Source organism: Chryseosolibacter indicum, assembly GCF_018598585.1.
In the GTDB taxonomy this organism is placed as follows: domain Bacteria; phylum Bacteroidota; class Bacteroidia; order Cytophagales; family Cyclobacteriaceae; genus Chryseosolibacter; species Chryseosolibacter indicus.
On the sequence record NZ_JAHESD010000041.1, the window covers coordinates 1 to 53,142 of the forward strand.

At 38.8% G+C, this 53,142-nt stretch carries 44 protein-coding genes, 3 tRNA genes and 1 pseudogene; 37 read left to right on the forward strand and 11 right to left on the reverse strand.

Annotated elements, in window-relative coordinates; genetic code table 11:
* From KK060_RS16210 to KK060_RS16235, 6 genes and pseudogenes are all read right to left on the reverse strand, one after another.
* Positions 1-382: pseudogene (locus KK060_RS16210) on the reverse strand (hypothetical protein); the annotation flags it as partial.
* Positions 383-386: 4 nt separating this feature from the next.
* Positions 387-1,037 (reverse strand): tetratricopeptide repeat protein, encoded by a 651-nt coding sequence (locus KK060_RS16215; protein WP_254154819.1) that lies wholly within the window; start codon positions 1,035-1,037, stop codon positions 387-389.
* Entirely contained in the window at positions 1,034-2,005 is a 972-nt protein-coding gene (locus tag KK060_RS16220) for a vWA domain-containing protein (protein ID WP_254154820.1), read from the reverse strand. The genes KK060_RS16215 and KK060_RS16220 overlap by 4 nt, the downstream gene beginning before the upstream one ends.
* A gap of 209 nt (positions 2,006-2,214) precedes the next feature.
* A tRNA-Pro gene (locus tag KK060_RS16225) sits at positions 2,215-2,289 on the reverse strand.
* 81 nt (positions 2,290-2,370) lie between these two features.
* Positions 2,371-2,444: transfer RNA gene (locus tag KK060_RS16230), tRNA-Arg, on the reverse strand.
* A 6-nt stretch (positions 2,445-2,450) separates the two neighbouring features.
* A tRNA-Ser gene (locus KK060_RS16235) sits at positions 2,451-2,539 on the reverse strand.
* 158 nt (positions 2,540-2,697) lie between these two features.
* Between KK060_RS16235 and KK060_RS16240 the strand changes: the two genes are divergently transcribed.
* The 3 genes from KK060_RS16240 (at position 2,698) to KK060_RS16250 (ending at position 4,653) form a co-directional block, all read left to right on the forward strand.
* Complete coding sequence (locus KK060_RS16240; protein ID WP_254154821.1) at positions 2,698-3,192, forward strand: GNAT family N-acetyltransferase; 495 nt, start codon at positions 2,698-2,700, stop codon at positions 3,190-3,192.
* Between the two features lie 133 nt (positions 3,193-3,325).
* Positions 3,326-3,721, forward strand: a complete 396-nt coding sequence (locus KK060_RS16245; RefSeq protein WP_254154822.1) for a response regulator — start codon at positions 3,326-3,328, stop codon at positions 3,719-3,721.
* Between the two features lie 146 nt (positions 3,722-3,867).
* Positions 3,868-4,653 (forward strand): energy transducer TonB, encoded by a 786-nt coding sequence (locus tag KK060_RS16250; protein WP_254154823.1) that lies wholly within the window; start codon positions 3,868-3,870, stop codon positions 4,651-4,653.
* 851 nt (positions 4,654-5,504) lie between these two features.
* Here KK060_RS16250 and KK060_RS16255 read toward each other — a convergent pair.
* Together KK060_RS16255 and KK060_RS16260 are read right to left on the reverse strand one after the other, a co-directional pair.
* Positions 5,505-5,858, reverse strand: a complete 354-nt coding sequence (locus KK060_RS16255; protein WP_254154824.1) for a hypothetical protein — start codon at positions 5,856-5,858, stop codon at positions 5,505-5,507.
* Positions 5,855-8,293 (reverse strand): penicillin acylase family protein, encoded by a 2,439-nt coding sequence (locus tag KK060_RS16260; RefSeq protein WP_254154825.1) that lies wholly within the window; start codon positions 8,291-8,293, stop codon positions 5,855-5,857. The genes KK060_RS16255 and KK060_RS16260 overlap by 4 nt, the downstream gene beginning before the upstream one ends.
* Positions 8,294-8,375: 82 nt before the next feature.
* On the opposite strand from KK060_RS16260, the gene KK060_RS16265 reads away from it, so the two are divergent.
* The 10 genes from KK060_RS16265 (at position 8,376) to KK060_RS16310 (ending at position 16,810) form a co-directional block, all read left to right on the forward strand.
* Positions 8,376-8,942: a KdsC family phosphatase gene (locus KK060_RS16265; protein ID WP_254154826.1), complete on the forward strand. Its 567-nt coding sequence runs from the start codon at positions 8,376-8,378 to the stop codon at positions 8,940-8,942.
* Positions 8,943-8,986: 44 nt separating this feature from the next.
* Positions 8,987-9,817, forward strand: a complete 831-nt coding sequence (gene kdsA, locus KK060_RS16270) for a 3-deoxy-8-phosphooctulonate synthase (protein ID WP_254154827.1) — start codon at positions 8,987-8,989, stop codon at positions 9,815-9,817.
* Between the two features lie 100 nt (positions 9,818-9,917).
* Positions 9,918-11,681, forward strand: coding sequence for an SLC13 family permease (locus KK060_RS16275; RefSeq protein ID WP_254154828.1), 1,764 nt, complete (start codon positions 9,918-9,920; stop codon positions 11,679-11,681).
* A complete protein-coding gene (gene cysC, locus KK060_RS16280; protein WP_254154829.1) occupies positions 11,681-12,280 on the forward strand; it encodes an adenylyl-sulfate kinase in 600 nt (199 codons plus the stop codon). Before KK060_RS16275 ends, cysC begins: the two co-directional genes overlap by 1 nt.
* 35 nt (positions 12,281-12,315) lie before the next feature.
* Complete coding sequence (gene cysD / locus KK060_RS16285; protein WP_254154830.1) at positions 12,316-13,221, forward strand: sulfate adenylyltransferase subunit CysD; 906 nt, start codon at positions 12,316-12,318, stop codon at positions 13,219-13,221.
* A 63-nt stretch (positions 13,222-13,284) separates the two neighbouring features.
* Positions 13,285-13,536 carry a four helix bundle protein gene (locus KK060_RS16290; protein ID WP_254154831.1) on the forward strand — a complete coding sequence of 84 codons (252 nt, stop codon included), beginning with the start codon at positions 13,285-13,287 and terminating at the stop codon, positions 13,534-13,536.
* Positions 13,533-13,730, forward strand: a complete 198-nt coding sequence (locus tag KK060_RS16295) for a hypothetical protein (protein WP_254154832.1) — start codon at positions 13,533-13,535, stop codon at positions 13,728-13,730. Before KK060_RS16290 ends, KK060_RS16295 begins: the two co-directional genes overlap by 4 nt.
* The gene (cysN, locus tag KK060_RS16300) at positions 13,727-14,983 is read left to right on the forward strand and encodes a sulfate adenylyltransferase subunit CysN (RefSeq protein WP_254154833.1); all 1,257 of its coding nucleotides are present in this window, start codon (positions 13,727-13,729) and stop codon (positions 14,981-14,983) included. The genes KK060_RS16295 and cysN overlap by 4 nt, the downstream gene beginning before the upstream one ends.
* 45 nt (positions 14,984-15,028) lie before the next feature.
* Entirely contained in the window at positions 15,029-15,790 is a 762-nt protein-coding gene (gene cysQ / locus KK060_RS16305) for a 3'(2'),5'-bisphosphate nucleotidase CysQ (RefSeq protein WP_254154834.1), read from the forward strand.
* 57 nt (positions 15,791-15,847) lie between these two features.
* Positions 15,848-16,810 (forward strand): SDR family oxidoreductase, encoded by a 963-nt coding sequence (locus tag KK060_RS16310; RefSeq protein ID WP_254154835.1) that lies wholly within the window; start codon positions 15,848-15,850, stop codon positions 16,808-16,810.
* A 103-nt stretch (positions 16,811-16,913) separates the two neighbouring features.
* Here the strand turns inward: KK060_RS16310 and KK060_RS16315 are convergent, their stop codons facing one another.
* Entirely contained in the window at positions 16,914-17,822 is a 909-nt protein-coding gene (locus tag KK060_RS16315) for a Gfo/Idh/MocA family oxidoreductase (RefSeq protein ID WP_254154836.1), read from the reverse strand.
* Positions 17,823-18,017: 195 nt separating this feature from the next.
* Here KK060_RS16315 and fcl point away from each other — a divergent pair, with 195 nt between their 5' ends.
* From fcl to KK060_RS16345, 6 genes are all read left to right on the forward strand, one after another.
* Entirely contained in the window at positions 18,018-18,965 is a 948-nt protein-coding gene (fcl, locus tag KK060_RS16320; protein WP_254154837.1) for a GDP-L-fucose synthase, read from the forward strand.
* Positions 18,966-19,003: 38 nt separating this feature from the next.
* The gene (gene gmd, locus KK060_RS16325; RefSeq protein WP_254154838.1) at positions 19,004-20,122 is read left to right on the forward strand and encodes a GDP-mannose 4,6-dehydratase; all 1,119 of its coding nucleotides are present in this window, start codon (positions 19,004-19,006) and stop codon (positions 20,120-20,122) included.
* Positions 20,123-20,488: 366 nt separating this feature from the next.
* Positions 20,489-21,259 (forward strand): glucose-1-phosphate cytidylyltransferase, encoded by a 771-nt coding sequence (rfbF, locus tag KK060_RS16330; RefSeq protein ID WP_254154839.1) that lies wholly within the window; start codon positions 20,489-20,491, stop codon positions 21,257-21,259.
* A gap of 15 nt (positions 21,260-21,274) precedes the next feature.
* Positions 21,275-22,369 carry a CDP-glucose 4,6-dehydratase gene (rfbG, locus tag KK060_RS16335; protein WP_254154840.1) on the forward strand — a complete coding sequence of 365 codons (1,095 nt, stop codon included), beginning with the start codon at positions 21,275-21,277 and terminating at the stop codon, positions 22,367-22,369.
* Positions 22,357-22,812: a cupin domain-containing protein gene (locus KK060_RS16340; protein WP_254154841.1), complete on the forward strand. Its 456-nt coding sequence runs from the start codon at positions 22,357-22,359 to the stop codon at positions 22,810-22,812. The genes rfbG and KK060_RS16340 overlap by 13 nt, the downstream gene beginning before the upstream one ends.
* On the forward strand, positions 22,809-23,747 hold the full coding sequence (locus KK060_RS16345) for an NAD-dependent epimerase/dehydratase family protein (protein ID WP_254154842.1): 939 nt from the start codon (positions 22,809-22,811) through the stop codon (positions 23,745-23,747). Before KK060_RS16340 ends, KK060_RS16345 begins: the two co-directional genes overlap by 4 nt.
* A 252-nt stretch (positions 23,748-23,999) precedes the next feature.
* Here KK060_RS16345 and KK060_RS16350 read toward each other — a convergent pair whose 3' ends face one another.
* Entirely contained in the window at positions 24,000-32,438 is an 8,439-nt protein-coding gene (locus KK060_RS16350) for a T9SS type A sorting domain-containing protein (RefSeq protein ID WP_254154843.1), read from the reverse strand.
* Positions 32,439-33,502: 1,064 nt separating this feature from the next.
* Entirely contained in the window at positions 33,503-34,300 is a 798-nt protein-coding gene (locus KK060_RS16355) for a hypothetical protein (RefSeq protein ID WP_254154844.1), read from the reverse strand.
* Positions 34,301-34,834: 534 nt separating this feature from the next.
* Between KK060_RS16355 and KK060_RS16360 the strand changes: the two genes are divergently transcribed.
* From KK060_RS16360 to KK060_RS16440, 18 genes are all read left to right on the forward strand, one after another.
* Positions 34,835-35,839 (forward strand): helix-turn-helix transcriptional regulator, encoded by a 1,005-nt coding sequence (locus KK060_RS16360; protein WP_254154845.1) that lies wholly within the window; start codon positions 34,835-34,837, stop codon positions 35,837-35,839.
* Positions 35,840-35,959: 120 nt separating this feature from the next.
* A complete protein-coding gene (locus KK060_RS16365; RefSeq protein WP_254154846.1) occupies positions 35,960-36,469 on the forward strand; it encodes a UpxY family transcription antiterminator in 510 nt (169 codons plus the stop codon).
* 231 nt (positions 36,470-36,700) lie between these two features.
* Positions 36,701-37,207 carry an ArsR family transcriptional regulator gene (locus tag KK060_RS16370; protein WP_254154847.1) on the forward strand — a complete coding sequence of 169 codons (507 nt, stop codon included), beginning with the start codon at positions 36,701-36,703 and terminating at the stop codon, positions 37,205-37,207.
* Positions 37,208-37,433: 226 nt separating this feature from the next.
* Entirely contained in the window at positions 37,434-38,216 is a 783-nt protein-coding gene (locus KK060_RS16375; protein ID WP_254154848.1) for a polysaccharide biosynthesis/export family protein, read from the forward strand.
* Positions 38,213-40,582, forward strand: coding sequence for a GumC family protein (locus KK060_RS16380; RefSeq protein ID WP_254154849.1), 2,370 nt, complete (start codon positions 38,213-38,215; stop codon positions 40,580-40,582). Before KK060_RS16375 ends, KK060_RS16380 begins: the two co-directional genes overlap by 4 nt.
* A gap of 15 nt (positions 40,583-40,597) precedes the next feature.
* Positions 40,598-41,428 (forward strand): ABC transporter permease, encoded by an 831-nt coding sequence (locus KK060_RS16385; protein ID WP_254154850.1) that lies wholly within the window; start codon positions 40,598-40,600, stop codon positions 41,426-41,428.
* 21 nt (positions 41,429-41,449) lie between these two features.
* Positions 41,450-42,697: an ABC transporter ATP-binding protein gene (locus KK060_RS16390; RefSeq protein ID WP_254154851.1), complete on the forward strand. Its 1,248-nt coding sequence runs from the start codon at positions 41,450-41,452 to the stop codon at positions 42,695-42,697.
* 9 nt (positions 42,698-42,706) lie between these two features.
* Entirely contained in the window at positions 42,707-43,333 is a 627-nt protein-coding gene (locus KK060_RS25225; protein ID WP_254154852.1) for an acyltransferase, read from the forward strand.
* Between the two features lie 10 nt (positions 43,334-43,343).
* Entirely contained in the window at positions 43,344-44,024 is a 681-nt protein-coding gene (locus KK060_RS16400) for an acyltransferase (protein WP_254154853.1), read from the forward strand.
* 15 nt (positions 44,025-44,039) lie between these two features.
* Positions 44,040-44,894, forward strand: a complete 855-nt coding sequence (locus tag KK060_RS16405; RefSeq protein WP_254154854.1) for a DUF5672 family protein — start codon at positions 44,040-44,042, stop codon at positions 44,892-44,894.
* A gap of 277 nt (positions 44,895-45,171) precedes the next feature.
* Positions 45,172-45,867, forward strand: a complete 696-nt coding sequence (locus KK060_RS25230) for an acyltransferase family protein (protein ID WP_367397500.1) — start codon at positions 45,172-45,174, stop codon at positions 45,865-45,867.
* 14 nt (positions 45,868-45,881) lie between these two features.
* Entirely contained in the window at positions 45,882-47,192 is a 1,311-nt protein-coding gene (locus KK060_RS16410; RefSeq protein ID WP_254154855.1) for a glycosyltransferase, read from the forward strand.
* A gap of 8 nt (positions 47,193-47,200) precedes the next feature.
* A complete protein-coding gene (locus KK060_RS16415) occupies positions 47,201-48,274 on the forward strand; it encodes a glycosyltransferase (RefSeq protein ID WP_254154856.1) in 1,074 nt (357 codons plus the stop codon).
* 3 nt (positions 48,275-48,277) lie between these two features.
* Positions 48,278-49,429, forward strand: a complete 1,152-nt coding sequence (locus tag KK060_RS16420; RefSeq protein ID WP_254154857.1) for a glycosyltransferase family 4 protein — start codon at positions 48,278-48,280, stop codon at positions 49,427-49,429.
* Positions 49,422-50,591 (forward strand): glycosyltransferase family 4 protein, encoded by a 1,170-nt coding sequence (locus KK060_RS16425; RefSeq protein WP_254154858.1) that lies wholly within the window; start codon positions 49,422-49,424, stop codon positions 50,589-50,591. The genes KK060_RS16420 and KK060_RS16425 overlap by 8 nt, the downstream gene beginning before the upstream one ends.
* Before the next feature lie 2 nt (positions 50,592-50,593).
* On the forward strand, positions 50,594-51,673 hold the full coding sequence (locus KK060_RS16430) for a glycosyltransferase (protein WP_254154859.1): 1,080 nt from the start codon (positions 50,594-50,596) through the stop codon (positions 51,671-51,673).
* Positions 51,674-51,766: 93 nt separating this feature from the next.
* On the forward strand, positions 51,767-52,891 hold the full coding sequence (locus KK060_RS16435) for a glycosyltransferase (protein ID WP_254154860.1): 1,125 nt from the start codon (positions 51,767-51,769) through the stop codon (positions 52,889-52,891).
* On the forward strand, positions 52,891-53,142 hold a 252-nt coding region (locus KK060_RS16440), incomplete at its 3' end, for a hypothetical protein (RefSeq protein ID WP_254154861.1). The genes KK060_RS16435 and KK060_RS16440, both read left to right, overlap by 1 nt.

The window sequence follows — 53,142 nt, forward strand, 5'->3', positions numbered from 1 at the left end:
TCGGCAGCGTCAGTTGTGTATTAGAGACAGGTTCTTGTTCCTTCTTTTTCTGTTCTTCGTCCTTCTGCTGCTGATCTTTATTTTGCTGATCTTTCTGCTGTTCGTCTTTCTTCTCTTTATTCTGCTGGTCTTTGTTCTGTTCGTCCTTTTTCTGTTGATCTTGTTTTTGTTGATCCTGCTTTTGCTCTTCTTTTAATTTTTTCTTCAGCTCATTCAATTTCCGATCAGCCGGATATTTTTTTAAAGCTTCATCTACTGTTGAGATTGCTTGAGGAAGCCTTTTATGTATATAATGATTTGAGGCAAGGTGAAAAGAAGATTCCGCAGTTTGAGAAAAACTGTACAATGGGAGCAGTGCGAAAAGGAATAAAAGTACTTTCATGTTGTTATTTATTAATCTCTGCCACATCTTTTATTCTGTTAATATAATCCTGATAAGTGGATACAGTCTGGTCTTGCTTCAGACCGTTTTGCATGAGGTCGTATGCAGCCTGATACTGTTTCTGCGCTACAAGCTTATCAGCCTGTGCTTTTAACCTCTTAGCAAATTCAGAAGGTTCCTGGTTTTTATTTTGATCCTTTTTATTTTGCTCATCCTGTTTCTTCTTTTCATCCAACTTATGCTTAAGCATTTCGTAATTGTAGCGGGCGTCATCATTTTCCGGATGAGCTTTGACGGCCTGCTTGAAGTAATTTAATGCCTCCTCTTGCTTGCCTTGCTTGTTGCTCATTACCCCAAGCTGCTGATTTGCTTTAGAGCTGACTACTTTATTTCCACTTGCAGTTAATGCCTGGTATGTGCTAAAGGCATTGGCTGTATCTTTGCTGAGGTAATAGGCGTTGGCCAGATTAAGTTTGACCTCATCTTCGTTGACGCCTAGTGAATCAACAATATATCTATACTTAGCAATGGCTGTCTTATAATCACCAGAATTGAATGCTTGTTTTGCATCTCTTTTTGCCGAATTTATTTTGCTGATCTTTAAGGGATCGTTGGAGAAAAAAAGTAAGCTGATGAGAACAAAGACGATTTTCATATTCTTACTGTTTTTACATTAAATAAAATATCAGCGAGAAGTAAAAGGGCTGCTACTGCTAAAAAGTAGTAATACTTGTTTGCAGTTACATCAATATATCGGGCATCCCTAAGTTCACCTTCAATTTTGCTAATAGTATTAATTAACTTAGAAACATCGTTTCTGGATTCATTAATTTCAAAATATTGTCCGTCTGTTTTGCGTGCGAGTTCTTTTAATTCAGTACTGTTTAATTTAGTAACAACAACATTACCTTCACGATCTTTCTTTAGCCCATTTGAGGCATAGATGTTTCCGCCTTGTTGTGTACCAACACCTAATGTGAAAAGCTTAATGTCTTTTTCTTCTATATCTTTTACAATATCACTTGTTTCTTCACCAAAATCTTCGCCATCACTAATAAGGATGATAACTTTTGATTTAGTCTGACCAGTCTTACCTTCTTCGTCCGTTAGTTTTTGTAGAGCCATTCTTAGAGGAGGTGCAAAATCAGTTCCAGAAGCAGGAACCAAACCTGTATTCATGGTTTCGATAAAGAGGTTCAATGCATTTTGATCAAAGGTAAGCGGGCATTGCATAAAAGATTCTGAGCCGAATATAATAACACCGATCCTATCGGAATTAAAAGATGCAATAAGTCGCTTCATCTCAAATTTGATCTTCTCCAACCGGGTTGGTTGAATGTCAAAAGCATCCATTGACTTCGAAAGATCGACGCAGATCATGATGTCTTTTCCTACTGATTTTACTTCTTTCTTACCACCGCCGAAAGAAGGGCCAAGCAGGGCTATGATAAAGAGCGAGAAGTAAATTGTACGAAGGGTCAGTTTGATAAAGATGGTAGTGAATGGGGTATTCAGCTGCTTAGCTATGTAGATAATTCTGGCGACGTAAAGCGCGTAGAGCACAAGAAATGCACCTATAAAAATAAACTCTGTAACGCCTAAGTCTCGATACCAATTTAACATCTGTAAACTTTATTGCAATTAACAATTCAGGGATAGCTTCTGCAATACCACTAATAAAACAAAAGGTGGTTTTGGAACGTAACGAATTGACAGAGAGTTGAAGTACTGAGGTGCAGTACCGACGAAGTGCGTGGTTGCCCGCTTTAGTGTTGATACAACTGGCTATAAAAGAAAAAGCCCGCCGTCGCTAAAAGCAATGGCGGGCAAAGTCGGGGTGGCAGGATTCGAACCTGCGACCCCCTGGTCCCAAACCAGGTACACTAACCGGACTGTGCTACACCCCGAACTTGTATTTCTCTGAAAAGAGCCGCGAAGATGAAGAAAAAAAATCAAATTCTCACTTCCTGTCGCTAAATTCTTTTTTGTGATCCGACAGGGACTCGAACCCCGAACCTACAGCTTAGAAGGCTGTTGCTCTATCCAGTTGAGCTATCGGACCTTGGAGCGGAGAGGGGGGGATTCGAACCCCCGGTACGTTTTAAGGCGTACGACAGTTTAGCAAACTGCTGGTTTAAGCCTCTCACCCACCTCTCCAATTTTCAGCATAACCATTGGTTGCCCTATTGGTTACCTAATTGCAGAATTGTGAGTTAATTCACATTTCTTTAATCCTTTTTGCAAAAGGAAGTGCAAATATAAAGGTTCGTAGCAAACCGCCTAAAAAATCTTACTTAAATTCTAATTTTACCGCTATGTATAAAATCGAAACTGCAACAAAGGCTGACATCCCGGTGATTCAGAAAATTGCAAATGCTACCTGGTGGCCAACGTACTCTTCAATATTGTCTGCTGAACAGTTGGACTATATGCTGAAAATGATCTATTCAGAAGAAGCGCTTAAACAAGTAATGGATAGTGGTAATCAGGAATTTATTCTTTTGACTGAAAAGAATGATCCTGAGGCATTCGCATCATTTGGAGTAAAGCTACAAGAGCCATCAATTTACAAACTTCATAAACTCTACATCCTGCCGAATAACCAGGGAAAAGGATTTGGTCGCGCTTTAATTGAAGAAGTGAAAACAAGGATCAGCAAAGCAGGGGTAAGAACACTAGACTTAAATGTTAACAGGTATAACCCGGCAAGAAATTTTTATGAACATCTCGGATTCAAGATAATAAAAGAGGAAGACGTGCCGATTGGCCCTTATTGGATGAATGATTTTGTAATGAGACTTGAGTTCTGAGCAAGAGAGTTTTGTGTTAAAAAAGTATGCCTTAAAATTTTAATAATAATCAGCCACTGCAGATTGTTTAAAACTGTTTCATAGTAATTTTAATCGCATAAAGTAAAGGTGTTCTAAATCAACTGGAATTTGTATGATAATCTTTTATGCTGACGATGACCCTGAAGATTGTGAGCTCTTTAATGAAGCGCTCCAGCAAATTGATCCTGCCATAAAAAGTATAATTGCAAAGGATGGGAGAGAGGCATTGGCATACCTTCAAAATTCCCGTGATCTTCCTGACTATATCTTTCTTGATATTAACATGCCTTTGGTTGATGGAAAGAAATGTCTTATTGAGATCAAGAAAGATTTCAGACTGAAACAAGTGCCTGTAATCATGTACTCCACTACCTCTGACACCAATGAGATCAGAGAATACTACAAGTTAGGAGCCCATGATTTTCTTATTAAACCGAATAACTTCAGCACATTGTGTGACTGCCTCGAATCAATATTTAATCTCTCCAAAAGCAGGAGAATAATGTAAAGCAAGAAATGGAGACTAGTCAACTGAACTGTCTCCAATCACCTACTTCATCAATTCTCTCACGACTAAAATATTTCTATTCAATTTTTATGGAATAGCAGAAACGTTTGCATCCTAAAGCTATACAAAACCTAAATCGAAATATTATGGAAACAAAAGCTTTAGTATTGCAAACCTGGGATGAGTTGGTATTTCAAAACAGGAATAAAGCCTATGGTGCTTATACCTTGCGAAAAGCCTATCATGAAAGAATTTTAATAGGACTTGGAGTAAGTGTTCTTACCGCTATAATCTTGTTGGTGCTTCCTCGATTTATATCCAGTGATAAAGAAAGTTTTGAGCTACCTGTTGATTTAGATAATGGAACAATTGTTTTTAGTCATCCTCCCATTTTAGAAGTTGAAAGACCACAAACTCAAAGGGTAGTAGGCCGAAGTTCTGCTAAAAATACACCTCCTTTAGTAACCAGAGAGCCTGTTGAAGATGTTCCTGTTGAAGATCATGCAATTATTTCAGTTACAGATACCGGTGATGGTGATGGTGTGGCAGGAGATATACCTGTTTCGGGTACCGGGGATCAATTTGTTGGGCAGGCTGAGGTAAAAGAGAAACCTGATTATGTTCTTGGAGCTGAAGTTATGCCTCAATATCAGGGTGGAATGGAAGAGATGATGAAGTTTATAAAAAAGAAGATGCGTTATCCATCAGCACCAAGAAGAATTGGTATTGATGGTACTGTATATGTGAGCTTTATTGTAAATGGAGACGGTTCTATTAGAGACGTTTACGTGATTAAAGGGGTGCATGAAGATCTGGACAAGGAAGCCATACGCGTTGTATCGATGTTGCCAGGATGGATGGGAGGTAAGCAAGGTGGTAGTCCTGTAGCAGTAAAAATGGTCCTACCTATCAAATTCTCTTTAAGCAATTAATTCAAGTTTGTTTTCTGTGTCTTCTCTTGCGAGGAGGCACAGAAAGTTTTAAATGGGGTAAAATCGTCTCGATATTAACCCAATGTGATATTCTGGTGAGCGATATGGCCCGTTAAGGGCATACTCTTTTCCCTTTGTCCTTCGCAATTCCGCACCCCATAATAGCATTTTCGGCCCTATTCCCTCGATTTTAAGCAATAACCTGCCGGCAAAATCATGTCTAGGATTCATCCTTTATTCAGTAGTTTAACATACCGTAAAGTCGAAGCATACTCGAGGCATGCTCGAAGCATGGTCGAAGCATCCTCGAAGCATCCTCGGTGGAACATCGGGTTTGAGAGGAGTGAAAGAAGGGGTAAGGGTCAAGGAAGGACACTTACCAGGGCTTTAGACGATAGGAAATTCCAGGGACAATGGTCGTCTTGGTTCGGAAGAACAGTTATTAATCAGGAATGAGACTATAGGCATGATTAGTAGCCAATACCTTTGAGGTTTACAATTTTGGCAGGGAAGGCAATGAACTGTGCCCTTAGCAGACTGCAACTGGGGGAATTTTAGGGCTCTAAAGAAGTGTCCTTGCTATTTAACACTGCGGAAATGGGCAGCATCGCAGTTAAAGCACATAAGGCTAATGAGTCAGAAATAGGATATTGGCGCAAGCGAAAGCTATCTTTCAGGATCGCTTTTAAACTGAAGATCAGTTTAAACCGTTGAACATTGGAACTTGCAGGTGATAGTGATAGTATAACAGAAAGAGTGAGTTACTTTATACCGCATTCACATCCTGCTACATCCATGAGCATACTTTCCTTATTTTAATTTGACGAAGCAGTTTGTTAAAAAGTGTAACTTCAATAGTAGTTCACTTTTCTTCTTTCTTTGCGGAGAGCACCGCCAGCCATGGCAGCAAATCCGCCAACCACTGCACCTATCAGAGACGTCACGACAAATAACAAGGGCTTGTTCAACATAAAAAGTGCAGCTATTCTGCCTGCGAGGTTTACGCTCGCAGTGATGTCAATAATTAATGAAGTAAGTAACCAGAGCAAACCCACTCCAAGAAAGCCTGCAAGAAAATTATATCTTGAGTTAAACATGAGCGCGCCGATAAAGGAAGCGAAAGCAATACTCCACCATGGTAAGAGAAGTTCAAGCACAGAAGCGAGGATCATTATAAACAGAATCTGAATTAAGAATCTTATCATTGCGGGTTAATGGTTGTGATAACTAGTTTATTTGTATCTTCTTTGAAATTCTGATCTTTTAGAAATTGTAAGTTATAATACTTACCCTGAGTCCATGAGTTGAGAAGGTTATTGTAGTATTTGCTTCCCGGATTTCCTGACTGACCACCCGGATATACACCCCAGGCTTTTATACTGCCAGGTTCAAGACTTACTATCATACGCCAAGAGGGACCGTGTGTTTTCGAATGTGCATTTACAATGTCGCGGTTTCCTCCGGTTTTTACAGGTATCGATAAAGCCTTCATTGGAGGAAGTAAGTGAGCAATATATGAATCCTTATATTCGCCCCATCTCACAGTATCAGAATGAGTTTTTTTCCATTCCGCTATATCTTCTATGGCTAAAGAAAAAGATTTTCTGATTACCTCCTTCGCTGTTTCTTTTTCGTCAGTATTCTTTATATCGAAAAAAATAAGGTCTGGTTTTTCCTTTAATAATTTAATAGTGGTAAAAGCAGTAGGTTTTGAAAGTCCTTCCTCTGTTTTTAATTCATCCCAAATCATTGGCATTAAGTTATTCCACCAGGCTTCATAATAGGAGGCACCAATTGAATTTCTGTTATTGGTAAAATTCCATGTTTTTAAGATGTCAAATCCTACCTTTTCGTCCTGAGATAATTTAGTAGAATCAAGATTGCCGAGCATGTATGGCAAGCTCTCAGCAGCTTTAAGGTTATAATTGTCATTCTGCAAACGCATCATGTCTTCGACACCCAGGGGCTCTTGTTTATTCAGCACTTCATTGATGCGCCGGTTGCGATACGCTTCATAACTTGTAGCTGTAATATAATAGGGATACGTACTGTCTACCGGGTATTGGTTAGCTGAGCTTACAAATCCCCTTGCCGGGTTTTTATACATTATGTTCTGCTCATTAGGAATGAAAGCCTGCCATCCATTATCACTTTTACTTCCATCCAGGACGAATTTTCCTTCAAGAGGTCTTCTTACAGGAAATTTGCCCTGAATTCTCAAAGCTATATCACCTGAAACAGAAGCGAAAATAAAATTTTGCCCTGGTGATGAGTAATAGTTCAAAGCCTTCATGTAATCTGCATGACTCTTAGCGCGATTAAGTAAATAAAATGTTTTTAACTCTTCTGAAGGATCATGTGCTACCCATCTGAACGCATAATTCTTAAGTTGATCTTCAGGATGGAAGCTTTCATCATAGGTTACAGGCCCCCATTGAGTATATATAACAGTGTCTTTGTATACACCCTTTCCTTTTATCTTAATCTCTTCAATAACCTTTTCTGTATTGATCCACTGGCTGTCTAGTAAATATTTTTCTCTTTGATTATCCTGGTAAGTAATCTTAAACCAGTCTACAAGATCTCGTTGTGCATTTGTTACGCCCCATGCAATTGAATCGTTGAACCCAATAACAATACCGGGAGCACCGGGAAGAGAAGCTCCCATTACATTTATACCCGGGGCGGTTAATTGTGCCACATACCAAATGGAAGGAAGATTTAATTGGAGATGAGGATCGTTACAAAGTAGAGGTGCCCCTGTCTTGGTTTTTCTTCCTGCAACAGCCCAGTTATTACTACCCATAGTAGGGTCAGTAACAGGCTTGTTGTTAACGGTATTGTAATCCTGAGGAATAGCCAAAGGAATAGTATCCAAGGTAATAGGCTTAAAATTCCAGGCACCGGGATTATCTACGATGGGATCTCCCACATCTTCTCTGTCGGGGAAGAGAAGTGCAACATATTCTTTTCCGAAAAGCTTAAGAGTATTTGTCATCTCTATATCCTTATCGCCCATATTTAGCGTCTGCGCCATATGTTTTAGCAGAAGTGCGCACTTTAATGGAGTCCATGCCTCAGGGCTATAATTGAGCAATTTGTATTCAAGTGGCATTTGACCATAAGTAAGGGTTTCTATATAACGGTTGATGCCGTCCGTATATGCAAGTACAGCATTACGAAGAATGGAATCTTTTTCCATTTCCTCCAAAGCTCTTTTTGCACCATACACCATTCCATACCTTCGTTGTCGCCTGTCATAATCTAGCGTAGCATCACTAGCAATAATTTCAGATACGCGTCCGGCTGCGGCGTGTGTTTGAAATTCCATCTGCCAAAGCCTATGCATAGCCGTGATATACCCTTGAGTTAAGTAAAGATCAGTATCGTTGGAAGCAGATATGTGAGGGATCATCAGGCTGTCGAACGCAACGGTGACCTTATCTTTCAGTCCTTTAATTTTAAGTTGTTGAATGGGACGGGATTCTCTCGACTCAATATTTTGCCAAAATCCATGGTAAGGGTCAAGAAACCTTCCTATTGCAGGTACGGGAATTCCTTTCAGATTCCAGCTGTTATCAAAAAGATAAACAAGAACTAGTGTTATAAGAGCAGATACTAAAAACTTGACAACTTTCATGGTTCAGGAAAGGTTGAGTTAATAAAGTAAAAACCTTTTCTTTAATTTTCGGTCGATATTACTATAAATTTGTTCAACATTATTGGAAACAACATTGCCAAGATACTCTAAAGACCAGGTAAAGAAAGCCTCATTGATCAAAGCAATATTTTTTGATGTAGATGGTGTGCTTACAGATGGAAGAATCAATTACGATGATTCAGGAAGGGAGATAAAGAGCTTTAACGTGAAGGATGGTCTCATTATCAGTTACTTAAAGAAAGCAGGGATTATAACCGGGGCCATTTCAGGCAGAGATTCACCTGCTGTTGCAAGGCGATGCGCTGAATTAAAAATTGATTTTTGTCATCAGGGAATCATTGATAAAGCTTCTACTTTTGAAAAGCTTATGAAGCACTATAAGTTAAAAACAAAAGAAGTTGTTTTTATAGGGGATGACATTAATGATTTACCAGTATTAAGGATGGCAGGCTTTAGTGTTTGCCCTGCAGATACCTATGATTACATAAAAGAACAGGTTGATCTTGTTACTTATGCAAAGGGAGGCTCAGGTGTATTAAGGGAAGTGGGCGATCTTGTTCTGGCATCTAAGGGTATATTGGAGAAGATTGTTAAAGGGGAAGGATATACCTTTAAAGTAACGAACTAATATTATTTAAGTAAAAATTACATCAGCACGTTAAACATTGATAAATGGACAAATTTAAAGAGAAAGTTCAGGTCACAGAAAAGATACAGTTGGGCGGAGAAAGAATGGTATTATTCAGTGGTCCATGTGCCGCGGAAAGTTATGAAATCTGTATTGAGACGGGAAGTAAGGTGAAGGCAATCTGTGACAAGTTGGGAATTGATTATGTATTTAAATCTTCTTTCGATAAGGCTAACCGTACTTCATCAGGATCTTACAGAGGACCATCTAAAGAAGGAGGACTTGAAATTTTATCGCGGGTAAAAAAAGAGTTAGGTGTTCCCGTTGTAACTGATGTTCATGAATCGCATCAATGTGCTGAGGTTGCTGAAGTAGCGGACGTACTTCAGATACCGGCATTTCTTTGCCGCCAAACTGATTTACTAAAAGCGGCAGCTAAAACCGGGAGAGCTGTTAAAGTTAAGAAAGGTCAGTTTATGGCTCCGGAGGACATGAAATATGCCGTTGATAAGGTAAAAGCGGAAGGGAATAATAATGTTTTTTTAACAGAGCGGGGAGCAAGTTTTGGTTATCATACGCTTGTTGTTGATATGAGATCACTGCCTATTATGCGACAGTTTACTCCCGTAATTTTTGATGTTACTCATTCTGTACAGCAACCAGGAGGTAAAGGAGGTTCCTCAGGTGGACAACGGGAATTTGCGCCATTTTTAGCGAGAGCTGCAGCAGCAACAGGAGTTGATGGCTTTTTTATAGAAACGCATCCATTTCCTGAGAAAGCGTTAAGTGACGGTCCTAATATGATACCGTTACACCAAATGGAGGAGTTTTTGGGGATGATTAAAAAGTATTGGGAGCTATCGAAAGCCTATTAAATCCAATTGATTTAGGGTTTAAGCTTTCTATTCACAATAATTTAATTGGTTTTAGGGATTAAGGATTTTAATTACATTTGCCGCAATATCTAGCGGAATAGTGGACTTAACCTTTGCCCAGGTGTATGTGTTAGTGGTGGTCGCCTTCCTGGTAATAGCGCTTTACCGGGAGGTGTTTAATCCTGCCCTTACTTTCTTTATCTCAACAGTAGGGCTGTTGCTTGGTGGTATTATTACACCAGCGGAAACGCTAAAGGGCTTATCCAACATTCAAATTATTATCATTTTCCTGTTGGTGTTAGTTACGGCAGGTATCCGTCTTATTTTTGGGACTGACCTCTTTATTAAGCTATTTAATCCCCGTCTTAGTGCAAAGGCATTTCTGTTGCGGATGATGGTAACGGTCTCTTCAATGTCTGCCTTTTTGAATAATACGCCGATCGTTGCATTTATGATTCCTTACGTAAAGGACTGGGCGCAGAAAACTGGCAATCCGGCCTCTAAGTTTTTAATACCCCTCTCTTTTGCAACTATTTTAGGAGGGATGATAACGGTAATAGGAACTTCGACCAACCTTGTTCTGAACGGATTGATAGGAGAGTACAAACTGCCACTGTTACAGTTCAAAGATTTTTTCTTTTTGGGGATTGTCGTAACCGTAGTCGGCTGGGTGTATCTTTATTTTATCGGCTACAAGCTGTTACCCGCTAATACCAATGAAATTGATATCCTGCGTGAAAACGTAAAGGAGTATATTGTTGAGACAGAAATAGCGGATGACTCTAAATTAATAGGAAAGTCTGTTAAAGATGCAGGTCTACGAAATCTTCAGGATGTGTTTCTTGTCGAAATCATCCGCAATGAGAGAATTATTTCACCTGTTTCTCCAGATGAGATATTGGAGGCAGGAGATAATCTGTTCTTCTCAGGAGATACACAATCCATTTATAAGCTTATCAAGGAGGATAATGGCCTTTCGTTATCTAAAGAGCATCAAAACATAGAAGAGCAATTCAATTTTGCCGATGCAGTAGTACCCGCGAATTCTGAATTAATAGGAAGACGCATTAAAGATTCAAACTTTCGCCAGCGTTTTAATGCGTCAATTATCGCCGTACACCGTGATGGTAAACGCGTGTCAGGAAAGGTTGGAGAGACACAATTAGCAGGGGGTGATTTTCTGCTTCTTCTTTCTGGAAATCAGAAGCAGAATGGCTTCGAGAAAGACTTGTTCCTGCTCTCGGTGCCTAAGCCTATTAAAGAAGAACAGTCAGCTGTTATTAAATATCTTGGTTTGGGTTCTTTTATATTGCTTGCTCTTGGTATTGTCGAGGTCTTTCCGCTCTTTAATGTTTGCCTCGTCATTCTCAGTGCGTTCGTGTTTCTCAAAGTGATGAACCTTGCGGAGATTCGTAAAGAGCTTGATTTAAGTCTTCTGATGATTCTTGTATGTTCGCTGGCAGTAGGAGTAGCACTTGAGAAATCAGGTACAGCAGATCTTATTGCAGACGTGCTCATCCGATCGGTAGAAAAACTTGGTGCTGTTGCAGTATTAGCCTCGTTATTCATTGTAACAATACTTCTTACTTCGCTTATTACCAATGCAGCAGCCGTATCTATTGTTTTTCCTATTGCGATGTCAATGGCGGAGCAACTGCATCTGTCATACACGCCTTTTTTTGTAGCAATTGCTTATGCTGCTTCAGGTGATTTTATGACACCCATTGGCTATCAGACCAATCTTATGATCTATGGCCCAGGGGGGTATTCTTTTAAGGACTTTATAAGAGTAGGCACTCCGCTTACAATTCTATATATTTCAATTTGTATTGGGTTCATAGCCTATTATTATAATCTTATTTGATGTCTAATTACATATATCCCATACAAACCAAAGTAAGTCAGCACCAACGCGAAGTGTTGTTGAATCAAAAAGCAACACTCATCTGGTTTACAGGACTGTCAGGTTCAGGAAAGTCGACCTTAGCGGTACAGTTAGAGGCGCAGTTGCATAACTTAGGCTTTAAGACATATCTGCTTGATGGTGACAACATCCGATCAAGACTTAACAAGGACCTCAACTTTACAGAAGAAGGTCGAGTAGAAAATATTAGAAGAATAGGAGAAGTCTCCAAGCTGTTTTTAGATGCCGGAATTATTGTATTGTCTGCATTTATATCTCCTTATGAAGCAGATCGGGAGCAGGTAAGACGAATTGTAGGAGAAGAAAATTATCTTGAGGTGTTTGTTAATGCCCCTATCGAAGTTTGTGAGCAGCGTGATGTGAAGGGCTTATATAAAAAAGCACGTTCAGGAGAAGTTAAGAATTTTACAGGAATAGATTCACCCTATGAAATACCGCAGCATCCGGATGTGGTTCTTCATACGCATGAAAAGACGGTTGGTGAGTCAATTCAAATGTTGTTGGATATTGTTGGTCCCAGAGTTACATTAAAAAGATAAATTGATTTGTGTAGTCAAGTACTGAAAAAAGTATTATGAGCCAGTATTATTTAAGTCATCTAAAAGAACTAGAAGCAGAAGCAGTTTTTGTTATTCGTGAAGTTGTAGCACAATTTGAGAATCCTGCGCTTCTTTTTTCAGGAGGGAAGGATTCGATTGTACTTGCGTACTTATCCCGTAAGGCGTTCCATCCCGCTAAAATCCCCTTCCCATTGGTACATATTGATACGGGACATAATTTCCCTGAAACCATTGAGTACAGAGACTGGCTTGTTAATGAATTGGGCGTTAAGCTCATTGTAGGATCGGTTCAGGAAAGCATTGATACCGGGCGGGCAAAGGAAGAAACAGGGTGGAATGCGAGTAGAAATGCACTGCAGACCGTGACCCTTCTCGATACAATAGAAAAATACAAGTTTGATGCTGCTATGGGAGGAGCGAGAAGAGACGAAGAAAAAGCGAGGGCTAAAGAACGCTTCTTCTCTCACCGTGATGAATTTGGGCAATGGGACCCAAAGAATCAGCGCCCTGAATTATGGAATCTTTTTAATGGACGTAAACATATAGGAGAGCATTTCCGTGTGTTTCCAATTTCTAACTGGACTGAGATGGACGTGTGGCAGTACATCTATTCGGAGAACATACCTATTCCCAAACTATACTTTGCGCACGAGCGGGAAGTGATTATCAGAGATGGCGCGATACTTTCAACCTCTCCATGGTTAAAACTAAAGCCAGGAGAAGTGCCTGCAAGAAAGGTTGTAAGATTTAGAACGTGCGGCGATATGCCGATTACGGGAGCTGTAGAATCAGATGCTGACTCGCTTGAGAAGATCATTGCTGAAGTAGCTTCTTCAAGAAAGACAGAACGAGGTACACGGGCGGATGATAAAAGGTCTGAAACATCTATGGAAGACCGGAAAAAGGCAGGGTATTTTTAGTTTAAGTTGCCAGGTGCCAAGTTAGCTAGTTGCCTGTAAGGTGTCAAAGTATAGATTTCAGTAATGAAAAGTTATAGGGATCTTGATATTTATAAAGAATCGAAAAGGCTTGCTGTTGAAGTTCATACCTTATCGTTAAAACTTTCCAAATTTGAATTATACGAAGAAGGAAGTCAGGTACGTAGGTCTTCGAAAGCTGTCACTGCAATGGTTGTTGAAGGTTATGCAAGAAAAAGATACAAGGCCGATTTTATCCGGTATCTTACTTACGCGCAAGCTGAGTGTGATGAAACTATTGTTCATCTTGATTTTTGATTGCAACAGGATCTTCAACAGATTCAGCCAACACAGAGCAAGTAAGACTTGAATACGATAATCTTAGCAGGAAGATTAATAAGTTTTGTCAATGGGTTGAGACTAATTTTGAAGTAAATAGAAAGAAAAAACCGGCAACAGGGAACTGGCAACAGGTAACTGAAGATGATGATATTAAAGACTACACGGTATGAATTATTTAAATAACCAGTTACTACGTTTTACTACTGCAGGAAGTGTAGATGATGGAAAAAGTACATTGATTGGCAGATTATTATACGACAGTAAATCAATATTTGAAGATCAGCTGGAGGCAGTAGAGGCTTCGAGTGCAAAGAAGGGTTTTGATTATGTTGACTTGTCTTTGTTAACAGACGGACTAAAGTCAGAACGTGAACAAGGCATTACAATTGACGTGGCCTATCGTTACTTTGCTACTCCAAAAAGAAAATTCATCATTGCAGATACACCGGGACATATTCAGTACACCAGGAATATGGTTACGGGAGCTTCCACGGCTAATCTTGCATTGATTTTAATTGATGCACGCAAAGGACTTGTAGAGCAAACTTTCAGGCATTCGTTCATTGCATCGCTCCTGAAGATTCCTCATATTATAGTTTGTGTTAACAAGATGGATCTGGTTAACTATGATGAAGCTGTATTTGACAAGATCGTTGAAGATTATAAGGCATTTTCATCCAAGCTTGAAATATCCGATATTCAATTTGTACCTATCAGTGCATTAGCAGGGGATAATGTTGTTAACCGTTCTGAAAATATGAATTGGTACCAGGGAGCCACCCTCATGCATATGCTTGAGACGGTTCATATCGAAAGCGATTACAATCATATTGACAGCAGGTTCCCTGTTCAATATGTTATCAGACCACACTCTAAAGAGTACCATGATTTTCGTGGATATGCAGGTAGGATTGCAGGGGGGATTTTCAGACCCGGTGATGATGTTCTAGTGCTTCCTTCAGGGTTTAATTCAAAAATTAAAAATATACGATTTGGCGATGAACAAATAGAAGAGGCGTTTGCACCGATGTCCGTTACAATTACCCTCGAAGATGAGATCGACATTAGCAGAGGTGATATCATTGCTAAGCCTAACAATCACCCCCAAACAGAGCAGGATGTAGACATTATGTTGTGCTGGATGAATCAGCGACCAGTAAACCTTAATACAAAACTGTTTGTGAGACATACCACCCGGGAGGTAAAGTGCGTGTTGAAGGAAATTCAATATAAGCTGGATATTAACACATTGCATCGTGTTGAGGAGGTACAGCAATTGGTGATGAATGATATTGCACGGGTAAAGATAAGAACGGCACAACCGCTATTTATAGATAGTTATAGAAAGAACAGAATAACTGGTAGTGTTATTCTTGTAGATGAAGGAACAAATGAGACTGTTGCAGCAGGGATGATCGTGTAATGGTTACATGTTTAAGGTTACAGTTTAAAGTTTTAAAGTTTAAGGTTGGATTTAAAAAGGTTACTTGATATCGCCATTGATGCGGCAGAAGCTGCATGTGTCGAAATTCTTGATGTTTATCATTCTGCTGATTTTGGAGCGGAAGCAAAGCAAGACAACTCTCCGCTTACCCTTGCTGATAAGCGGGCACATCTTAAAATCACTTCGATTCTTGCTAAGCGGGGTTTGCCAATTCTAAGTGAAGAAGGAAAAAATATACAGTATGAAGAACGCAAGAACTGGGAGTACTTCTGGATGGTAGATCCGCTTGACGGAACCAAGGAGTTTATAAAAAGGAATGGCGAGTTTACAGTTAACATTGCGCTTATACACAGGACTAAAGCTGTGCTCGGTGTAGTAGCTATCCCTGTTACAGGGGCAGTTTATAGTGCTTTTGCCGGAGGAGGGGCATGGATAAAGAGAAAAGGAGCAATAAGTAAATTGCCAGTTCGAAGCACGGTTGACTTTAACAAGCCCGGAATAAGGGTAGTTGCATCTCGCTCACATATGAATACAGAAACGGAAGCATTTATCGGTAAATTGAGGGAGCCAATTCTTGTTTCGAAGGGAAGTAGCTTGAAGTTTATGATGTTGGCAGAGGGCGAAGCTGATGTTTATCCCAGATATGCACCTACTATGGAATGGGACACAGCGGCACCACACGTCATTATAAATGAAATCGGACTTCAAGTGCTACATATTGATCAAGGTTCAGAGCTAATCTATAATAAGCCAGATCTTCTTAATCCATATTTTCTAGTTCAGTAATTTCTTTCTGAGTTTCCATAACCAGGTGCAATCATTAGATTTGTAGTTTATACAAGTATGGAAGGAAAACGAGTTATTATAACCGGGGGCGCTGGATTCATCGGTTCCAATCTTACAGCGGCATTATTAGCAGATCCACGTGTAGAAAAAGTTCGGGTAATTGATGATTTCTCAAATGGATACAGATCAAACGTAGAAGAGTTTCTATCACGTCCTAAATTTGATTTTGTAGAAGCAGACATCTGCGATTATGATGCGATGCTTAAGCACACTGAAGGCTTTCATTTAATATCTCATCAAGCAGCCCTGGGTTCAGTTCCGCGTTCTATTAAAGATCCCATGAGAAGTACTAAAGTTAACATTGATGGAACGGTCAATGTCATGCATGCTGCTGTTCAAAATAAGATAGAAAGGATAGTTCTTGCATGTTCTTCAAGTACTTACGGAGACAGCAAAGAATTACCTAAAGTTGAAGATAGAATCGGACGTCCATTAAGTCCATATGCCATTACCAAATATGCCATGGAGCTTTATGCAGATGTCTTTAAAAAGACCTATGGATTGAACTATGTAGGGTTAAGGTACTTTAATGTGTTTGGACCAAAGCAGAGCCCGGATAACCCCTATGCAGCAGTGATACCATTGTTTTGTAAGGCGTTTCTGGAAGGAGAGCAGCCAACCATTAACGGAGATGGAATGCATAGTCGTGATTTCACTTATGTGGACAATGCGGTGCATGCTAATATGCTGGCTTTATTTACAGATAATAGTGGAGCGTTAAATCAGGTTTACAACGTTGCCTGTGGCGAACAAACAACTTTAAACGAAATGGTTAATATTCTCCAGCACGTATCAGGAAAGAATATCAACGCTATTTATGGGCCAGAACGAGCAGGGGATGTGAAGCATTCTAAAGCGGACATCACTAAAATAAAAAAACATTTAGGGTATGAACCAAAAGTCTTTTTTGAAGAAGGGTTAAGAAGCGTTTATGCCTGGTATAAGAAAATCAACCTATAGAATTAGCCATACTTATTCGGTTTGTGCGGCAATATCAGTAATGGGAGATGCACCTTTTATATTGTTAGCTTAGTAGGCGAACAATATACAGGTGCGCGCTTTACTAAACGTTTCCCTTTGCGAGTTTTCTAATCTTGTAGACTATGTCAATAGAAGGCTTAGCGTCTACGAGACCAAAACCATTTCCTTTCAGGATTTCTTCATAACTTTTCGTATGCAGGTCTGTAAATCCTTCGCTAAATTCTATTTCTTCACCTTCAAGCTTCAGTGTCCTGTAAGTTCGTTTCCCCTTGTCTCTTACTTCTTGCGGGATATGATCATAATTGATACTGAGGAACCAAGTTACTTTAGCATGTTCGAGATGAAGAATACCTGATGCATGCTCCGACGAGATGGAGGAAAGCGTAACGTCTTGCACTTTACCAAAGATCCACATGAGCATGTCGAAGAAGTGTATACCTATGTTGGTAGCTATGCCGCCTGATTTAGACAAATCACCTTTCCAGCTAATGTGATACCAGTTACCTCTTGACGTCATGTATTGAAGGTCGACGTCATAGATTTTATCTTTAGGTCCGTTTTTAATTTTCTCTCTCAGGGCAATAATCGAAGGGTGAAGTCTAAGCTGCAGGATTGTATTAATCTTTTTTCCTGTCTCAGATTCCAACTCCTGTAAAGCATCGATATTCCATGGATTCAGAACCAGTGGTTTTTCACAAATGGCGTCAGCACCATAGCGAAGTGCATAACGAATGTGGGAGTCGTGCAGATAGTTAGGCGAACAGATAGAGATATAATCTACGTTGGCTCCTTTGCGTTTTATCTTATCCAAATGCCGGTCAAACCTCTCGAATTCAATAAAGAAGTCTGCATTGGGAAAATAGGAATCGAGTATTCCGACGTTATCATGTTTGTCTATAGCAGCTACAAGGTTGTTGCCTGTTTCTTTGATGGCCTTCAGGTGACGTGGAGCGATGAAGCCTGCAGCCCCTATTAAAGCAAAATTCTTCATTTAATTAAAGTTGCGGATGGTTAAAACGGCGGGTGAAATTACAATTATCTCATCGTTTTTTACAAGTTTTGAATTTTTAAAGTAGTAAGAATAATCATTGAGACCGCAGGTAAGGTTAACCCAGGGGATTACCTTATTCTAGTATAGAAATAGTTTATATTTGCACTTTATCCAACCTTGATTGGACTAATTTGAATGGACAAATCATCAAAAATCTATGTAGCCGGCCATCGTGGTATGGTTGGTTCTGCAATTCTGAGACATCTTCAAAAAGAAGGTTTTAATAATTGTGTATACGCGACCAGTAGTGAGTTGGATTTACGGAATAGCCAAGCTGTTAGCTATTTTTTTGAAACCGAAAAACCCGAATATGTATTTCTGGCGGCGGCTAAAGTAGGGGGTATACATGCAAATAATACGTACCCAGCGGATTTTCTTTATGAAAATCTTATGATTGAAGCCAATATTATACACGCGGCTTATGTTCATAAAGTTAAGAAACTTCTTTTTTTGGGGTCGTCTTGCATTTATCCCAAGCTTGCAGCCCAACCCATTCGAGAGGACAGTTTATTGTCCGGTTATCTTGAGCCTACAAATGAAGCTTACGCAATAGCAAAGATTGCAGGTATTAAACTATGCCAGGCTTATTACAAACAATATGGATGTCGGTTTATATCGGCTATGCCCACCAACATGTATGGTTATGGCGATAATTATCACCCGGAAAACTCTCATGTTCTCCCTGCTTTGTTAAGGCGGTTCCATGAAGCTAAAGAACAAGGTAAATCAGAAGTTCAAATTTGGGGATCGGGGACGCCCCTTCGTGAATTCATGTTTTCAGATGATCTCGCTGAAGCCTGCTTTTTCCTTATGCAACAATATGAAGATCCTCAGTTAATCAATGTTGGTACAGGCGAAGAAGTTTCAATACTTGAACTTGCCAGGCTTATTAAAGACACAACGGGATTTGAAGGAAAAATAACTTTTGACAGTACCAAACCTGATGGGACGCCTCGTAAGTTAATGGACTCTTCCAGATTACATTCATTAGGATTCAACCATAAAACAAGTCTTCATGAAGGGCTCAAAAAAACATATGCGGATTTTTTGAATAAAGAAAATGTATATACAGCAATACGTTAATTAATATTATATAAGCAGTACCACTAGAAAAATTAGACATGAAAAAGGCGTTTATTACCGGTATAACGGGTCAGGACGGAGCATACCTGGCTGAGTTTCTTCTGGCGAAAGGTTATGAAGTACATGGCCTGAAGAGACGTTCCTCTCTTTTTAATACCGACCGTATCGATCATATCTACCAAGATCCACATGAGAAAGGTGCAAGAATGAAATTGCACTATGGTGATTTAACTGACTCGACTAACCTGATTCGTCTGATTCAGGAAATTCAACCGGATGAAATTTATAACCTCGGGGCAATGAGCCATGTGCGTGTAAGTTTCGATATGCCCGAATACGTTGCAAATACAGATGCTATTGGTACACTTCGTATTTTGGAAGCAGTAAGACTGTTAGGGTTAAGCAATAAGACAAGAATATACCAGGCGTCTACGTCTGAATTGTATGGTAAAGTTCAGGAGATCCCGCAAAAGGAAACTACTCCTTTCTATCCAAGATCGCCATATGCAGTAGCAAAGCTTTATGGATACTGGATCACCGTAAACTATCGGGAAGCATATGATATGTATGCATGCAATGGAATTCTTTTTAATCACGAGTCGCCATTGCGTGGTGAAACATTTGTTTCGCGTAAGATAACGCGCGCAGTAGCTCGCCTTGTTTTAGGATTACAACAGAAGCTTTTTATGGGTAATCTTGATGCAAAACGCGATTGGGGGCATGCCCGTGATTACATTGAGGCTATGTACCTAATACTTCAACAACCCAAGGCAGATGATTATGTGATTGCTACAGGAGAAACAACTGCTGTTAGAGATTTTATGGTCCGTGCTTTTGAACATGTAGGCATTACTTTAACGTTTAAGGGAAAAGGTGTGGACGAAGTTGGGATTGTTGACTCTGTAAAACCAGTGATTGAGGAATGTACGTTAAAGCCCGGAGATGAGATAGTTGCAATTGACCCACGTTATTTCCGACCTACTGAAGTTGATCTTCTCCTTGGAGATCCTACCAAGTCGAACAAAATATTAGGATGGAAACCGAAGTATGATGTTAATGCCCTTCTACGTGAGATGGTGGATTCAGATGTTGAGTTAATGAGAAGAGAGACACACTTAAAGCAGGGTGGATTCAGGGTGTTGAACTATCATGAATAATTTAAATTCTAAGTTCTGGATTTGTTTAATGTTTAAAGTTGCATGTTTTAGAATAAGTGAAGTAGAAATGCCATCGTGAGATGGCATTTCTACTTTAAATTAGTTTTAGGAAAGGCACATAGTAATGGATAACAGCCTCCTAAAAAAAGAGAGGACCGTCACCGATCCCCTCTGCTTTTAAGTTGGATCCAGATTCTTATATTTTTAACTACTTGAATAACAGGGGGAGATTTTTTGACGTAGTTTTGTATTGATTTTTTTTTGCTTTTTAAACCCCTGAAATATGTTCGTGAGCGGCACGATCAGGATTGCTGTCTTCTATGATATAGAAGGGGCAATCAGAATAGCGGAATTAATAAATTTAATATGAAAGTAGTGATTCTTGCGGGTGGGTTTGGCACACGTTTAAGTGAAGAGACGGAGATCAAACCTAAGCCAATGATTGAAATCGGGGGTAAGCCCATTTTATGGCATATCATGAAAATTTATTCTAGTTATGGATACAATGAGTTCATCGTTTGTCTTGGCTATAAGGGATACATTATCAAGGAATACTTTGCGAACTACTATCGACACCTTTCTGATATAACTATTGACCTCGCTACCAATACTAAAGAGATTCATAATTCACAGGCTGAGCCATGGAAAGTTACACTTATTGAGACTGGTCTGGAGACAATGACAGGAGGCCGTGTAAAAAGAATACAAAAGTATACAGAAGGGAAGCCGTTTATGTTAACATACGGAGATGGGGTAGGCGCTGTTGACATTCCAGCTCTTGTCAGTTTTCATCGACAACATAAGAAACTTATTACTGTTACTGCTGTGCAACCCTCGGGCAGATTTGGCGCATTAAATATATCAGATGACAGTGAGGTTAAGTCCTTTATGGAAAAGCCGAAAGGGGATGGTTCATGGATTAACGGAGGCTTTTTTGTTTGTCAGCCAGAGATTTTTGATTACATAGCCGGAGACTCTACCATCTTTGAGCATGAACCTTTAGAACGTTTAGCAAAAGAGGGACAGATGATGGCTTATAAGCACTCAGGATTTTGGCGGCCTATGGACACCCTGCGGGATAAAAATGAGTTGAACCTGTTGTGGGATAAGGGAGATGCCAAATGGAAGGTATGGTAATCACATTTGATCTTTATGTTTAATAATATATACAAGGGGAAGCGTGTACTGGTTACAGGTAATACAGGTTTCAAAGGCTCGTGGATAAGTTTGTGGCTTAAGGAATTAGGGGCGCAAGTGTTTGGTATTTCAAATGCTGTACCTACCGAACCTGCAATGTTCAATGTTCTGGCATTAGGCGATTTGATAGAGCATCACTTTATTGATGTCAGGGATGCAAAGCCCCTTTCAGATTGTATACTTCAAATACAGCCCGATTTTATCTTTCACCTGGCGGCACAACCTATCGTAGGCACATCCTATTCTGACCCTGTTGGAACAATTGCTACTAATACAATGGGCACGGTGCATGTGTTGGATGCTGCCAGAAACTTATCAAAGAATTGTGTTCTGGTGATGATTACCAGTGACAAATGTTATGAGAATGTTGAATGGCTTTATGGATACCGCGAGGTTGACAGACTAGGAGGAAAAGATATTTACAGTGCTTCCAAGGCCGCCGCAGAGGTCTTGATCTATTCATACTTCCATTCTTTTATCAAGCATAAATCGAACTTGAGAATGGTATCCGTGCGCGCAGGGAATGTAATAGGAGGAGGGGACTGGGCAGAGAAAAGACTTGTTCCTGATTGTATACGTGCATGGACCAAAGAAGAGCCCGTGGTGATCCGGCATCCGGCATCTACAAGACCATGGCAGCATGTACTGGAACCCATTAGTGGCTATCTTTCAGTAGGACAACACCTAGCAGAGTCTGAAAAGCTTAACGGAGAAGCATTTAATTTTGGACCGCCTTCCGACCAGGTTTTTTCAGTAAAAGAAGTACTGGATGCGATTGCGTTGAACTGGAAACTATCTACAAGTAAGGAATGGGTGAAGGTTGAGACGGGTACTTTTCATGAAGCGGGATTACTGAAACTTTCATGTGAAAAGGCTAATTTTCATCTTCAGTGGCGGCCCGTATTGGACTTTGATCAGATGATGTCCTTCACTTCATCCTGGTACTGGGAATATTACCATGGTAACCAGGACATGACAGGGTACACGCAAAGACAAATTGCTACATATATTTCATTAGCTGAAAAAAGGAACCTGGCATGGATACAATAACATCACGAATGGATGGTGTTTTGATATCACCAATTAAGATAATACCGAATGAAAACGGGGACGTATTGCATGGCTTAAAAGCTTCTGAGGATGCTTTTGTTTCCTTTGGGGAAGCTTATTTCTCGATCGTGCACAAGGATAAGCGAAAAGGATGGAAGAAGCACACAAGGATGACTCTTAACCTTGTGGTACCAGTAGGAGAAATTGGGTTCATTTTATTTGATGACAGAGAAGGAAGCGGTACGTATGCGAAATTCTTTGAAATTAGTTTGTCAAGGAAAAATTACTGCAGACTAACCGTTCCGCCTGGAATATGGATGGCTTTTTATGGTAAAGGCGCAGACGAAAATATTCTGCTTAACATTGCCAGTATTCCCCATGACCCTGAAGAATCTATTAATCTGCCATTGATTAATGATCATATTAAATATCAATGGCAATGAAGATAGTTATATCAGGTGGCCTTGGGTATGTAGGGGGAAGGTTAGCGCAGTACTTCGCTGGAAAAGGCCATGAAGTTTTAGCGCTATCACGCAAAGCAAGTACGTTAGAAGGCGTTAATTTTCCTCCGCAAATTACAGTTTTACATCCGGATGAGGTTCTTCATTCATCCTCTGGTCTCGCAGGTGCCGATATTTTTATTCACCTGGCGGCACTCAATGAAATAGATTGTGTTAAGCAGCCTTATCACGCTATTGAAGTGAACATAAGCCACACATTACAATGGCTTGATGCAGCTTATCTCCAAGGGGTAAAAAGATTTATTTATTTCTCAACAGCCCATGTTTACGGTAAACCGTTGCAAGGTTTTTACAATGAAGAATCTTTGGCGGTTCCGGTACATCCGTACGCTATAACACACCGTTGTGCTGAGGATTATGTCGTTGCTTATGCAAGGGAGAAGGAAATGGAGAACATCATCATTCGCCTTACAAATTCTTTTGGTGGGCCTGCTTTTCCTACGGCAGATCGCTGGACATTACTTGTTAATGATCTTTGTCGTTCTGCTGCGAATAATGGGAAGATGATTTTGTTGAGTGATGGTTTACAGCTTCGCGATTTTGTATGCCTTCACGATGTATGTACTGGCGTGGACCATCTCATAAACATCACGCATGAACCCACTAAGAGTATTATATATAATCTTGGTGCCGGATATTCAATCAGTGTTTGCGATATGGCATTAAAGGTAAAAGCTGTAGCTGAAAAGGTTCTTCAAAAGGAGGTTCTGCTTGAGCGCAAAGAATTGCCTGCAACCACCACTAAGGATTCGCTGACTATTAGTATTGATAAATTGTTACAAACTGGTTTTCAACTCAGGAATAATATTGAAGAGGAGATTACTTCTACGTTATCTTATTTTAACAACTTTTCTTAGTATTAGAATTTACGAGAAGGTCAAATAAGTATTGTTCAAGACTTGCTATCTGATGAAGGTCAATACAACTTAATATTACTTTTTCTATTAGATAAAAAATTAAGGCGCAACTATACTTTGAACTATAGCTGCGCCTGAGAGCGCTCAAATGGCGATTGTTGATCTGCTGTGTGTTTCTTTTCGTAGATACCAACTCGACCTATTCCTTCTGTATTACTCTCTTTAAAACTCTTTCACTCATGTTTCTTTTACCTATTGAATACATATTTTAACGATATCTTTTCTATTGCCTTCTGCTATAATCAATATATATATACCCGCGGGGAGCTTTTCTCTTACTGCTTCCATCTCTTTATTGACTTTCTCAATAGTCCCAACCGCAGTATGGATTGTAGTTTGATTCACTGAAATAATTGACACCTCAATTTTATCGAGAAATTTATCTTCGGTAGGCATTAAGGTAAATACAGTATTAATGCTTACAGGATTGGGATAAACACGCCAGCTATTTTTTGTTTGAATATTTAAGCTGTTGATGACTATAACTTCACTGTACGTACTCTTGCCGTCAAAATCTAATTGTTTTAACCTGTAATAGTAGCGTTGATTAGGGAATGTATGCGAATCATCAAAGGAGTATGATGACGCAGTGCGGCTAAAGCCTGCCGCAGATTTTTCACCTACTTTCATGAATGCGGTACCATCAGAAGAACGTTCTATTTCAAACTTTTCGCTATTGGTTTCCTGTGATGTTTGCCACTTCAACTCGATGGAATAATCGTTCCTTTTCCCTGTAAATGATAACCATGTAACAGGTAGGGGAGATGGCATTGTTGTTGACGCCAGCGTAAAAGGACTGAAGTTAGTTACATTCGTAATTGATACTGTCCCTGTGATGTTGGTGCCTGATTGGGATGACACTCCTCCTCCTGGAGGAAGATCCCACCTGGTACCATCCCATCTAGCAACGCGAAGATCAGAGACCACTCCAACGCTTGGAGCTTTATAACTACCCGTGTTGTATGTTAATGTAACTCCTCCAGTAGTGGTACCTATTCTTTCAATGATCCAGTATTCATAGTCACTCACCGTAAGAATGTTACTTGTATTCATGCTCAGGTTGTCATACCCCCCAGATTTTGGAGTGACAGGAAAGTACTCCAATGTCCATGTGTCTGGTGCAGAGGTGTTGCTGATTGACGCCGGGCGATAATAATTGGCTGTAACACTACCCAGCGGATATGTTTGTGAAGTAAGGGCGTTCATACCTTTGGTTACAGGCCCTGAAATAAAACTTGTTGCGGAGCCTCCCGTAATTGTTGAAGAACTCCCCAGGGTAATCTTATTATTTGCAGAAGATATGACGTGACCTTTCGTTAACGTAAGGTTATTGGCTACAGAAGTTGAACCTACTCCATCAAGCACGACATTTCCTGAGGGCTTGTTCACAGATAAATTATATAAGCCTGTAGCACCTGACATTGATTGATCAACAGTACCAGCGAATGTAACTGTACCCGTACCTGCTATGTACGTTCCGTTATTTGTCCAGTTACGAGAAATTGTGATGTTCCTGTTGTTTGTATTAGAAACTGTAACGCCGGAAGCAATATTAAGTGAACCATTTAAAGTAAGATCGGTATTGGTCATGGCAACAGCACCAGTTCCAATGAAACTTACGTTATTATAAGTACTACGGTTATTCATGGTTACAGGAGCTACGTATTCAATTGTGCCACCGGAAGCTGCAACAAAATCAGTATAGTCTCCGGCTGGAAAAGTATTTGTACTTGCTCTTAAAGTTCCCGTTCCTGTAATTTTACCTAAATTATGCTGCGATGTTGTCCCTAACACGAGAAGTCCATCAATTTTGGAAGTAATTGCTGATCTAGCATTAACATTCATATTAATTCTTGAATTCGGCAATATTACTACAGGAATTCCTAACGGAGGGACTCCAGATAGCGAAGCGCCGTGGCCATTAGAAGCGGTAGTCCAGCTTGAAGCATTGTTCCAGTTTCCTCCAACGTTGGTATCTGCAACACTGCTATTATCGAGACGGCTAAAAATAGGCAATATAGGATTCGGAAGGGTATTTACAGTTCCAATGGTATAGTGGTATACGTTATCAGGTATTGGCAAATTGGTATCAAGCAGGTTAGTGTAAACCATAGCTGCGGTTGTTGAGGATGTAGTTGCAATGCCACCATGAGAAGAAGTTATCCATCCGCTTGGATCGCTTAGATCAAGATAACCTGCTATCAACGTGCCTCCAAGACCTGTTATTAAGCCGCTCGGACATCTATATGAATGGTTTCCTGTATTTGAATATGTTAGATTGCTTCCTCTGGATACGATCCAGTAATAATTCAGAATTTGCTCATTGCTACCTAAATTTGATGTAGGATGTCTTTGATTAACCGGAATGACAGTTAAGGTCCCAGCAGACGAAACATTTAATGTTAAGCTTACGGGAGTATAAAAGATAGAGGTACCACTACCAACGCCCAAGTGATAAGTAAATGTACCAGGACCTAGGCTCCAATATTTTTGAACACCCAAATCGCTTGCTGCTCCATTTGTTCTGATGAGTCTTAGTGCACTTGCACTTGAAACCGAACCATTAACACCAAATGATAGCAAATTTGAGCCAATTGTCAGATACCGATTGTCTGTTGAAAAAGTTAATTCTCCTTCAATGGTTAAGTTTCCTGATAACCGTACATCTTTTAAAGATGCGTTTCCAGCGATAGTGAGATTTGTAAACGAGCCGTTATTACTAGTAATGTCTTGAACAGTAGTACTTCCTGACATTACTATTGCGCCAACCCCAATTTGATAACTATTATTCGTTATGTTTCCCTGTACTGTTAAACCTAAGTTGGCAACATCTAGAGTCCCACTAAGAATATTTAGATTATTGATTACAGGAGACACGCCTGATAAGGTCACTATATTTGAAGGCTTGTTGATAGTGATATTTTGAAAAGTACTAGTTGCTGAAAGCTTTGCCAATTGTAACGAAGATCCATTGAAAGTTGTTGTATTCCCGGATCCATTGTAAGTGCCGTCGATTGTTAAGTCTCCACCAATGGTCACATCTAAGGAATTAGTAAGTAATGTAGTCTTTGCATTAATTGACAAAGTACCTGTGGTATAAAGGTTACTTGATCGCATATCTACCCGCTGATCGGCAGTGTTTCCTACTATGGTAAAGTTACCAATGGGCGGAACGATATTGATACTTAAAGGTGAAGTTACTAAACCTGTGGCCAAGCCAATAGCAATTGTACCAGTTGGAGAAACAGAACTGGTTTCCGGATTAATATAAATGTCTGCATATGCCGATGGGACGGTTGGCGTTGCTGCAGAACGATTAATTGTTAAAACACCGCTTCCTGTAAGTGAGAAGCTACTTCCTGCATTGTTTTCTATTTCAAATACGCCGCGTGAATTTTGTGCTGAAGCGTTTCGCCCGCCGACTGTTACTTGTCCTCCTGATTGATTATATACCAATGACCCGGAGAGCGTTGTTAAAGGTCTACGAATCGTTCCATTTACGTAAAGGGATCCACCAGTTACAAGTATGGTAGGAGTACCTGCAGAGGCATATTCTATGTCATTGTGAAAGTTGTTTGCACTTCCTCCTATGATTACATCACCTCCAAGCACTTCCAGGGTACCTGCTAACAATAGATCTCCTGCATTTCCTACTGCAGGACCTATGATCTGAAGTGTTCCACTGTTAACTGTTAGCTTTGCGGTTGAAGGAATGGAGTAAGTTGCTGCTGCGGTCTGAAGAGTAAAAACAGGAGATGCTTTATCAAATATAAAATTTCCGTCCAGCAAGGTTAACCAACCCGTGGCTAAGGAAGCAACAGCACCCGCTACATTGAAAGTAAGTTTAGGAGTTTGTGATGTTCCTTTGTCCAAGGTAATCAAATTTAACGTAGTACTTGCCAATACATTTGTTCCTGTAAAGGCCGCGTCTGCGGTTCCGGTGAAAATCAGGTTGCTGACATGCGTACCGTTTCTTAATGTCAATGTGCCGTTATTGATTATACTACCCTCTGTGGTAATGGTATGTGTAGTTGCAGTATTGTTAGAAGGCGCAAAGGTAGCACCATTGTCAATCGTTGTATTACCTGCTATGGTGAAGTTAGTTGAATTTCCGGAAGCGGTGGTAAATGACCCAGCCTTAATTGTAAAATCTTTCTGTATCGTAATTTTCCGTGCGGCTCCATTATTGGTTGTTACTGTACCTGTGCCGCTTTTAACCAAGTTATTATAAATTGTTAAATCAGTAGGAGGAAGTGTGATGGTTTGCCCTGCATTGGGATTTATGATCAAATTATAATATGTATTTAAGCTTATGCTTTGTGGGGCAGCACCTGTTGTAACGATTGTACGGGTTGCTCCATACCATTCGACGGTTCCCCCTGCGCTTCCGATAAAGTTAGAGAAGTCGCCAGCTGGAAATATATTAGAAGCAATTCGAAGCGTTCCACGTCCTGCAACAGCCTCTCCGTTGTTTACTCCAAAATTTAATCCGGTAAACGTACTACAATCTAAAGTTGAATTCATGTGGATCATTAAACTGCCACTGCTCCTGTTATTTGCTTCTATTGTCACAATGTGACTGTTATTGTCATCGCCAATTACTACAGGACACGTAGGACAAGGAAAAGACCCTGCAGGCACTGCAGTACCACAAGTACCAGAAGCAGTACAAGGTGCAAAGCTCCAGGTAGTATTGCTGTTCCAATTACCAGATTGGCGTGAATAATATACAGAGATTAGGCCAGGTGTTATGTTACCAGCAGTATACTCACCATCAATTGTTGCTCCAAAGCTAAAATTAGGAATAGCGGTAGTTCCGGTTGCATTATAGGTAGAACCAACATACCAAGTAAAATTTGATTGATTATACCTAGCTGGTTTATATGCAGTAAGCGTACCCGCCAACAGCGCCGTATTTCCAAACGTATAGTTATTATGAGAAACAGCGGTAATGCCAGCATACCCTGTACTTGTTACGCGCCAGTAATATTTAAGTTCCTGGCCAACAGGGTTGGCATTTGGATGCGCAATTTCTACCGGACGAACTGTAATATTACCATGCGTTGATGCGGTTACATTGATTGTAATGGGAGAGTAAGGTGCAGTGGCGGTTCCAACAGGGAAAAGTAAGTTTCCAGCGGATCCCTTTCTTGTAAGTCCGCCATCATTTCTAAAGCCATTCGTTAAAATTCTCTTCGTGGCAGAGAAAGCAACACCGGTAGTTGCATCCGAATAGATATTGCCCAATACGGTAAACGTGTTTGATCCTATGTCTAAAGATGAATTAGTATTAAGTAATCTGAGCACACCCGTTACTGTTTGATTACCTGATACTGTTACCGTGCTATTTGTTGAGATATTTAAATTACCAAAAGTACCATTGACACCTGAAATAGTGGTCGGCCCCGTTGCTGTAATTGATCCAGTTCCTGTATGAATGGCACTATTACTTAAAGTCGATGTAACGTTCAAAGCTTTACCTCCGTCATCTAACGTGCCTTGTGTTAAGGTTAAACCTGCAATGTTAGGAAAGGCGCTTGAACCTGATAACTGAAGGATGTCCGTTTTATTTACAACCACATTGTTCAAGGCATTTGTAGTTCCATTGTTAATCCAGTTTTGAGGACCAGTTCCGTTGAACGTAAGCGTATTTGTTCCTGATGTATGTGTTGTTCCCGTTTGAACATCAAAGTTTCCTCCTACGGTGAGGTTATTATTATTACAGTTTAGAGTAGGGTTATTGCCCGTTAAAAGTGTAAGATTATTTAAGATAACCAATGGCTGAGCGGCTCTTGTATACGTTGTATTATCATTGAAAGTTATTGCATCTAATCTAAGTGCAGAACCTCCTGCAGCTCCTGCTTTACTTATATTGAAGTTATAGAAAGGTGCGGTAGTACACACATTAAAATTAATGTTAGATGCTGGCAATATAGCATTGACTGTACCGCCTGAGACGCTAATATTGGAACTGGCTGCAAATATTAAAATCCCGTCATTCACAGAAGTTCCAGTTGCTGTTGGATTTGCAACGTTGATTGTACCACCAGACATTTCAAAAGTACATTCATTATATGGTAAGGCAAATCTTGGGTAGGTGTCAACTGTAGGGCCTGCAGTACCTGCAGTACCAATATTTACCACACCTCCACGCTGAATGTATGCGAAACGGTTGTTATTTCCGAGGTATGTTGTACGGAGCTGCCATGCGTTTAACAGACCTCCTTCCATCACAAAAAGGCCCGCGCCTCCACCCAAAAGACCTCTTGAATATCCCAAGTTAAAGGTACCATTGGTGATCCTCAACAAGCCGAAAACATATATCTGTCTTCCGTTGTCTCCTGTATCGGTTGTGTTTGTTGCCTGAATCGTTACATCGGGGCTATTTAACCATAGTGCTCCTGTTTGAGGGATGGGCCATCCACCACCTATTCCACCACCGCCATTTATAACCAAGGACGGGATATTAATAAATCCTGTTAATTCTAATGTTCCATTTTTTATTGACAAAGCATTATCAGAAATGTAATTAGGAGCGGCACCTGACAAGTCTTGGTTATTAGGGCCAAAGAGTCTAAAGTTGGCGATACTTGTTGAATTGACTGTAATCTTTGCTTGTTGTCCCGAACCTTTGTCTACAATGAAGCGATAGAAGTCAGTCTGACCATTGCATTCGATCGATTGATTATTGATGCCACTAAATGTTACGTTGACAGCATTTCCTCTAAGCGCCGCGTTAAACACGGCCCCAGATGTATAATTCCCCTCAGAGAGATTTACATCAGTATCATCAAAGAATTTGATGGAGCCATTATTGATAATGTTTCCATAGATGGTCAGGTTATGAGCGTTTGTTGGTTTCCCTATTCCAGCTCTGATTCTTCCAGCAGAAGACACAGTAAGGTTGCCATTTAAATTGATTGTTCGCTGCGTGGCCGTATTGTTGTTTATTAGCCACGTTACTGTTCCTGTTCCAGACACCTGTGAAATACTAAGACTACCATTTATAGTAGGACTGTTTGCTGTTGTAAAGATTACTGGGTCATTTGTACTATTTGTAAGTAAGAGATTGTTATAAGCTAATTGTGTCGTTGGGAGTATACCTGATGTATTGTAATATTCGACAGTACCACCTACGAGAGGAGCTACGAAATTTGTGTAAACACCTGTAGGCAAAGAAATTCCATTAATACGTAAAAGCCCGGCGCCGTCCACTGTTCCCAAATTGTGGCCAGTCGTTGTACTTGCATCCAGTGTTCCCCCTCCTTGAATAGTAAGAGTAGAAAGCGTAATGCCATTAATGTCTGACGTTACAGTGAAACCATTTAGAATTATTACCTGATCTCCTGGCAAAGGGATCTGTGTTAATGGATTCTGAAGTGTTGTGCCCGACGGATCCTGGGTCCATACCTCCCAGTTGCTCCAGAGGCCATTCTGGTAAGTATACCACACGGCTGAAGAACCAATAGAGAAATAAGTAGTTCCGTTAGATAAGGGTTTAGCAGCAGCAGCATTACCAGGCGCAATAAAAGAACCAACGCCAGGTGCGGTTCCTGGTACTATGCTTGTTGCGTTTGAATTGTTTGTATAACGAACCAACGAGTACGATGATAAGACATCTCCTATGGATACATCTGTTGCAGCATTATAAGAAAACGTTCCACCATAAAATGTAGTTAATGATGAATTGTTTGTAACCTTTAACCGGAACTGCCTCCTTAGCTGCCCAGGAACACTTTGATTATACAAGATTTTTATTGCTAACGCTGCATTATTCGAAGGGTTTGTCGTGATGGTTGCAGAGGATAAATCCAAGGGGGTATACCCTCCATGTTCTGTGCCTATGGGATATAATATTCTCCACGGAGTTGTACTTGCAGTGGTAAGCCTTATTAATTGACCTTCATCGGAAGACGACTCATCAACTTGAATGTAGCGGTTTGCTGATCCACCTGTAAAGGTTGCAGTAGCGCTGACGGTGATATTACTATTAGCATCGAGAACAACTCTTCCGTCGGATAAAAAGGTAATACTTTCAGATACGGTTATGCTACTGTTAACGAACACATCAACCGAAGAGCCGGCGCCTGGATTCATCACAACCCTTTCAAAGGAAAACGTACCGTTTCCACTGATGACCTGATCCTGTTCAAAAACACTTCCTGTAAAATTCAAATAGTGTGTTGAGGCACCATTGGTTAGGTTAACAATATTATCATTTGTAAGGTGACCTGTAAGGTTTAGGTTGTGATTCCCAGCAGTTCCCCCCGATCGTAAGGTTCCTCCGGGCTTAATAATGATATCGCCATTGATTGTAAGAGCTGTGGCAGTCGTACCATTACCGTACGTAAATATTCCTCCCAATGAATTTTCATTTATTACCAAACCTGCATAAGTGGCTGTAGTGCCACTGGGAAATGTAACATTGTGACCATTACCAATATTTAAAATAGTAGTAGAACCAGGTGTCGCCGTGGCTCCTGTTCTGGTAGGAGAGGTATACCAGGTAATAGCTCCGACATTACCCGTACCTCCACTATAGAGGTTAGTTTGACTAAAAATTGAGAATGAAATCGAATAAAAAACCAAAAAAAATAGAAGTACTCTTCCACCAAAAGCAGATCGCGCCATAACAAGTGAGGTATTTGAACAAAAGTACCAAGTACTCTCTTTAATGGCCGCTTCAGGTAATAAAACTAAGTACTTTTAAGTAAGCGATGCTTTGTACGTAATTGGCCAAAAGTATTCCAGAATTATTAACTAGCTTAAATAGTAAGTAATACGTAAGGCAATAATTGAGCATTTTCGAACAAGACTAAAAGCCTACTTTTTCAAGCAATTGTCTATGAAAGAACAACCATCTTAACTGTAATTGCCATAAAAAACCAAACAAAGTATAGCGACAGTTATTAATTAAATTTGTTAAAAAGTAAAAGGTAGCACCAAAAGCTATTCCCTTATTGAAACAAAAAATATCATTATGAGAATGTATTATTTAGGGTGGAATTTGAAGAATTAAGTGTTGTTCTCTTAGTCGTGTAGATAAGAACGCCCAAGATTCGCGGTTTACGGTTTTGTTGCCAAAGTTATACGAAGATCATTTTCTTAATGTTGCTTTTTCCTTAAGTGGTAGTTCGTGATTCTCGGACTCGTTCTAACAACATTATTATGGAGTATATACACAAGAACCGGGTAGCCGCAGGGTTCGTAGATCAGCCAGAAGCCTGATTGTATAGCAGTGCCAGGGACTATGCTAATACTGCAAAGGAATTAATTGATTTGGTGTTTATTGGATGATTGGTGTTTGGATTTCTCGGGATATCGCTCGTTCTACGTCAGCGTGACGCTGACATACTATACGTCCAAGCGGACGCTTGAACGAGACGCTTGCGCCAAATTGTATGGTAGTTCGTGATTCTCGGACTCGTTAATCAGAGTGCGAAATTCAAGGTCATTAAGTTGAAGGTTTTGAATAAGTATTATTAAGCTCATTCGGCGGTCTTCGTCTTCTATTACTTTTTGCTTGGTGAAAAAGTAAATAAAAATCAAGACACAAAAATGCTTCAGCTGCACAAGTCGTATTGACAAGGAAAGAAGGACGGATTTTGAGTTGTTGATGTTGAATTTTAAAATCAGGGACAAACATAGAAAGAGGGATGCCATCTCACTAGGGATGACATCCTTTAAGTTACTTATTAAACAACTGAGACAATTTTAAAGGCATTGCCTTGCTTTAAAGGATATAAAGCATCATCATCTTCTTGTTTATAGAACATAATTCCTACGCCATGCATAACACTGACTTTATCGGTAAGCACCGGATTGTTTGCGAGCGAGGCTTCAAGCGTTACTGACACGTTTTCTATTGTGTTGATGTCAAAGTATTCGCTGTAAGAAACTGCATATAAACCATTAAGTTTAGGTGCAACGGGATTAAATTTGGTAGTCGCCTTATCGAATGCGAAATCCGAAATGGTGCCCATGGCGTACATAAACCTCAAATGTGTTGCATCTTTAGGTGGTTTAAAGCCTTCTGATAAGGAGAACTCGGGAATGGAAAGCTTCCCGCTTATTCTATCAGGAGCCGCCTCTATTTCCGGCTTGTGCTTGAAAATGGAAGTGAATTTAATTGTTTCATTAAACTCAAAGTTTTCCAGTAAGCCTTTGTTTAAGGAAATTTCAATTGGACGTTCGCCACGGACTCCTTTGCTTTTACTATGCACTGACCGAATTAGCTTCAATGTTCTTGAAGTAAGACGGTGATCTGCAACTTTTAGCGCAGGCATGAGTGCCTCTCTGCACGCTTTCGCAGCTATTGCACTTCCTGAAAATTCACGGTTATTCTCCCGTGTACGTTTAAATGCGGGATCGTTCATGATCCTGTTTTTATCCGGACCCTTGGCCATACGTACAAAGTTTTCGCCATTTGACTGATAGAAGGATACGCCATCCAGGTTGCCCTTCACTTTAATTAAACCAATTTGTCTACTCATAAAATAAAATTTTAAAGTTTAAATGTTACATGTTTTAAAATCAACATTGCTCAGTTCGCAGCGCGCTTGCTATTAATCAATGTTCATGTTTCAAAAGTAGATTGGTGGTGTGCAACCAGACTGCCCACCTCAAATGAGTAATGAATTTTTTTTAAACTTTTTTATAAGTGCTTGATATTCAATTGTACTAATTTTTAGCTCGTTAATGCTTCAGTCACACGGATCTGGATCAGCCCGTTTCAATAGCTGGCTATCAGGATGCCGGTCGATGCATCGGTTTGTTATTAAAGATTTTCAGTCCTCTTGATTATGTGAAGCGGATCATCATGGGGTCAGGCTGAGAATTAGGTCATGGCTTCCCATGGCTCATCCATGACTCGTCTATGACTCATCCATGGCTTATCTATGGCTTATCTATGACTTTGGAGCAGTAAAACTTTCTGTTTTCAAAATTCTATAAAAAAAGGTCTTCGATTGTTTTTGACACAATTTGACAATTGCTCAAGATACTTTTGCTTAAAAACCTAATATTTTATGGCATCATCTAAGATACCGTATCCCCGTTTCAGAATCATTAATGATTGTTTACGGAGTCGTGTTAAGCGCTACTGGACTATTAAAGAATTTATTCAAAAACTGGAGGAAGAAGACATTTTTGTTAAAGAAAGGACTGTAAAGAGTGATCTCGCACTTATGCGAAATGACGAGATTATAGGTTATAAAGCTCCTATTGTTTACTGTCCCAGAAATAGAGGTTATTATTATGCTGATCCGGAATACTCCATTGATGTGATTCCTCTTAATGATGAAGAGATACGCTCTTTAACGTTTGCTGTTAATATGGTCAACAGATATCGAGGAGCGCAGGTGGTAAAACAATTTGAGGGAACGCTTCATAAAGTATCAAAAATTGTTCAGCAACTTAAGAATGCAAGTGGTCCCACACGTTCTTTTATTGGCTTTGAGAACGTGCCCTATTACAAGGGGATGGACTTTTTCGATATTATACTAGAAGCTGTAGACGAAAAACGTGCTTTGGTGATACATTATAAAAGATTTCAAAAGGAGCGCGGTGATGTTCATATCTTTCATCCTTATCTTATGAAGGAGTATATGAACCGATGGTATGTACTGGGTTATAGTGAGCGAAGAAAATGGGTTATAACACTAGGACTTGACAGAATTGAAAAAATAGAACCATCGACATCGGATTTCATAGTAAATACTTTCCTTGATGCGGAAACATATTTTAATAATACACTCGGCATAACACACACACCTGGAAAAGCAGAAGATATTGTACTACGGTTTTCTTCCACACAGGCAAATTATATTAAGACACAATATCTACATCATAGTCAGGAGACACTTGAAGAGGATGAAGATGGGTTGAAGATTGTGCTGAAGCTGAAGATAAATTTTGAACTCATATCAAAGTTGATGGCTTTTGGTCCGGATGTTGAAGTTTTGAAACCCATTAAGCTTAGAAATAAAATAACCGAATTGCTTGACAGGGCAAGGGGTGTGTATGGTCAGTAATTGTTCAGGAATGTTTAAGGTTCGAGGTTAGATGTACTGGGCTGTGTTTAAAGTTTCAGGTTACAGGTTGTAATGTTTTTGTTTTTGGTTTTTTAGGGCATCTTTGCTTGTGGGAACATTATGCGAAATATAAGTAAGCATTGGTATGTATTCTATACGAAGAGCCGGCATGAGAAAAAGGTTTATGACCTTTTAATGAAGGCTGGTTATGATGTCTTTCTTCCGATGCAAAAGGTGATGCGGCAATGGAGTGACCGGAAGAAAAAAGTAGAAGTACCTCTTTTTAATTCTTACATCTTCGTTAAGACTTTTGAACACGATCTTATCTCTGTGTTAAAGATTCCGGGTGTTGCATGGACGATTTTGTATAACAGCAGACCTGCCATTCTCCGTGAGGAGGAGTATGAGGTGGTTCAACGTTTTATTACTTCCGGACTTTTTATTGAAACGACAGCGTTGACAGAAGATTTTACTCCCGGTGATAAGGCACAAGTATTGGATGGACCGCTGGCGGGAACAACGGGAATCCTGTCAGGAAGTGCCAATCAACAAAAGTTAAGTGTAGTACTGGAAGGGATAAATCAGGTTGTAAGAGTTGAGATAAAAGGTGCATTACTAAAAAAAATCTGAATAAAACAAGGTCACTTGTCACATCCTGCTTTGAGACCTTAACATTCTATTTCCACGCCTTATACGCATGTACGGCTGTTTGGGTTTCGATAGTTTTTCCTGATTTTTTCACAATTTTTACTTGTTACCTTTGTGTAATTTTTAGGATACAAAAGTGAGTAAATAAACTACTCGCTTTCATACTTTTGTGGTGTGATAGAAAACCTTATAACCTCACGAACCCGCGTTAAGATGCTATTCCGCTTCTTTCTGAATAGTCATTCCAAGGCCCACCTGCGCGGGCTTGCTGATGAGTTTGGTGAGTCTACCAATTCTGTTCGTCTTGAATTAAATAATCTCTGTAAAGCTGGCTATCTCATCTCAACAGGTGAAGGCAATATCATTCGCTATAGTGCGAATGTTGATCATCCGCTTTATCCGGAACTTCAAAAGATAGCTCACAAGTGTTTGGGTCTTGATAAGATCGTTGACAACGTTATCAATCGTTTAATAACGAGGATTGGTGAACTTGATTCAGCTTTTATCACAGGTGATTATGCGGATGGAAAGGACACGGGGATTATAGACCTTGTGCTGGTGGGTAAACTGAGTATGCAGCAGGTGAGGGGTTATGTGCAAAAGGCGGAGAAGATGATCGATCGGAAGATCAGGTTACTTGTGCTCAGCGCAGAGGAGTTTGAAAAGAACAAGAAGAATCTTGCTTCTGAGACTGCGCTTTATTTGTGGCAGAAGGATTAAGGTTCTTCTCCATATGTTTTTATTGCCTGCTCTTTCCGCGATGGGACTGAGGAGGCGGAGCTCCGCTTCGTTCAAGGTTCTAGGTTGTTAAAAGTTCTGTGTTCTGGGTTCAAGGTTCTGAGTTCAAAGTTCTGGGTTCTGAGTTTGAGGTTTTGGGTTCTTTGTTGGGTTTAAAGTTTGAGGTTAAAATGTATATTTGCGGTTTCAATAAAAAAATAATAACCCTATGCGCCTGTACCTGCTCTTTGTTGGGTTGATCTTTTTTGCCTCTTGTGTTTCTAATAAGAAGGTGACATTGCTTCAGAAGAATGATGTGAATGCAACGAATTTGCCGAAAGACAGTGTTATTCGTACCTATGCTATTGATACATTTCAATATAAGGTTCAGCCTAATGATATTTTATCGGTTCGATTTGAAAGTTTGAGTCCTAAAGAACTTGATATTTTCTCTACTTCCCAAAACCAGTTAAATGTACAGCTTCAAGGCACTAATGGATTGGTGATGGGCGAACTAGTAGATGAAAAGGGTGAAATCAGCATTCCCTTTGTCGGGAAATTTAAAGTATCAGGATTAACAGTGTTTGAAGTGCAAGATACGCTAGAACATTTGGCAAATCAGTATGTAGAAGCACCTACTGTAAAAGTTCGCTTAATAAACTACAGAATAACTATTTTAGGGGAAGTAAAGAATGAGGGATCGATTACTTTAAGTAATAACAGAGTAAGTATGTTGGAAGCAATAGGTATATCTGGGGGATTTAATGATCTTGCTGACCGAGCGAATGTAAAACTAATAAGGCAAAGGGGGGGGCAAACAGAAGTTCAGTACATTAATCTTCTCGATGAAAATTTTATTAGGTCTCCTTACTACTATGTATATCAAGGAGATGTACTTATTGTTCCTCCTCTAAAGCAACGACCTTTCAGAAATTATTTTGGACAGAATTTGGCCCTTTTTGTTTCCTCTCTTTCTGTTTTATTACTAGCCTTTAATCTTTTACAAAATTGAATCCCATTAGTTCGCCAGTCAGCATTCAAGATCAACAGCCTCCGCAGCAGGGTTTTAGTATCGACTTTAAACGCATAGTGGCCCGTGCAATTCAGTTTTGGTATGTTATTGTAATATCATTATTAACAGCACTGGGAATAGCATTCTTTAAAAATCGTTACGCTGTTCGTATTTACCCGGTTACAGCTTCAATTTTAATAAAAGAAAAGGAGGAAACAGCTGAAGGAAGGTTGTTATATAATAACCCCCTGGTTAGTGGTTTTAGGAACTACCTCAATGAAATTTATTTGATTCGTTCTTATCCGATGATAGAAAGAACTCTCACTAAATTAAATTTTGGAGTTGCTTTCTATAAAGAGGGTAATGTGCTTACTACTGAAAGTTATGAATTGCCATTCAAAGCATATGTGTTGAATAAAAGTAAAAATGCAAATGATGCTTTCTATTTTAAGTGGATTAGTAAAGACAAATACGAACTAGGTGTTCATTCAAATGAAGGAATTGGTGTAGGACGGAAAGTTTTTTTGTTTAATGATACTATCGATTATCAAGGATTAAAAATGGTTTTTTTGCTTAATGAACCTTTAACAGAGGCTCCAAGTGAACACCAAGATCAGCTAGTATTTACATACACTGAACCTTCGACACTTGCCGGATCGTATATATCAAGATTAGGAGTTAACTGGGCTGAGGAAGGTGCCGGGGTAATGAACCTTGCTATAAGCGGATCAAACCCATCAAAGGAAATCGATTTTATTAATGGTTTGATCGAACAATATCAATTGTTTGACCTTGAAAAGAAGAACAGAGTTGCGTCACGAACAATTGATTTTATATCTGAGCAACTGGAAGGAATAACTGATTCTCTGCGTCACGTTGAACAACAGTTAGAGCGGTTTAAGAATCGGAACATGTTAACCGACATGAGTGTTGAGGCACAACGACTCTATTCTAAACTTGAAGGAATTGAATCTCAACGGGCAGAGTTAATAGTACGCAATAATTATTTCAAATACCTCTCTGATTATCTTAAACAAAGTAAAAACCTTGACCAAATAATCCTTCCAAGCTCTGTTGGTATCAATGATGGTATACTGTCATCCCTGATACAAAATATGGTTGGTTTTCAGTTACAATTGAAGCTTAATAATCGTACTGAAAATCCGCTTGCAAACGAGTTGAAAAGAAAGATTGATGAAATAAGAAAGGATATAGTTGAATCTGTAAAGAATCAACAATCAACAGATAATATCAGGAGAGATTATCTTAATAAACAGATAAATGATATCGAAAGACAATTAAGCTATCTTCCTGTTGCAGAACGACAACGTATTTCGATCCAAAGAAATTATTCTCTGCTCGAGAATCTTTATATTTTCCTACTACAGAAACGGGCTGAAGCTGGGATATCGAAAGCTTCCACTACAACAGATATCGAAATAGTTAATCCTCCTATGATTGCAGGAGGACCAATATCGCCGCAACCGAGCAGGAATTATATGATGGCATTTGTACTTGGATTAGCTATACCTCTTGGTGCTTTTGTATTGATAGAACTGTTAAATACAAAAGTTCAATCAAAAGAAGACATAGAAAAGGTAATCAGCATACCATTTATTGGAGGAGTTGGTCATAAGAGTACCGAAAACAATCTGGAGGTGTTGAGTCATCCCAAGACTGCCATTGCGGAATCTTTCAGGGCATTAAGATCAAACCTTAATTATTTTCTTGGTAAGCAGAATAAATCGGTGATCATGATCACCAGCTCTATCAGTGGCGAGGGTAAAACTTTCACTTCTATTAATTTAGCATCAGTTATTAGTCTTTCAGGTAAAAAGACATTGATTGTAGGTGCCGATATGCGCAGGCCTAAGTTGTTTGGTGATTTTAACCTTAAAAACGACAAAGGTTTAAGTTCTTTTCTATCAGGAATGGCTTCTTTTGAAGAAGTTATACAGAAGACTTCATTTCCTAATCTTGACCTTGTCAGTGGTGGTCCTGTACCTCCTAACCCAGCTGAGTTGTTATTAACAAGTAAAATGACACAATTTGTTACTGATGCAAAATTGCAATATGATTTTGTTATAATTGACACGCCCCCCCTCGCAATTGTAACTGACGCATTTGTTATATCCCAACTTGCTGATCATACATTATTCCTTGTTCGACAGAATTATACACCTAAAGATCTGTTAAGGACAGCCGAGGATTTTTATCGGTCCGGAAAGCTTAAAAATATCAGTTTAGTGTTGAATGATATCTATAAAAGTGGGCCAGGCTATGGTTATGGATATGGCTATAGTTATAGCTATGGATATAGCTACGGGGTTGGAAACTCTAAACGTGGGAGTGAATATTATTCATAATATTTATATATTGATATGACACATAAGGAATTTGATATCCTCATCGAACCAGGTCGTTCGGAAAAGAATTACTGGCGGGACCTTTGGCGATATAAGGAGTTATTTTATATACTCAGTTGGAGGGATATAAAAATAAGGTATAAACAAACTGTAATAGGTGCGGCGTGGTCTGTAATACGTCCATTGCTAACCATGATCGTGTTTACTATTATATTTAGCCGGGTTGCGAAGCTTCCAACTGAAGGGACCGCCCCCTATGCAATTATGGTTTTCGCCGGGTTGTTGCCGTGGCAGTTTTTTTCAACGAGTTTATCAGAAGCAAGTAATAGTTTAATCGGGAATACGAATCTTATAACTAAGGTTTATTTTCCAAGACTAATAATTCCAGCAAGTTCAGTTATTACAAGTTTTGTAGACTTTGCTATTTCTTTTGGGTTATTGTTAGTTATGATGGTTGGATATCAGTTTGCTCCTTCGTTACAAATTATATTTCTTCCCTTATTTATTATTATAGCTTTTGCATCATCTTTTGGTATAAGCTTGTTTCTTACAGCATTGAATGTGAAGTACAGAGATTTTAAATACATAATACCGTTTATAGTTCAATTCGGCTTGTATATCTCTCCTGTAGGTTTTAGTAGTAATGTTGTTCCTGAAAAATGGAAGTTACTGTATGCCGTTAATCCAATGGTTGGTATAATAGATGGGTTTCGATGGAGTATTATTGGAGAAACAAGCTTCCCTGCTTTAACTTTAAGCATCTCTATTATTGTAACGAGCTTATTCCTTTTCCTTGGGGTTGGATATTTCCGGAAGACTGAAAAATCATTTGCCGATAATATTTAAATTTTACGAAAGAAGTAATCTATGTCAGGATCGATCATTGAGGTTAAGAACCTTTCAAAGAAATTTGTAATCAGTCATGAGGCTGAAAACGGTAAGTATACAGCTCTTCGCGATGTGATGGTAAATAAGATGAAGGGCTTATATAAAACTTCTTCTTCAATTAAGGAAGACTTTTGGGCTTTAAAGGACTTAACATTTAATATAAACCAGGGGGATAGGGTTGGAGTAGTAGGACGGAATGGAGCAGGTAAGAGTACTTTATTGAAAATACTTAGCAGGATAACTGAGCCGACTGCAGGAAGTATCAGGATAAGGGGGAGGGTTGCCTCGTTGCTCGAAGTTGGAACCGGATTTCATCCTGAGCTTACCGGAAGAGAAAATATTTTCTTAAACGGTTCTATTCTTGGAATGAAACGGTCAGAAATTAGAAAAAAGTTTGATGAAATTGTATCATTTGCAGAAGTAGAAAAATTTCTGGATACACCGGTGAAGCGTTATAGCAGCGGTATGTATGTTAGACTTGCTTTTTCTGTTGCGGCGCATTTGGAACCGGAGATATTGGTTATTGACGAAGTATTGGCAGTTGGAGATGCGCAGTTTCAAAAGAAGTGTCTGGGAAAAATGGAGGATGTAAGTAAGGGTGAAGGCCGGACAGTTTTATTTGTAAGTCATAATATCGGGCTTATTCAAAATCTATGTAACAGGGGTATTTTACTGGAACGAGGAGTGTTAGTAAAGGCTGGAGAAATATCTGAAATATTAACTCTATATAATTCAAATAACTCCAGGAGCTTGCACTGGGAGGGTCTTGAAGAGTATGAGAACATCCAACTTACCAGCACATCAGTTGAAACATTAGAAGGGACAAGCGGAGACGTATATAATGATGAAGACATTTTTATTAATATCAGAGTTAAGATTAATCAACCTACACGAGAACTTCTTATCGGCTTTAATTTATTGGGGTTAGGAGAAAAAGAATTAGCTAGAGCAAACTACAATGACTTTAACGGTTATAATACTCTTGATCCAGGTTCTTATCTGTTAATTTTTTGTATTCCAAAGCACACGCTTGCTACGGGTACATACGCTATAAATTTTGATATAGCCATTCCGTATGTAAAAAAAATTAATTCTAATAAACCTAATCTCTATTTTGAAGTACTATCAAGAGGCGAAAAAGGTAATAAGTACTTTGTTACAAATTCTTCAAGCTATAACTCAATTATAAGACCTGATTGGTTAAAGTCTATAGAAAAAATTGGTTAATTAGGTACAGTGATTATTTTAAAAACAATTTTAAGGAAAGTTATCTTCCTTATTTACAGCTTCATTGAACCTGTAAACCGAAAATTAAAAAATGCTGTAATAAAAGAGGGAGGAGATCGATATAAAAAGGCATTTAAATACATTGGTTCAAACTATAATTTTGGTGATTATCCGATAATTGTAAACCCACAGTTTATTTCTATTGGTGATAATTTTATTAGTTTATATCACTTACGTTTAGAAGCAATATCTAAATATAATGATCAAGTATTTTCGCCTGAAATTGTTATAGGCAACAATGTTATCATTAACCCGTATTGCCATATAGGATGTACGAATAGGGTGGTCATAGGTAATGATGTGTTATTAGCGAGTAAAGTATTTATTTCGGACCACTTTCATGGGACGATTGATGGTAGTGAAAGTGATATCGCGCCTGCTAAAAGAAAATTAAATTCCAAAGGGCCGGTAATTATAGAGGATAAGGTATGGCTCGGAGAAAACGTAGTAGTGATGTCTGGTGTTACGATAGGCAAAGGCTCTATAATTGGAGCAAATGCAGTTGTTACGAGAAGTGTTCCTCCATATGCTGTTGCCGTAGGAGTTCCGGCCAAGGTTACAAAATTTTTGAAGTGACTTTATAATTATGCGTAACGTTTTTAGAAAAGTCGGAACATTTTTTAGAGTAGTTAATTTTAAGACATTATATTTTAACTTCAAATATCTTCCTTTTAATAAGGCTAGGCATCTGCCCATTCTGATTTCAAGTCATGTAAGGTTGCATACTGTGAAAGGTAGTGTTGAACTAAATTGCCAAGTACATTTTGGTATAATTAAAATTGGATTTGGTGATTTGGGTATCTTTGATCCGAAAAGATCGAGAACAATATGGCAAGTATCAGGAAAAGTTATATTTAATGGCGGAGCGAACGTTGGACATGGGTCAAAAATTTCCGTAGGAAGGGATGGCGTGCTTGTATTAGGTGATGAATTTAGAATTACAGCCGAATCCTCAATAATTTGTCACAAGTCAATTTCATTCGGATCAAATTGTTTGCTCTCGTGGAATATTTATGTTCTCGATACTGATTTCCATTTCTTAAAAGATGTAAATACGGGTATAATAGTTAATGAGAATAAGGCAGTCTTAATCGGCGACAATGTATGGATCGGTGCCAACTGTTGTATACTTAAAGGTAGTGCGATTCCTTCTAATACAGTTATTGCTGCATTTTCTCTAGTTAATAAAAACCTTTTTGGACACTATAAAGTATTTGGAGGGAATCCAATTCAGATATTACGAGAGGACGTAAGTTGGTCTCATTGATTTAAACTTGCTAATATGGGAAGCCAGGTGATTACAAAAAAGGCAGCGATTGTAATTCATATTTATAAAGATAATTTATCTGAATATGAAAAGATTTCATTGCTGCAACTAAAGTATGTATTAGGTTCTTACCCTATTTACTTGACCAAGCCCCTTAAACTAGATATAAGGCAATATAAAGAAGTACTAGGTACTCAATTAGAAGGTACAATCTCTTATAATCAGAAATATTTTAACGGGTTGAAAGGTTATAACTATCTATTATTAAGTAAGGAGTATTATAAATCTTTTTTGGAATTTGATTACATTTTATTGTACCATACGGATGCTTTTGTTTTTAAAGATGAGTTAAATTATTGGATCGAAAAAGGCTACGATAACATAGGTGCGCCGATTTATCATTATGATGGTACTTTAAACCCTAAAGACTATATATGTAGTGGTAACGGTGGATTTTGCCTTAGGAAAGTAGAAACCTTCTATGAATACGCAGATAGTTATAAGTGGTATTACAGGTATGAGGATACCATTGAAGACTTTTTAAAATACAACTGGAGAGGAAAGATAGCCAGATCTTTTTATTATTTAGGGTTACTTAGTACGATAACTGCTCGCCTCCACAGCAATGTCAATACCGTTAGACTTAATGAAGATGTTATCTGGGGACATTATATACCAAAATATTACCCCGCGTTTAAGAATGCGCCTTTCGAAGACGGGATGCGATTTAGTATGGAGTATAATTGTGATAAGCTGCTTCTTCAAAATAATAATGAGTTACCTTTTGGTTGCCATGGATGGTTTAAGGAAAAATTTATCGATTTTTGGAAGCCTTACGTGGAAAATTTTGGGTATCAATATGACATCTGATATTATTTGCCTTTTTATATAATGTGTCTAATAAATTTCTATTAATTTAAATGAGAGTTCCTTCCTTAGATGGGCTAAGAGCGGTTTCAGTTGGTATAGTTATCTGGGGGCATTCAATAGGTTATTCAAAGCAGGTTCCACCCTTTTTAACTCATATTGGACATAATTTTTTTCTGGAGAAGTAGGTGTGTGGATTTTTTTTGTTATTAAGTGGTTTCATTATAACCTATCTTCTAAGAACGGAGTATGAAAAAAAGGAAGAGATTTAGCGACGTGATTGGTCCCATTACTTTTACGGCAAAATATCCCTATTTGGATACAAGATGGGAATTTTTCTCACCTGTGGAGTCTTGCAGTTGAAGAGCAGTTCTATCTATTCTGGCCTTTAGTTTTTACAAAAAACCTAAAACAACCTTCGGTGTTGAAGAGATACCTTTTATTCTCGTTATGTATTTCGTTAATTATAAGAATCGTCTCTGAAGAGTATAAAATATTAAAAGAGCTACATCTTATAACAAACTCAGATTTTTTAATAGTTGGATGTTATCTAGGAATAGTTTATAATGGAGAATCTGAAAGATTAAAATATGCGACGTTTCAAAGAATCTTATTTTGGATAGCCTTATATATTATTTGGTTTATTCTTAGGTATAAGATCCCATTTCTTAATTCTTTTTTGATTACGGCAGCAGCTATAATAATAGGTTTTCTCATCAACACATATATCAGATACAGAAGTGGATTGGACTATAGATTATTAAATAACAAGTATGTAGTGTTTGTCGGGGCGTCTTCTTTTAGTATTTATCTATGGCAGCAAATTTTTCTTTCACCAAGTGTATCCAGTAGAAGCGAGCTGGTTAGGACACTGTTCCCTTATAATATTATAATATCAATGGTGACCGGAATTATATCTTACCTTAGCTTGGAGAAGTTTCTTCTTTATCTAAAAAATAAGTTCAGTTCAATTTGAAAATACCAACTATTTTGAGAGTACTTCATTTGCCTGTATCAAGTTATCCCTGGAGCGTGGGGGGTAAGGAAATTTTTGCTCTTAACCTCGCGCTTAGCCTTCAGGATTTAGGTATTGAAAATTTTATTTGTATTCATCAAAACAAAGACAAAAATGAGCCGTTGGGACATCATGATTTTGAAATACCCACGACTGTTTTGCCTCCGATTAAAGATGTTAATGTTAGGCTTAATTACTTCTCGAAATCGTATAGCGATATCAACTCCTTTAGAACATACTTGGAGGAGCTAAACCCAGACATTGTCCATTTTCACGATCAATCTGGTGGTGCAAGTCTCTCACATCTTCGTATGGTAAAAGAGCTTGGAAAAAAAACAGTGTTAACGTATCACACGCCTGGACAATCGTGTATACAACGCCAATTACTTTACGAAGGAAAAGAGGTATGTGATGGTAAAGTAAATGTTAGAAGATGTACATTCTGTATGTTGCAGAACCAAGGGTTGCCGCGAGCCGTATCAAGTGTTCTTTCAAGCTTTGATTTTGACTTTATTCCTTTCAACTCATCCAACAAGCTATCAAAAGCGATGACGATGAGAAAAGCTGTTAAACTGTATAAAAATTCTTTAGAGGAACAGTTGAATCTGTTTGATAAAATCCAAATACATGCTCATTGGGTGGAAGAATTGTTGTTATCCAATAACGTTCCTGCTCAAAAGATTTTTTATAGTAAAATAGCCAAGAATTCGAATCAGGATAAGCCAACAGCCATTGAAAGTAATAATAATAAATTAAAACTTGCTTTTATAGGAAGATGTGACTATGTAAAGGGCATACATATTATCGTTGAGGCGATACAATTACTTCCAAAAGATTTGGATATAGAGCTTCATATTTACGGCCCCTACTGGGAGAGCGCATATGGTAAGAAATTATTAAAACAAATTGAGGGTGATGATCGGTTTCTTTCTCCCAGGATTATACCTAATGATCGCATCACATCTTATCTAAAAAATATGGATGCTTTAGTTGTTCCTTCTATATGGCTGGAGACAGGTCCGTTGACTGTTTTGGATGCTTTTGAAGCAGGGATTCCTGTTATAGGTAGTAACTTAGGTGGCATTTCTGAGCTTGTTAAACATGGTGAGAATGGGTTTTTATTTACAGTGGGAAATGTGTTGGAATTATCTGAGATTCTGGGGCGACTATGTTTGGATAAAACTGTGCTGGCAAGTATAAAGTCATCGATTCAAAAGCCTCGTCCTGTTGGCGACATGGCAAAGGATATTCTTCTTCTGTATAAGGAGCTAGTGCAGACCGCATAAATTCATTTATGAAGATACTCCACATACTTGCTTATGCTCATCGCGGAGGATGCGAAAAGAATTGTTTCTATTTCATAGAAAGCAAGAAAGAAGCGACACATGATGTTTTAGTTTTAGATCAACATGGTCCAATGATTACAGAATGGGAGTTATTAGGAGTACAAGTTAAAGTACTAAATATACTTTGCTTGAATTTGTTGAGCTTTTACAATTCCTTAAAAAAATCACTGCCTGCGGTCGAGTATGAAACAATTATTGTATGGACTAATATCAGAATGCCTATTATCCTAAATGTATTGAATAAGTATGAAACCAACATATTCGTGCATGTTGGTAATCCTGTAATAAATAGAATCTCGGAGAGGCTTAAGAATCAATTCCTCTCTGTATTCTTTCCTATTGGTAATTGTGTTTACTTAAGACCTGTGTCAGGATACGTAAAGGAAAGTATTTTAAAACATCCTTATTACAGGAGATTTAGAAACCAAGTTTCTCTAAAACCCATAAAAACGACACATGTACGGGTTAACAAACCAACAAGGATAGATAGAAATTCAGTGTTACAGCTTGGTATGGTAGCAAGACTTGATGGTATTAAAGATCATGAGACGGTAATAAGAGCCTTTTCAATAATAAGGATGGAATATCCCTTTGCAATTCTTAACCTTGTAGGTGGTGGTGTTTTAAGGGATGAGCTGGAAGCATTAGCATTGTCACTAAACTTAAAAGGTGCGGTAGTTTTCCATGGAGATGTAGGAAATGTGTATGAAGTTATCAGGGAGTGGCATTTATTTGTTTATGCTACGACTCTCGCAGAAGGTCTGGGAGGTACGATTCCTGAAGCGTTATCAATAGGGTTGCCAATTGTTTCAGTGGATTTGCCTATGATAAGAGAATGGGATAAGGAAGGAAGGTTTATTGTTTTTTGTAATGCCTCAGATCATTCTCATATGGCTTCTTGTGTTATCTCTGAACTTGATGATGAATTTCATAGAAATTTTGTTTATGAGCAAGGGCCTATATATGTGGCTGAGCATTTTTCTCCTACCATCTTTTCCTCTAATTACATCTCAATAAATTAGTTAATGAGTAGCAAATATTCTGTTACAGCCATTGGTGATGCCAGCAAGAAATCTACCTTTAGTGGCATTCCATATCATTTTTGGCATACAGCTCAGGAATCAGGTTTATCAATCACGCCATGGAAAATGGATATGGAGCGTGTAACCCTGAAGCGGAAGATATGGAATGTATTCAAGATTCTACAATTGCAGTCTCCTGGTGGATTTCAATACTCGCAAGAGTTTAATAAATCTATACTAAAGCAGATACCTGACGAGTTATTAAGTACACAAGTTATTTCTTTTAATCAACATTTTCCTCCTGTACAGCTGATATATGCAAAGGGTGGCAAGGTTTACCATTACATTGATGCGACCTTCAAACAGTTACTAGATCGTTATGGTTTTGCTGGAAAGATTGGTTATAAAACAAAAAGAGAAATTCTGGCAAAAGAAATTGATCAATTTACCGGAGCGGAAATGATCTTTACTTTTCAGCAATGGGCAAAGGATTCTGTCGTAAATGATTATAAGATACCTTCAAACAAAGTAAAGGTTGTGATGCCAGGAGCTAACATCGTATTTGACACCGATTACGTTGCTAAAGCTTCTCCGGATGAGAAAATTGGTACAAAGAAAACTCCACTTGTGCTTGGTTTCGTAGGAAAGGACTGGAAACGTAAAGGTCTTTTGCGCTTGGTAAACATAAGAGACATACTGGAGAGGAGGGGTTGGGAAGTAATAGTACGATGTGCAGGTTATGCTCCTGGAGAATTCAAGACAAGACCAGGGGTAGAGTTTGTAGGATTTATAGATAAAACTTCTGAAACAGAACGGTTCATTAAATTCCTTGAGTCTTGTCATATCGGATGCCTTTTTTCAGAGGCCGAATTTTCCAGTATTTCGGTGTTAGAGTTTATCTCCGTCGGTCGGCCTGTGGCAGGATTTGTAGTAGATGGAATGGGAGATCTATTCATGCCGGAGTGCTCAATAAGACATGTTGTAGAAGATTCTGACGAAAGAATTGCAGATAGTTTTGAACGGTACCTCCTTGATTCAACATACAATAGAAACTTAAAAAAAGGAGCTGAGCTTAAAAGTAATTACGTACGCTGGGGAAGAGCTGTGAAGGAAGTTGTCAATCATATTGCCACTAAAGATTTAGATAATGACTAAGTGGATTTGTTCTCAGTTTGGGGCGAGAGAGAAGTATGCTATTCCAAGGGCATTGCAATTAAGAGGTCTATTAAAGGATTTATATACTGATATTTGGCTTAAAGAAACGTCGCCATTACAGGCCATTAATAAGAGGGCGAAGGGCAGGTATAATACGGAGTTAAAGAATGCTACTGTTCATCATTATACCAATTATTTTTTATTTTTAAAAATTAAGGAAAGGTTGTTAAGAAGGCAAGTTGAATATGACGTTGTTTTTGATGATCTCCTTTCAAGAGATTTGAAGAAATGTAAAGATGAGAGAATCAATTTTTTTGGTTATAGCTACTCATCACGCAAGAGCTTTAAGATAGCCAAGCAAAAGGGATATAATACTTTTTTGGGACAGATTAATCCAGGACCTAAAGAAGCCGAGATTGTAATCGAGGAATATAAAAAGTTCAGAGGTGGAGTATTTAAACCCTTTGTACCAAGCAAAAGGTACTGGGATTTGTGGCGTGAAGAGATAAGCCTAAGTGATAAGCTGATTGTCAATTCTGAGTGGTCAAAAAAATTATTGTTAGAGGAAGGTATATCTCCTGATAAATTAGTAGTAATTCCTCTTGCCTATGAACCTACTGCTGTTAAAGTAGAAAGGACATTTAAGAATGTTTTTAGTAAAAAGGAGCCTTTGGAATTGCTTTACCTGGGGGGGATAGGAATTCGTAAAGGTTTTCATATTCTCGTTGATGCTTTACGAGATCTTTTACCTCTTCCCGTTCACTTAAATGTTGTAGGTGAACTTAAAGGACCGAAAGAGTTGCTAACTAACTTACCTGCAAACATTACCTATCACGGTTCTGTGGCGCAGCAAGAAGTGTCTAATTTTTATAGAACGAGTGATTTATTTATGTTTCCAACTCTTTCGGATGGATTTGGATTGACACAACTAGAGGCTCAAGCATATAAATTACCAATTGTAACATCCATGTTTTGTGCTCCTGTTATTTCTGATAGAAGAAATGGAATCGTCTTGCAAAAGGTGGATAAAACAAGTTTAAAAGAAGTAATTCAAGAAGTATTGGATACACCAAAAATTCTGGAGGATTTTTCAAATCACTCTCTGTCATTAAAGGATTTCAGCATAAACAGGTTGGCTGACAGCCTTTCTAGTCTAAAATAATAATGAAAATTCTACATGTATTAACTTCGCCACGTGCTGAGGGTACACCACGTCTTGTATTAGATTGGCTATCAGTTAAAGATTATGAACAAGAAGTCCTTTTCTTAACTGCAAAAGGTGAATTAAAAGAAAACTTTCAAAAGCATTGTGTCTGGCAATACTACAATGAATCATTTCCTCTGCGAGTAAAGAATTTTGCAAAGGTGATTAGACTTGTTAAAAATACCTGTAAGGCCCGAAAGCCTGATATTGTTATTGCATGGCCATTAGGGTTTTCTCATTTTATAGCTATTGGTGCGTGGTTAGCGGGAGTAAAAAAGAATATTGCACATGCTGGGAATCCAGCTGGAGAAAGTTTTGTGGGTCGATATATTCATTCATGGCTAAGTTTTAACATTGGAAATCTTTTTGGTAACAAGGTTATAGCATGTTCTGATTATGTAATGGAAAGCTTTAAGAAGATCCCATTTGTTCCCTCGGCAAATATCTTTTCGGTCTATAATTGCGCTAATATAAACCGCTTCATCCTCAAAGAAAGTATTGAACGGAGCGCAAATTTTATTATGGTCGCCACGCTGGAAAAGCATAAGGACCACCGCACGCTTTTACATGCATGGAAGGTCATTGAAAATGCAGGTGTTGAATCAAAACTATTGATTGTAGGTGATGGATCTTTAAGGGATCAATTATGTAATCTTGCTTCAAATCTAGGCCTTAAGTCAGTATCTTTCATGGGAAGCAGGGATGATGTTCCGAGCTTATTGCATCGTAATGCCTTTTTCATTCTTTCTACTACCTCTCAAGAAGGCTTTGGTACTGTATTAATTGAGGCGCTTGCAGCTGGATGTTTAGTAATAGCAAGTGATGTGCCAGCCTGTCGCGAAGTGCTGCAGAATGGTAAATATGGTATTTTAACTCCTGTAGCAAATGCAGTTCAACTAGCTACTGTATTATTGCAATGTCTGCAAAATGGGTATAAAAAATTAAGTGATAAAAAACTAAAAGAACAAATTGAGTACGCATCGTTATATACACCCGAAAAAATGATTGAACGTTATTTGAAGATTGCAGAAGGGTCTTAAAGTATAAAAATGATTCAAATCTATCTCCAATCATCCTATAAGTTTAATTGAAGATTTTCGTTTACTATGCTAAATAAGTACGAAGTAAAAAAAATGACGATACTCTTTTTCCTTCACCGTATAGGTCCCTACCATGATGCAAGGTTCCGGGCTTTAGGGGAAAGAATAAATCTTATTGCTGTAGAGACTCGTCCACTATCTAATGAATATCCGTGGGACTTTGAAGCAAAAGAAAAGAACTACCTCGCCGAAAAGGTTCTGGGTGGGAGTAAAGACAAATTAAGGGAAGTTGTGATTGAATTAATAAAAAGATACCAGCCTTGTTCGGTAATAACAACAGGTTGGGCAGATCCCGAATATCATACGGTAATATTAGTTGCTTCAAAATTTCGCTTGCCTAGGATAATTGTCAGCGACAGCAGGTATGAGGATGAACCCAGAGTTTTTTATAAGGAATGGATAAAAAGACTAATACTGAAGAGTTATTCTGCAGCTCTTGTAGCAGGTACGATGAGCAGAAATTATTTGATACAGTTAGGTTTTGATTCCGCTTCCATATTTGCACCATGGGATGTTGTAGATAATCAATATTTTTTAAGTCATAACGTAGAAGAATGTAGCTTTGAGAAGAGGGATTTTTTATGCGTAAGCAGATTTATTGCGAAGAAGAATTTGAGCTCTTTAATAGAAGCGTTTTATTACTACCGTAGGGAGGGAGGAAAAAGAAAGCTTCTACTTTTAGGAAGTGGTGAACTAGAAAATGAGTTACGGCACCAGGTGGAAAAGTTGGAGATAACGCATTACGTAACATTTAAAGGTTTTGTCCAATACGATGTGCTGCCAAAATTCTTGTCAAAATCATTTTGTCTTATTTTACCTAGTATTACTGACCAATGGGGTCTGGTTGTTAATGAAGCGATGGCAAGTCATATTCCGGTGTTGGTCTCCAATAGGTGCGGGTGTGCCATAGATATTGTGAGACACGGAATTAATGGATACGTATTTGATCCGTTTAAAGTTGAAACAATAACAAAGTCAATGATGGATATGGATAATATCGGTGAAAGTACATGGAATGAAATGGGAAGAGCATCAGCCGACATTATAAAACAATGGGATTTAGATAATTTTGCCACTGGCGTTATAGGTGCTGTTGAGAGAGCTATTGAAAGAGGACCTCTCGGACCAATTAAGCTGGTTCATAATCTTTTAAGTTGATGAATACCAGTTTTACTTTTTCTGAAGCTGTACCTTACTTTTCATTATTAATTATCTCAGGATGGATACTTATCAGTAATTTTAGAAAGGGGTATATATCGCTTTGGTCTCCAATGACAATTGTTGTTTTAGTTATAGGCTATTATTGTCTTCTCGGTCCATATCAAACAATAATAATTGGAAATACACATGACCGTATGTTGAACATGAGGCCTTTTTATGCTGTTTCTTTTTGGGGTGCTTTGATATCG

Excerpts from the sequence above, each read along its gene's own strand:
- gmd (WP_254154838.1), top strand. The coding sequence starts at position 19,004 with ATGAAAAAGGCGTTTATTACCGGTATAACGGGTCAGGACGGAGCATAC.
- KK060_RS16390 (WP_254154851.1), top strand. The coding sequence starts at position 41,450 with ATGTCAGGATCGATCATTGAGGTTAAGAACCTTTCAAAGAAATTTGTA.
- KK060_RS16220 (WP_254154820.1), bottom strand. The coding sequence starts at position 2,005 with ATGTTAAATTGGTATCGAGACTTAGGCGTTACAGAGTTTATTTTTATA.
- KK060_RS16240 (WP_254154821.1), top strand. The coding sequence starts at position 2,698 with ATGTATAAAATCGAAACTGCAACAAAGGCTGACATCCCGGTGATTCAG.
- fcl (WP_254154837.1), top strand. The coding sequence starts at position 18,018 with ATGGACAAATCATCAAAAATCTATGTAGCCGGCCATCGTGGTATGGTT.
- KK060_RS16435 (WP_254154860.1), top strand. The coding sequence starts at position 51,767 with ATGACGATACTCTTTTTCCTTCACCGTATAGGTCCCTACCATGATGCA.
- KK060_RS16370 (WP_254154847.1), top strand. The coding sequence starts at position 36,701 with ATGCTATTCCGCTTCTTTCTGAATAGTCATTCCAAGGCCCACCTGCGC.
- cysN (WP_254154833.1), top strand. The coding sequence starts at position 13,727 with ATGAATTATTTAAATAACCAGTTACTACGTTTTACTACTGCAGGAAGT.
- KK060_RS16250 (WP_254154823.1), top strand. The coding sequence starts at position 3,868 with ATGGAAACAAAAGCTTTAGTATTGCAAACCTGGGATGAGTTGGTATTT.
- KK060_RS16255 (WP_254154824.1), bottom strand. The coding sequence starts at position 5,858 with ATGATAAGATTCTTAATTCAGATTCTGTTTATAATGATCCTCGCTTCT.
- KK060_RS16310 (WP_254154835.1), top strand. The coding sequence starts at position 15,848 with ATGGAAGGAAAACGAGTTATTATAACCGGGGGCGCTGGATTCATCGGT.
- KK060_RS16215 (WP_254154819.1), bottom strand. The coding sequence starts at position 1,037 with ATGAAAATCGTCTTTGTTCTCATCAGCTTACTTTTTTTCTCCAACGAT.
- cysC (WP_254154829.1), top strand. The coding sequence starts at position 11,681 with ATGTCTAATTACATATATCCCATACAAACCAAAGTAAGTCAGCACCAA.
- KK060_RS16415 (WP_254154856.1), top strand. The coding sequence starts at position 47,201 with ATGAAGATACTCCACATACTTGCTTATGCTCATCGCGGAGGATGCGAA.
- KK060_RS16430 (WP_254154859.1), top strand. The coding sequence starts at position 50,594 with ATGAAAATTCTACATGTATTAACTTCGCCACGTGCTGAGGGTACACCA.
- KK060_RS16260 (WP_254154825.1), bottom strand. The coding sequence starts at position 8,293 with ATGAAAGTTGTCAAGTTTTTAGTATCTGCTCTTATAACACTAGTTCTT.
- kdsA (WP_254154827.1), top strand. The coding sequence starts at position 8,987 with ATGGACAAATTTAAAGAGAAAGTTCAGGTCACAGAAAAGATACAGTTG.
- KK060_RS16360 (WP_254154845.1), top strand. The coding sequence starts at position 34,835 with ATGGCATCATCTAAGATACCGTATCCCCGTTTCAGAATCATTAATGAT.
- KK060_RS16420 (WP_254154857.1), top strand. The coding sequence starts at position 48,278 with ATGAGTAGCAAATATTCTGTTACAGCCATTGGTGATGCCAGCAAGAAA.
- KK060_RS16315 (WP_254154836.1), bottom strand. The coding sequence starts at position 17,822 with ATGAAGAATTTTGCTTTAATAGGGGCTGCAGGCTTCATCGCTCCACGT.
- rfbF (WP_254154839.1), top strand. The coding sequence starts at position 20,489 with ATGAAAGTAGTGATTCTTGCGGGTGGGTTTGGCACACGTTTAAGTGAA.
- KK060_RS16345 (WP_254154842.1), top strand. The coding sequence starts at position 22,809 with ATGAAGATAGTTATATCAGGTGGCCTTGGGTATGTAGGGGGAAGGTTA.
- KK060_RS16365 (WP_254154846.1), top strand. The coding sequence starts at position 35,960 with ATGCGAAATATAAGTAAGCATTGGTATGTATTCTATACGAAGAGCCGG.
- KK060_RS16290 (WP_254154831.1), top strand. The coding sequence starts at position 13,285 with ATGAAAAGTTATAGGGATCTTGATATTTATAAAGAATCGAAAAGGCTT.
- KK060_RS16340 (WP_254154841.1), top strand. The coding sequence starts at position 22,357 with ATGGATACAATAACATCACGAATGGATGGTGTTTTGATATCACCAATT.
- KK060_RS16400 (WP_254154853.1), top strand. The coding sequence starts at position 43,344 with ATGCGTAACGTTTTTAGAAAAGTCGGAACATTTTTTAGAGTAGTTAAT.
- KK060_RS16245 (WP_254154822.1), top strand. The coding sequence starts at position 3,326 with ATGATAATCTTTTATGCTGACGATGACCCTGAAGATTGTGAGCTCTTT.
- KK060_RS16405 (WP_254154854.1), top strand. The coding sequence starts at position 44,040 with ATGGGAAGCCAGGTGATTACAAAAAAGGCAGCGATTGTAATTCATATT.
- KK060_RS16375 (WP_254154848.1), top strand. The coding sequence starts at position 37,434 with ATGCGCCTGTACCTGCTCTTTGTTGGGTTGATCTTTTTTGCCTCTTGT.
- KK060_RS16350 (WP_254154843.1), bottom strand. The coding sequence starts at position 32,438 with ATGGCGCGATCTGCTTTTGGTGGAAGAGTACTTCTATTTTTTTTGGTT.
- KK060_RS16385 (WP_254154850.1), top strand. The coding sequence starts at position 40,598 with ATGACACATAAGGAATTTGATATCCTCATCGAACCAGGTCGTTCGGAA.
- KK060_RS16355 (WP_254154844.1), bottom strand. The coding sequence starts at position 34,300 with ATGAGTAGACAAATTGGTTTAATTAAAGTGAAGGGCAACCTGGATGGC.
- KK060_RS16425 (WP_254154858.1), top strand. The coding sequence starts at position 49,422 with ATGACTAAGTGGATTTGTTCTCAGTTTGGGGCGAGAGAGAAGTATGCT.
- rfbG (WP_254154840.1), top strand. The coding sequence starts at position 21,275 with ATGTTTAATAATATATACAAGGGGAAGCGTGTACTGGTTACAGGTAAT.
- cysD (WP_254154830.1), top strand. The coding sequence starts at position 12,316 with ATGAGCCAGTATTATTTAAGTCATCTAAAAGAACTAGAAGCAGAAGCA.